This window comes from Rhodococcus sp. ACPA4 (assembly GCF_002300185.1).
GTDB lineage: Bacteria > Actinomycetota > Actinomycetes > Mycobacteriales > Mycobacteriaceae > Rhodococcus_F > Rhodococcus_F globerula.
Genome location: NZ_NSDY01000002.1, coordinates 360,369 through 418,039 on the forward strand (window position 1 = coordinate 360,369; position 57,671 = coordinate 418,039).

General features: G+C 61.5%; 53 protein-coding genes (2 of these 53 cut by a window edge). 21 read left to right on the plus strand and 32 right to left on the minus strand.

All coding sequences use genetic code 11. The annotated features are described in order from the left end of the window. The 7 genes from CJ178_RS24895 to CJ178_RS24925 all read right to left on the minus strand — a co-directional run. Window positions 1-1,646, minus strand: partial view of a serine hydrolase gene (locus CJ178_RS24895; protein WP_095888254.1) — the 5' portion only. It extends 1,714 nt beyond the left edge of the window; only the first 1,646 of its 3,360 coding nucleotides appear in the window; its start codon is at window positions 1,644-1,646; its stop codon lies off the left edge, out of view. Then, window positions 1,643-2,434, minus strand: coding sequence for an ABC transporter ATP-binding protein (locus CJ178_RS24900; RefSeq protein ID WP_095888255.1), 792 nt, complete (start codon window positions 2,432-2,434; stop codon window positions 1,643-1,645). Before CJ178_RS24900 ends, CJ178_RS24895 begins: the two co-directional genes overlap by 4 nt. Further along, window positions 2,431-4,278: a dipeptide/oligopeptide/nickel ABC transporter permease/ATP-binding protein gene (locus tag CJ178_RS24905; protein WP_257013424.1), complete on the minus strand. Its 1,848-nt coding sequence runs from the start codon at window positions 4,276-4,278 to the stop codon at window positions 2,431-2,433. Before CJ178_RS24905 ends, CJ178_RS24900 begins: the two co-directional genes overlap by 4 nt. A gap of 1 nt (window position 4,279) precedes the next feature. After that, a complete protein-coding gene (locus CJ178_RS24910) occupies window positions 4,280-5,293 on the minus strand; it encodes an ABC transporter permease (protein WP_242484465.1) in 1,014 nt (337 codons plus the stop codon). 92 nt (window positions 5,294-5,385) lie between these two features. Further along, a complete protein-coding gene (locus CJ178_RS24915; RefSeq protein WP_095888257.1) occupies window positions 5,386-6,990 on the minus strand; it encodes an ABC transporter substrate-binding protein in 1,605 nt (534 codons plus the stop codon). Between the two features lie 143 nt (window positions 6,991-7,133). Next, the gene (locus tag CJ178_RS24920; RefSeq protein ID WP_095888676.1) at window positions 7,134-8,735 is read right to left on the minus strand and encodes a PucR family transcriptional regulator; all 1,602 of its coding nucleotides are present in this window, start codon (window positions 8,733-8,735) and stop codon (window positions 7,134-7,136) included. A 28-nt stretch (window positions 8,736-8,763) separates the two neighbouring features. Further along, entirely contained in the window at window positions 8,764-9,678 is a 915-nt protein-coding gene (locus CJ178_RS24925) for an SDR family NAD(P)-dependent oxidoreductase (RefSeq protein ID WP_033232345.1), read from the minus strand. 84 nt (window positions 9,679-9,762) lie between these two features. Here CJ178_RS24925 and CJ178_RS24930 point away from each other — a divergent pair, with 84 nt between their 5' ends. Both CJ178_RS24930 and CJ178_RS24935 read left to right on the plus strand, forming a co-directional pair. Next, a complete protein-coding gene (locus CJ178_RS24930; RefSeq protein WP_033232344.1) occupies window positions 9,763-10,380 on the plus strand; it encodes a TetR/AcrR family transcriptional regulator in 618 nt (205 codons plus the stop codon). Between the two features lie 87 nt (window positions 10,381-10,467). Then, the gene (locus tag CJ178_RS24935; RefSeq protein ID WP_033232621.1) at window positions 10,468-11,889 is read left to right on the plus strand and encodes a purine-cytosine permease family protein; all 1,422 of its coding nucleotides are present in this window, start codon (window positions 10,468-10,470) and stop codon (window positions 11,887-11,889) included. Here CJ178_RS24935 and CJ178_RS24940 read toward each other — a convergent pair. Further along, the gene (locus tag CJ178_RS24940) at window positions 11,770-13,401 is read right to left on the minus strand and encodes a PucR family transcriptional regulator (protein ID WP_257013427.1); all 1,632 of its coding nucleotides are present in this window, start codon (window positions 13,399-13,401) and stop codon (window positions 11,770-11,772) included. The two genes, CJ178_RS24935 and CJ178_RS24940, sit on opposite strands and share 120 nt — an antisense overlap. Window positions 13,402-13,489: 88 nt before the next feature. Here CJ178_RS24940 and CJ178_RS24945 point away from each other — a divergent pair, with 88 nt between their 5' ends. The 3 genes from CJ178_RS24945 to CJ178_RS24955 all read left to right on the plus strand — a co-directional run bounded on the left by CJ178_RS24945 (window position 13,490) and on the right by CJ178_RS24955 (window position 16,341). Then, window positions 13,490-13,969: a nucleoside deaminase gene (locus CJ178_RS24945; protein ID WP_033232343.1), complete on the plus strand. Its 480-nt coding sequence runs from the start codon at window positions 13,490-13,492 to the stop codon at window positions 13,967-13,969. Then, complete coding sequence (locus tag CJ178_RS24950) at window positions 13,966-14,922, plus strand: isopenicillin N synthase family dioxygenase (protein ID WP_095888258.1); 957 nt, start codon at window positions 13,966-13,968, stop codon at window positions 14,920-14,922. The genes CJ178_RS24945 and CJ178_RS24950 overlap by 4 nt, the downstream gene beginning before the upstream one ends. A 267-nt stretch (window positions 14,923-15,189) precedes the next feature. Next, the gene (locus CJ178_RS24955) at window positions 15,190-16,341 is read left to right on the plus strand and encodes a magnesium and cobalt transport protein CorA (protein ID WP_045068640.1); all 1,152 of its coding nucleotides are present in this window, start codon (window positions 15,190-15,192) and stop codon (window positions 16,339-16,341) included. A 48-nt stretch (window positions 16,342-16,389) separates the two neighbouring features. On the opposite strand, the gene lppU is transcribed toward CJ178_RS24955, so the two are convergent. Further along, window positions 16,390-17,010: an LppU family putative lipoprotein gene (gene lppU, locus CJ178_RS24960; RefSeq protein WP_095888259.1), complete on the minus strand. Its 621-nt coding sequence runs from the start codon at window positions 17,008-17,010 to the stop codon at window positions 16,390-16,392. Between the two features lie 89 nt (window positions 17,011-17,099). On the opposite strand from lppU, the gene CJ178_RS24965 reads away from it, so the two are divergent. The 6 genes from CJ178_RS24965 to CJ178_RS24990 all read left to right on the plus strand — a co-directional run bounded on the left by CJ178_RS24965 (window position 17,100) and on the right by CJ178_RS24990 (window position 23,715). Next, window positions 17,100-18,146 (plus strand): ATP-dependent DNA ligase, encoded by a 1,047-nt coding sequence (locus CJ178_RS24965; RefSeq protein ID WP_095888260.1) that lies wholly within the window; start codon window positions 17,100-17,102, stop codon window positions 18,144-18,146. Further along, complete coding sequence (ligD, locus tag CJ178_RS24970) at window positions 18,146-19,189, plus strand: non-homologous end-joining DNA ligase (RefSeq protein ID WP_033232336.1); 1,044 nt, start codon at window positions 18,146-18,148, stop codon at window positions 19,187-19,189. The genes CJ178_RS24965 and ligD overlap by 1 nt, the downstream gene beginning before the upstream one ends. Before the next feature lie 49 nt (window positions 19,190-19,238). Then, complete coding sequence (locus CJ178_RS24975; protein WP_033232335.1) at window positions 19,239-19,751, plus strand: DUF6764 family protein; 513 nt, start codon at window positions 19,239-19,241, stop codon at window positions 19,749-19,751. A gap of 107 nt (window positions 19,752-19,858) precedes the next feature. Then, window positions 19,859-21,070 (plus strand): serine hydrolase domain-containing protein, encoded by a 1,212-nt coding sequence (locus CJ178_RS24980; RefSeq protein ID WP_095888677.1) that lies wholly within the window; start codon window positions 19,859-19,861, stop codon window positions 21,068-21,070. Between the two features lie 14 nt (window positions 21,071-21,084). Next, a complete protein-coding gene (locus tag CJ178_RS24985) occupies window positions 21,085-21,951 on the plus strand; it encodes a hypothetical protein (protein WP_095888261.1) in 867 nt (288 codons plus the stop codon). A gap of 81 nt (window positions 21,952-22,032) precedes the next feature. Further along, on the plus strand, window positions 22,033-23,715 hold the full coding sequence (locus CJ178_RS24990; protein ID WP_033232332.1) for an FAD-dependent oxidoreductase: 1,683 nt from the start codon (window positions 22,033-22,035) through the stop codon (window positions 23,713-23,715). 10 nt (window positions 23,716-23,725) lie between these two features. On the opposite strand, the gene CJ178_RS24995 is transcribed toward CJ178_RS24990, so the two are convergent. Continuing rightward, the gene (locus tag CJ178_RS24995) at window positions 23,726-25,513 is read right to left on the minus strand and encodes an ABC transporter ATP-binding protein/permease (protein ID WP_033232331.1); all 1,788 of its coding nucleotides are present in this window, start codon (window positions 25,511-25,513) and stop codon (window positions 23,726-23,728) included. 283 nt (window positions 25,514-25,796) lie between these two features. Between CJ178_RS24995 and CJ178_RS25000 the strand changes: the two genes are divergently transcribed. Together CJ178_RS25000 and CJ178_RS25005 are read left to right on the plus strand one after the other, a co-directional pair. Continuing rightward, window positions 25,797-26,714: a L,D-transpeptidase gene (locus CJ178_RS25000; protein WP_033232330.1), complete on the plus strand. Its 918-nt coding sequence runs from the start codon at window positions 25,797-25,799 to the stop codon at window positions 26,712-26,714. A gap of 21 nt (window positions 26,715-26,735) precedes the next feature. After that, window positions 26,736-27,062, plus strand: coding sequence for a YnfA family protein (locus CJ178_RS25005; protein ID WP_033232329.1), 327 nt, complete (start codon window positions 26,736-26,738; stop codon window positions 27,060-27,062). Window positions 27,063-27,127: 65 nt separating this feature from the next. Here CJ178_RS25005 and CJ178_RS25010 read toward each other — a convergent pair whose 3' ends face one another. The 4 genes from CJ178_RS25010 to CJ178_RS25025 form a co-directional block, all read right to left on the minus strand. Beyond that, a complete protein-coding gene (locus CJ178_RS25010; RefSeq protein ID WP_033232328.1) occupies window positions 27,128-27,799 on the minus strand; it encodes a GNAT family N-acetyltransferase in 672 nt (223 codons plus the stop codon). 107 nt (window positions 27,800-27,906) lie between these two features. Further along, on the minus strand, window positions 27,907-28,320 hold the full coding sequence (locus CJ178_RS25015) for a hypothetical protein (protein WP_033232327.1): 414 nt from the start codon (window positions 28,318-28,320) through the stop codon (window positions 27,907-27,909). A gap of 58 nt (window positions 28,321-28,378) precedes the next feature. Beyond that, entirely contained in the window at window positions 28,379-28,870 is a 492-nt protein-coding gene (locus CJ178_RS25020; RefSeq protein WP_033232325.1) for a nitroreductase family deazaflavin-dependent oxidoreductase, read from the minus strand. Between the two features lies 1 nt (window position 28,871). Beyond that, entirely contained in the window at window positions 28,872-30,035 is a 1,164-nt protein-coding gene (locus tag CJ178_RS25025; RefSeq protein WP_045068661.1) for a steroid 3-ketoacyl-CoA thiolase, read from the minus strand. 175 nt (window positions 30,036-30,210) lie between these two features. Between CJ178_RS25025 and CJ178_RS25030 the strand changes: the two genes are divergently transcribed. After that, window positions 30,211-31,461: a cytochrome P450 gene (locus tag CJ178_RS25030; protein ID WP_033232323.1), complete on the plus strand. Its 1,251-nt coding sequence runs from the start codon at window positions 30,211-30,213 to the stop codon at window positions 31,459-31,461. A gap of 212 nt (window positions 31,462-31,673) precedes the next feature. On the opposite strand, the gene CJ178_RS25035 is transcribed toward CJ178_RS25030, so the two are convergent. The 6 genes from CJ178_RS25035 to CJ178_RS25060 all read right to left on the minus strand — a co-directional run bounded on the left by CJ178_RS25035 (window position 31,674) and on the right by CJ178_RS25060 (window position 36,764). Further along, window positions 31,674-32,054 carry a VOC family protein gene (locus CJ178_RS25035; RefSeq protein ID WP_045069690.1) on the minus strand — a complete coding sequence of 127 codons (381 nt, stop codon included), beginning with the start codon at window positions 32,052-32,054 and terminating at the stop codon, window positions 31,674-31,676. A 153-nt stretch (window positions 32,055-32,207) separates the two neighbouring features. Next, on the minus strand, window positions 32,208-32,618 hold the full coding sequence (locus CJ178_RS25040; protein ID WP_033232322.1) for a nuclear transport factor 2 family protein: 411 nt from the start codon (window positions 32,616-32,618) through the stop codon (window positions 32,208-32,210). A gap of 8 nt (window positions 32,619-32,626) precedes the next feature. Beyond that, window positions 32,627-33,490: a TIGR03619 family F420-dependent LLM class oxidoreductase gene (locus CJ178_RS25045; protein WP_095888262.1), complete on the minus strand. Its 864-nt coding sequence runs from the start codon at window positions 33,488-33,490 to the stop codon at window positions 32,627-32,629. Window positions 33,491-33,523: 33 nt separating this feature from the next. Continuing rightward, window positions 33,524-34,705 carry a thiolase domain-containing protein gene (locus CJ178_RS25050; RefSeq protein ID WP_033232320.1) on the minus strand — a complete coding sequence of 394 codons (1,182 nt, stop codon included), beginning with the start codon at window positions 34,703-34,705 and terminating at the stop codon, window positions 33,524-33,526. Then, window positions 34,705-35,775: a thiolase domain-containing protein gene (locus tag CJ178_RS25055; protein WP_033232319.1), complete on the minus strand. Its 1,071-nt coding sequence runs from the start codon at window positions 35,773-35,775 to the stop codon at window positions 34,705-34,707. The genes CJ178_RS25050 and CJ178_RS25055 overlap by 1 nt, the downstream gene beginning before the upstream one ends. A gap of 11 nt (window positions 35,776-35,786) precedes the next feature. Then, a complete protein-coding gene (locus CJ178_RS25060; RefSeq protein ID WP_179300839.1) occupies window positions 35,787-36,764 on the minus strand; it encodes a Zn-ribbon domain-containing OB-fold protein in 978 nt (325 codons plus the stop codon). 73 nt (window positions 36,765-36,837) lie between these two features. Between CJ178_RS25060 and CJ178_RS25065 the strand changes: the two genes are divergently transcribed. After that, window positions 36,838-37,875 carry an LLM class F420-dependent oxidoreductase gene (locus tag CJ178_RS25065; RefSeq protein ID WP_045068664.1) on the plus strand — a complete coding sequence of 346 codons (1,038 nt, stop codon included), beginning with the start codon at window positions 36,838-36,840 and terminating at the stop codon, window positions 37,873-37,875. A 64-nt stretch (window positions 37,876-37,939) separates the two neighbouring features. Here CJ178_RS25065 and CJ178_RS25070 read toward each other — a convergent pair whose 3' ends face one another. From CJ178_RS25070 to CJ178_RS25090, 5 genes are all read right to left on the minus strand, one after another. Continuing rightward, window positions 37,940-39,364: an FAD/NAD(P)-dependent oxidoreductase gene (locus CJ178_RS25070; protein WP_095888263.1), complete on the minus strand. Its 1,425-nt coding sequence runs from the start codon at window positions 39,362-39,364 to the stop codon at window positions 37,940-37,942. Continuing rightward, window positions 39,365-39,649: a (2Fe-2S)-binding protein gene (locus tag CJ178_RS25075; protein ID WP_095888264.1), complete on the minus strand. Its 285-nt coding sequence runs from the start codon at window positions 39,647-39,649 to the stop codon at window positions 39,365-39,367. Then, window positions 39,639-40,844, minus strand: coding sequence for an NAD(P)/FAD-dependent oxidoreductase (locus CJ178_RS25080; RefSeq protein WP_095888265.1), 1,206 nt, complete (start codon window positions 40,842-40,844; stop codon window positions 39,639-39,641). Before CJ178_RS25080 ends, CJ178_RS25075 begins: the two co-directional genes overlap by 11 nt. Continuing rightward, window positions 40,841-41,773 (minus strand): dihydrodipicolinate synthase family protein, encoded by a 933-nt coding sequence (locus CJ178_RS25085; RefSeq protein ID WP_095888266.1) that lies wholly within the window; start codon window positions 41,771-41,773, stop codon window positions 40,841-40,843. The genes CJ178_RS25080 and CJ178_RS25085 overlap by 4 nt, the downstream gene beginning before the upstream one ends. Before the next feature lie 82 nt (window positions 41,774-41,855). Beyond that, window positions 41,856-43,325, minus strand: a complete 1,470-nt coding sequence (locus CJ178_RS25090) for a Na+/H+ antiporter NhaC family protein (protein WP_095888267.1) — start codon at window positions 43,323-43,325, stop codon at window positions 41,856-41,858. A 293-nt stretch (window positions 43,326-43,618) separates the two neighbouring features. On the opposite strand from CJ178_RS25090, the gene CJ178_RS25095 reads away from it, so the two are divergent. Continuing rightward, complete coding sequence (locus CJ178_RS25095) at window positions 43,619-44,155, plus strand: helix-turn-helix domain-containing protein (protein ID WP_095888268.1); 537 nt, start codon at window positions 43,619-43,621, stop codon at window positions 44,153-44,155. Window positions 44,156-44,280: 125 nt separating this feature from the next. Here CJ178_RS25095 and CJ178_RS25100 read toward each other — a convergent pair whose 3' ends face one another. Continuing rightward, the gene (locus tag CJ178_RS25100; RefSeq protein ID WP_033232316.1) at window positions 44,281-45,105 is read right to left on the minus strand and encodes a crotonase/enoyl-CoA hydratase family protein; all 825 of its coding nucleotides are present in this window, start codon (window positions 45,103-45,105) and stop codon (window positions 44,281-44,283) included. An 80-nt stretch (window positions 45,106-45,185) separates the two neighbouring features. Here CJ178_RS25100 and CJ178_RS25105 point away from each other — a divergent pair, with 80 nt between their 5' ends. Next, on the plus strand, window positions 45,186-46,859 hold the full coding sequence (locus tag CJ178_RS25105) for an acyl-CoA synthetase (protein WP_033232314.1): 1,674 nt from the start codon (window positions 45,186-45,188) through the stop codon (window positions 46,857-46,859). Beyond that, complete coding sequence (locus CJ178_RS25110) at window positions 46,859-47,974, plus strand: NAD(P)H-dependent flavin oxidoreductase (protein ID WP_033232313.1); 1,116 nt, start codon at window positions 46,859-46,861, stop codon at window positions 47,972-47,974. The genes CJ178_RS25105 and CJ178_RS25110 overlap by 1 nt, the downstream gene beginning before the upstream one ends. 67 nt (window positions 47,975-48,041) lie before the next feature. Here CJ178_RS25110 and CJ178_RS32885 read toward each other — a convergent pair whose 3' ends face one another. The 6 genes from CJ178_RS32885 to CJ178_RS25135 form a co-directional block, all read right to left on the minus strand. After that, window positions 48,042-48,200 carry a hypothetical protein gene (locus CJ178_RS32885; protein WP_165826328.1) on the minus strand — a complete coding sequence of 53 codons (159 nt, stop codon included), beginning with the start codon at window positions 48,198-48,200 and terminating at the stop codon, window positions 48,042-48,044. A gap of 72 nt (window positions 48,201-48,272) precedes the next feature. Next, a complete protein-coding gene (locus CJ178_RS25115; protein WP_033232618.1) occupies window positions 48,273-49,010 on the minus strand; it encodes a FadR/GntR family transcriptional regulator in 738 nt (245 codons plus the stop codon). Window positions 49,011-49,073: 63 nt separating this feature from the next. Continuing rightward, entirely contained in the window at window positions 49,074-49,889 is an 816-nt protein-coding gene (locus CJ178_RS25120) for an ABC transporter ATP-binding protein (protein WP_033232312.1), read from the minus strand. Further along, window positions 49,886-51,961, minus strand: a complete 2,076-nt coding sequence (locus tag CJ178_RS25125) for a dipeptide/oligopeptide/nickel ABC transporter permease/ATP-binding protein (protein ID WP_033232614.1) — start codon at window positions 51,959-51,961, stop codon at window positions 49,886-49,888. Before CJ178_RS25125 ends, CJ178_RS25120 begins: the two co-directional genes overlap by 4 nt. Then, complete coding sequence (locus CJ178_RS25130; RefSeq protein WP_033232310.1) at window positions 51,961-52,920, minus strand: ABC transporter permease; 960 nt, start codon at window positions 52,918-52,920, stop codon at window positions 51,961-51,963. Before CJ178_RS25130 ends, CJ178_RS25125 begins: the two co-directional genes overlap by 1 nt. 43 nt (window positions 52,921-52,963) lie before the next feature. Continuing rightward, on the minus strand, window positions 52,964-54,589 hold the full coding sequence (locus CJ178_RS25135; protein ID WP_051730369.1) for an ABC transporter substrate-binding protein: 1,626 nt from the start codon (window positions 54,587-54,589) through the stop codon (window positions 52,964-52,966). A 273-nt stretch (window positions 54,590-54,862) separates the two neighbouring features. Between CJ178_RS25135 and CJ178_RS25140 the strand changes: the two genes are divergently transcribed. The 3 genes in view from CJ178_RS25140 to CJ178_RS25150 are tightly spaced (each overlapping or abutting the next) and all read left to right on the plus strand, a layout consistent with a single transcriptional unit that may run on beyond the window. Next, entirely contained in the window at window positions 54,863-55,912 is a 1,050-nt protein-coding gene (locus CJ178_RS25140) for a Gfo/Idh/MocA family protein (RefSeq protein WP_033232309.1), read from the plus strand. Next, entirely contained in the window at window positions 55,909-56,904 is a 996-nt protein-coding gene (locus CJ178_RS25145) for a Gfo/Idh/MocA family protein (protein WP_095888269.1), read from the plus strand. Before CJ178_RS25140 ends, CJ178_RS25145 begins: the two co-directional genes overlap by 4 nt. Next, window positions 56,901-57,671 carry the 5' portion of a Gfo/Idh/MocA family protein gene (locus tag CJ178_RS25150; RefSeq protein WP_033232307.1) on the plus strand. 282 nt of this gene lie beyond the right edge of the window, so only the first 771 of its 1,053 coding nucleotides appear in the window; the start codon lies at window positions 56,901-56,903; the stop codon falls past the right edge of the window. The genes CJ178_RS25145 and CJ178_RS25150 overlap by 4 nt, the downstream gene beginning before the upstream one ends.

Genomic DNA, 57,671 nt, shown 5'->3' on the forward strand with positions numbered 1-57,671 from the left:
ATGTGTGCCAAATCGCAGACGAGCCCACCGGCAACCGCAACGGCAAATCTATCCGTGGTTGACGTCAGCGCGGCTGTCATGAATCCGCCGTAGCTGTAGCCGACAACCGCCAGTTGAGCTGGATCGGCAACGTCCTCGGCGATCAGAGTGTCGATCGGTTCGAGGAGATCAGCGCGGTCAGCCTCCCCCCACGCGTCGTGAACGCCGTCGAAGAAGGAATTCCCGTAGCCGTCGCTACCGCGAGGGTTGATCATCAGGATCGTGTAGCCACGGCTGACCAGTGCGCCGTGATACGGATTCATCAACGACGGCGTACCCGTCCACGCATTGTGCGGGCCGCCGTGAACGTCGAGAACCAGCGGGCCTGCGCCACTGACGTTCGGATCGCGCAGTATCCAGGCCTGAACGCGGGTGCCGTCGCTGATGTCGAACCAGCGCTCGGTGGCTTCCGGAAATTCGATGTGCTGTGTTGTCGTCGAATTCAGATCGGTGACGTTATCGACGTCGAGGGTGTCTACATCGACAGTAGCGATTTCGGCGAAGGACGTTGCCGTGGTCAAAGAAACGACAGCGTGGCGTCCGGAAACGGCGAGCCCGGAGATCACAGTTTGCCCGCCGGTCAGAAGTGGCTTGACAGAACCTGTTTCGAGATCGAGACGGTGAAGCTCCGTGGAGCCGTGGTGTCGAATGCAGAAGACGATGGTGCCGTCCTCGGTGAAAGCCGGTGCGGCGCCCGGGTATCCGGTACCGCCGGGCATCACATTGCGATCGAGATCGGCGGTGAGGCTGCGATCGGCAACCTTTCGGTCGCGATGGAGCAGTAGTAACTCGTTGTTGTGGATTGCCGGGACGTGCCAGCCGACAGCGACCACAGCGGTGGCGTCGGACGTCCACAGCAGCGGGCCAACCACGCCGGTTGCCTTTCCCAACATACTTGGAGGGGAACGGAGTTCGGTGACCGAGATGATCCATGCCGAGGTAGCCATGGTCACGTCGGCGTCGTCGTCCATCGCTGCGGTGAAGGCCAGTTCCCGCCCATCGGGGCTGTACACGTGGTGGGATGCGTCCCAGTCGCCATCAGTCAGACACCGAGACGCGCCGTCGGTGAGGTCGAGTTCGAAGAGGTGCGCCCGTATGTTCGCGCGGATACCCGATCCGTCGACCTTGTAGTTGAGCCGACGGGTGACGAGGGGACGAGTGGACGTCGATACCGCGCGGTCGACGGAGGCGACAAAGGCAATCCGGCCACCGTCCGGCGAGAACACGGGCGCTCCGGCGCCGAGTGGGAATTGTGCCGAGGTAGTCAGCTGCTTCGGCACACCGCCGGCCGCGTCGACCGTCCACAGTTGCGGAATGCCCGCGGAATCGGGTCGGACGAATATCAACTGCGTCGAGCCTGGTCGCCACGCCGGCGACGTGTCGGAGGGGCCGGCCGTGAGCTGCACCGCTGGGGAAGCCAACCAGATCGAGTGAGCAGTGGTGTCGTCGTCGAGGTGTGATTCGGTACGTACATAGGCGATTCGGCCCGATGTGGAGACGGCGATGTCGGACGGTGTCACCACAGAGGTGTAGTCCTCGATGGTTGCCGCACGCCGGCCAGGTGTCTTCGGTGTTGTCGGTGTTGTCGGTGTTGACGGTGTTGTCATCGGAACATCGGCTCCCCGAGTTGTGGAACAGCGGACAGGAGTGTGGCGGTGTACTCCTCACGAGGAGAATCGATCACGTCGAGTACCGGGCCGTGCTCGACGATTTCACCTCCGAACATCACCGCAACGTGGTCGCAGACATAGCGGATGACGGCAAGGTTGTGGCTGACGAACAGGACAGTGAGCCCGAGCTGCCGCTGTAGGTCCATCAACAGATTGAGGACGGAACCCTGCACGGAAACATCCAGTGCAGAAGTGATTTCATCAGCGAGCAGCACTGACGGCGCAGCGGCGAGCGCTCGGGCCAGGGCAACGCGTTGTCTCTGACCGCCCGACAATGAAGCCGGGTAGTCGTGAGCTTTTTCAGGCGGCAGGCTGACCGTGGTGAGAAGCCTCGCGACTTCGGCGGCCCGCTCTCCTCGACCGCGTCGTGCCCGGTCACGTCGCTCGGTGGCGCGAAGGGCCTCGGCAAGGGACTGGCCGATGGTCATTCTGGGGTCGAGGCACGAATACGGATCCTGGAAGACCATCTGAATACGGTGGCGTAGTAGTGCATTTGCACCGCGCGCGTGAGCGACGTCGACACCGTCCAGCAGGATCGAACCCGAACTGGGCTCGGCCAGTCCTACGGCTGCACGTGCCAGAGTGGACTTGCCGGAACCGGATTCACCGACGAGGCCGACTACCGATCCCGACGGGATGACGAGGCTGACGTTCTTGACGGCGTGGAATCGCCGGGAACCACTGCCCAGGTGAACGTTGACCTCACGAAATTCCATATTGCTCATCGCATCTCCTCGGCGAGCGACATCAGATCGTCCAACTCGACGTCGACGGCGCTTCCGGAACCCTGTGCCTGCCACGCTTCGTCGACTGTGGCCAGTGGCTTGTCACGATCGGTGGTCATGGTGGGAACCGCGGCAAGAAGTGCCTTGGTATACGGATGCTGTGCGCGTCCGCCGATCAGGTCGTCTACGGCGATGTCCTCGACTATCTCGCCGGCGAACATGACCAGTACCCGTGTACAGATTCCCGTGATGACAGCCATGTCGTGGGAGATCAGGAGGATGGCGGCGCCGGTTTCCTCGCGGACGTTGTGCAACAGCCCGAGAACCTCCCGTTGCACGGTGACATCGAGGGCGGTGGTGGGTTCGTCGGCGATGATCAGTGCCGGTGTTCCCATCAGACCCATCGCGATCATGGCACGCTGACGCATGCCGCCCGAGAATTCGTGTGGATACTGTTGTGCGCGCCGCTCGGCATCGGGGATCTTGACTGCAGTCAAGCGGTCGACCGCCGCCTTCTTGGCTTCGGACTTGCTCATTCCTTCGTGAAGCCAACCGATCTCGGCAACCTGATATCCGACTTTGAGAGACGGATTCATCGACGACATCGGATCCTGGAAGACCATTGCCAGACGAGTGCCGAGCTGGCGGGCGACGGTGCGTGACGATCCGTTGTCCGGTCGTACCCCGTCCTTCATCAACACGGTGCCGTCGAACTCGATCAGACCGGCATCGACCACGGTGGGGTGGTCGGTGAGTTGTGCGATTGCCATGCAGCTCAGCGACTTTCCGGATCCTGATTCGCCGACAATGCCGACGGTCTCGCCGCGTCCTACGGTGAAGCTGATGTTGTTGACAGGTCGACGCCATTCACCGTTCCCGGGGACGGCGACCGACAGGTTCCGAACGGTGAGCACGGCGTTATCGGTTTCCGGTATCGAATCCGACGCCGCGCCGCTGGCGTTGAGTGGCGTCCACTTCGGGAGGGCGCGGGTGAGCGGACTGCGCACGCCTGCGCCGCGAGCGATGGCTTCGCCGACCAACGTGAAGGTCAGACCGGCAAGAACCACGGCAATCCCAGGAGCCAGCGCGGTAGCGGGGTTCACGAAGATCTTGGACAGGCCTTCGTTGAGCATCCGCCCCCAGTCGAACGAGGGTGGCTGAATGCCCAACCCGAGGAAGGACAGGCCGGCAAAGACGACCAGACCGGTTCCCACAGCGATGGTGGCGTTGACGATGAGAGGTTCACGGATATTCGGGAGGATGTGACGGAAGAGCAAGCCAGGTTTGGTGATCCCGAGGATTCGGGCCGCATCGATGAAGTCGCGTCCGTTCACCGACGACGCGAGTGCGTAGGTCAGACGTGCAAACGCCGGCGCGATCGCGAGACCGATCGCGATCACCGCACTTCCTGCACCCTGCCCGAAGATGATCAGGAGGAAAATGGCCAGGAGCAATCCGGGGAAGGCAATCGCAAAGTTGAGGAATGCCACGACGATTCGGCCGATCCATCGAGGAGCGAGTGTGGGGAGTGTGCCGAGGGCGATCCCGAGTGTGACGCCGAGGCTTACAGCTCCGAGAGCCATGGCGACAGACAAGCGGGCTGCCGTCATGGTTCGGGCGAAGACGTCGCGTCCGCCGGCGTCGGTGCCGAAGAGGTGTTCGGAACTTGGACCTTGTGAGAGGGCGCGCGGATTGCCGGCAACTGCGGCGTCACCCCAGATGATCGGTCCGAATATCACCATGGCGATCAGGGCAACGAGAGCGCTGGCAGCCAGGATTCCGAGTGGAGTACGCAGAGTTGCAACGATCCAGTGTCGTTGAGTGGTTGTCGGTGAGCTGCTCAACTCAGTTCTCCCGGATCGTGGATCGTGGGTCGATGAGCGCAAGCACCACGTCGACGATGAAGTTGACCAGTAGGACGATGCTGCCGTAGACCACAACCAGGGTCTGAGCGAGGGGGTAGTCCTTCTCGGTGATGGACTTGACCAGCGCCAAACCCATTCCCGGCCAAGCAAAAATGCTCTCGACGAGTACCGTGCCCGCGATCAGGCCACCCAGGAGCAGCCCGGCGAGGGTCAACGTCGAGGTGAGCAGATTGGGCATCGCGTGGCGGAAGTACAGACGCGCCATCGGCATTCGTTTCGCGCGAGCGGTCCGGATGTAGTCCATGTCCAAGACCCCAAGTGCCTCGGCGCGAACGATGCGAGACATGGAGGCCGTAGCTCCGATCGACATCGCGGCAACCGGAAGAATGTAGGTTTCGATGCCGCCTCGTCCCGCAACCGGCAGGATCGGGAACGTGACGGCAAAGAGGTAGACCAGGGCTGTACCGAACATGAACTCGGGAACGACGGCAAGAGCGCCTGACGTTGCCGTGTAACCGATCTCGACTCCGCGTCGGCGCCCGCCTCGCGTCAGGGCCGCGAAGGCGAGCCCGATCGGAATTGCCAGCACCAGCACGGTGATGACGGTGAGGACGGCAAGTTCGAGGGTGGCGGGCAAGCGTGAACCGATCACCTCGAGGACCGGAGTCCTCAATGTGATCGAATCGCCGGGATCCCCCGTCAGTAACCCGCCGATGAATCGAAAGTACTGCTGCCACAAAGGAAGGTCGTAGCCAAGCGCAGACCTCGTCGACTCCACGAGTTCGACGGGTGCGTTCATCCCCAACGCCAACCGAACCGGATCGCCCGGAATCAGTTGGAGCATCAGAAAGGCAGCCGTCACCAGTGCCCAGAGGGAAATCACGAAGGTGCCGAAACGACGTAAGAGGTACGCCGGCCAGCTGTTTGCGTCGAATCGTTTTGTTCGAACTATCGGCGCCGAAACGGATTTCACGGCTTCACGCATTGCGCTCATGGCTGTCTTTTCGAGGTGTCGGGAATGAGGAGACAGGCGCTACTCACGGGCAGCGGCCGGGACTCGATGAGTCTCCCGGCCGCTGATACCGCTTACTGGTAGAGCCGCAGGGCGGAACCGACGTACGTGCGACCGAACGCGAGACCGGCGTTCTTGAAGTACACAGTCGTGAGCTTGTCTGCGAACGGCACCGCCGACACGGACTTGATGATCTGCGATTCTGCGTCAGCCCACGCTGCACAGGCGTCGTCGCCGACCAATCCTGATGCCTTGGCGGCTGCCGCGTCGTACTCGGGGTTGGAGATCGAGGAGAAGTTGAGTCCCTCGGCAGGCGCCGGTCCGGACAGGAACGGAACCAGCATGCTCGGCAATGCCACGTTGATCGGCTCCCACGCGACGTCCCACGCGGTGTTGTCCTTGCCACTGAGCAGTACGTCGACGATCTTGTTGGAATCGCCGCCGGTGATCACGACGGTTGCGCCGAGTTCTGACCATGCCTGTTGGGCGAGGTCGGCTGCAGCGTTTGTCGAATCGCCGAAAGTCTCGTAGGTGAGGCGGATGTTCAGCGGAGCGCCGTCCTTGCTTCGCTTCCCATCGGAGCCGGCTGTCCATCCGGCGGCGTCGAGGGTTGCCTTTGCGGCACTGAGATCGAAGTCGGGAAGGTTACCCTCGATCGAGTTGTATGTACATGCGCGCGGTTCGACGGACACCATGCTGGTCGAACGCTCGCCTCGGCCGCCGGTGAACACCTCGGTCAAGTCGTCGAGGTTGAGTGCCTGCACAAGGGCTTTACGTACGGCCGGGTCGCTGGTCGGGTTTCCAGCGATGTGGTTGAAGAACATCTCACCGCCCGGCGACGGGCGTTTCACGGTGGTCAGGTTTGCCGAGTCGAGTCGATCCTGATCCGGTCCGGAAACCTCGGCAGCATTCAGATCGCCGGCCAGGAGTTGATTCGTGGAGGTACTGGCGTTGGTGACGATTGTGGCGACCACGTCCTTCGGCACACCCGCCGTCGACGATGTTGTGTCATCCGGACCCCAGCTGTAACCGTCGCGGCGAGTGTACGAGTAGTGATCATTTGCCACGGCCTCGGTCATCGTGAACATGCCGGAACCGATAGTGGCCTTGTTCGCGGCCGTCGGATCGTCGAGTCCGGCGTCGCACATGATCGGTACGCGAGCCAGATTCAGCATGAGGAACGGCGACGGTTCCGGGGTGGACACGGTGACGGTCCGCGCTGCGACATCGGCTGTGGCATTCGCGGTTTTCGGGACGTAGACACCGCGAAGTGCAGATCCCTTGGATTCGTCGGTGATGAAGCTGATGTTATCGGCGACGGTCTGAGCCGTGAGCGCAGATCCGTCGGAGCAGGTGACGCCGTCACGAATCGTGAACTCGACCGAAGTCGGTGTCTCGGTCCATTTCTCGGCGAGCCAGGGCTGGGTGACGCCAGTCTCGGGGTTGGGGTAGACGAGATTGTCGTAGCTCAGCCGCGCCAGTTCGTGTGCGGGCGTCGCAGCTGTCATGAGTGGGTTGAGCGCTCCGGGATCCGCGCCCAGCGCAAGCGTGAAGGTGCCGTCGGTAGCGGGTTCACCACCACCGTCACCTGAACCTGATGCGTTGCCCGAAGAACACGCGGACAGCAGAAGTACCGCGCCGGTTCCGGCAGCGAGTAGTGCGTAGGACCGTTGTTTCATGGTGCCTCCGAGAATGAAAGCCTGACCCGAGCGAAACCACGTGCAGCGGGCGCGGAATGAATGACGACCGCTTGATCCTGTCGCACCGAGAGGATCAGGGCATCGTCGTCTTCTACGAAAATTCGGAGGGTTCTTGTAGTGACCTACGAAGGATTCGGATAAAACAGACGAATCTGGAGCATTAGGCTGAAACGCGTCTCCGCATCATTGAGGTCGATTCCGGCAATTCCGGCAAGCTTCTTGAGTCGATAGCGAAACGTGTTCACATGGACGTGGATCAGAGCCGCCGCGGCGGGAATGTCACCGAACGTGTCGAGCCACGCCCGAAGAGTCTCCACGAGGTTGATGTCGTGTTCGCTGTCGTACTTCTGTAGTAACGCGAGCGGCCCGGACGGTTTCTCGTTCTCGTCGGCCAATGCATCGGACAAACGAAGCAACAGTGAATCGATCGGCACATCTGCGGCCCGGGCGACATTGCGGAGTGTGGAATTCCAACTCGATCGCAGAACCCGCAGAGCGCGGTCGGCCTCACCCCGTGATGTCTCCAACGATCGCGCGCCGGTCACTGTCGTCCCGATCCCGATGACAACAGATCTCTGGGATCGACTCCGGTCGGCGAACTCGGACGCGATGTGCCGTATGTAGTCGTCGTCGGTCTGTTTCCGGGTGTGCGGGACGACGGCGTAGACCGTGCCGCCGATCGGAGCCGCAATCGACATCGGAAATGATTGGTGCAGAAAAGTATTGAACGACGAGGCGAGATTGTCGACGTCGGCTTCGGCGTCCACCGGCACATCCGTATTGGATCGGAAGGCAGCGGCAAGCACTGTCGCCTTGGCGCGTCCGTATCCGAGTCTCTCGGCGGCCGCTTTGGCCGCAGTTCCACCGTCGAGCAACGTGATTACCTCACTACGACGCAGTCGCTTGGCAGAATCGGCCGCAAGCCTGGCACGGAGCATGCTCATCGCAGCTACGGTGGCGGCTTCGGCCAGTGCTTTGACCTGCACATCGTTGGGCTCCTCGTCCACTATCACCCAGATCGATCCGAGAATCTGCGTTGCCGCATGGATTCTCATGCCGACCCGGGGTCTGACGCCGGGCCCGATGCTGGGCAGGAAGACCGGCAGGGCAGATCCGTAGATCCGATTGAAGACACCCAAGGACCGGAGCTGGTCGGAATAGTGCTGCGGCACTTGGTGACCGAGAACGCTCTGTTTGCGGGCCTCGTCGCCGCGCGCCTGATCCGCCGAGAATGCGAGGATGCGGCTGGACGGATTCTCGATCGTGACAGGACCGTTCATCACGTGTGCGATCGAATTGGCAAGATCGAACAGATCGGCTTCGGCGGTCGACGTCTGATCACCGCGAGTTCCGGATTCCAGGATCTCGTTGATCAAGGATGCGCTCTGGAGCCAGCTCGCATCCTTGATCATGCCGAGTAGTGCGATGTCGGCGTCGTCGAGCGCCAGAGCAACGTCGTCGACGATGTTCAGTGGCTCTTTGACGATCAGCGCTGCGGCGCCGGCGGCACCGTATTCCCTTATCGCCGTGGCGATGTCGACGGTGCCGACAAGGCCGGCGCCGAGAACGACAGCGCCGGCGCTGCCGCGGACCGACTGCGGGCCCTCGTGCAGGACTACATGGCTGAACGTGCGGGCGCTGGTGACGCGACTACCGCCGCGCAGGAACGTCATACCGAGTCTGTCGACGATGTCGACTATCGATACTCCGCTGCTCGTACGCACGATCACACTCTACGGGCAGGGAGGTCGCTCAGGCTGAAGGTTGCTCGGCCACTGCCTTCCCCACGAAACGGTGGGTCTGATCGAATGCAGCGGCTACCTGGATCGAGTTGGTCATGTCACTGATTTCAGCCCAGCGTTCGGCGACCACCTCGGGCGAGAGCGCCTCCTGCGGGATGTAGACGCCCTGCGACTCCTCCATCCGGGCGATCGCGAACACGCCGGCGCCGGCGCTGAGGATCGTCTTGGTTGGTGCGTCCTCGGAGACCATGAACAGCGCGCCCGGTGAGATCGACTCGGGAGCAAGGAGTGCAAGGGTCTTCTCGTCGAGCAGGTCCTCGGTCATGCGGGTAGCCGCCGTCGGGGCAAGTGAGTTCACTCGAATGCCCTTGCGCTCACCTTCGATGGACAACACGTTCATCAAACCGACGACGCCCGACTTGGCGGCGCCGTAGTTGGCCTGGCCGAAGTTGCCGTAGATGCCCGACGCGGATGTGGTCATGAGAATACGGCCGTAGTTCTGCTCGACCATGTGCGGCCAGACAGCCTTGGACACGATGACCGAACCCATGAGGTGAACGTCGATGACCTTGCGGAAGTCGTCCAAGTCGGCCTTGATGAACGACTTGTCGCGCAGGATGCCGGCGTTGTTGATGAGGATGTCGACGCGCCCCCACTTCTCGATAGCAGCGGCGACCATGGCGGCAACTGCGTCGGCGTCGGTGATGTCGCAGTGATCTGCAAGCGCTTCGCCGCCAAGAGTCTCGATTTCGGCTACTACCTTCGCGGCTGCGGTATCGGCGCCCCCACTGCCGTTGACGGATCCGCCCATGTCATTGACCACAACGCGTGCGCCGCGAGCGGCGAGCGCCATGGCGTGAGCTCGGCCGAGACCGCCGCCTGCGCCAGTGATGATCGCGACCTTGCCTGAGAAATCCAATGACATGGGAAAAACCTCTCTGATCTGGGATACTACTGAGTATTACTATGTCAAAGTGTGGAAACAAGTCAAGGCAGTGAAGGGTGAACGATGAGTGCTGACGCACCTGATATGCGCTCGGTGATCATCGAGACCGCGGCAGACGCATTTGCGGCAGACGGATATGCCGCCACGACCATTGACGACCTCGCCGATCGCGTCGGCGCCACCAAGGGTCTTGTCTACTACCATTTTCGGTCGAAATTCGATATCTACCTGGCTATTTTCGAGCAGGGTATGAGCAGGCTCAGAGCGGAAGTCGACGGAGAAGTGGCGGCGGGCGGCACCGGATTGGTCAAGCTCGCGGCGATGTCGCGGGCGCATCTGATCAATCTCATGACGCACCTCGGACATCATCATGCAATCCACCAGGGCGTGCGGGGACAGATGAGTTCGGCGCTCAAGCCGCGCCAGCAGCAGGCGCTCGTCGAACTCAACGCTCTGCGCTTGGACTACGAGAAGCTTTTCGAACAGGTGATGATCGAAGGAGTCGCAGACGGTTCGATCCGCGCCTCGTCACCGCGCATGGCGGCAAAGGTTCTGCTCAGTAGCCTTAACGGTATCGATCTCTGGTATCGCCGTCGCGAGGGCCAGTCGGTCGCCGAAACCGAGGCGCTGGCAGACGAGATCGTCGAACTCCTGATCGGCGGGTTGCGCGCGGAACACTAGCGCGGCGCCAGACTGTCCGTAGAACTGACTGTCGTGGCAGACAGTCTGTCGGTTGTCGCAGCTCTCGCCGCACCCCAAGGTTCTCTTATGGCAATTACCGAGGGTGTAACCGGCGAGCAGACCGGGGTGGATCGCGAGTACGGAGATCGCGTACTTGCCGTCGAACCTGGCGGAAACGAGTTCATTCCCGACGAGGATCGCCACGGCACCCCTGGTCAGCTGTTCTGGACGTGGATGTCCCCGAACCTCGAATTCGCCACGATCTTCATCGGAGTTCTCTCCGTATCCGTATTCGGGATGACGTTCTGGCAGGCGACGCTCGGACTGGTCGTCGGAACCGCTCTCGGTGCGGCCGCGCACTTCGTGCTGTCGGCACGCGGCCCGTTGCACGGTGTGCCGCAAATGGTGCTCGGCCGATTGGGTTTCGGATACCGAGGTAACGCTCTGCCGTCGGCGTTCATGTCGATCATGTGCGGCGTCGGATGGTTTGCAACCAACAGTGTCAGCGGCGCTTTTGCGCTCAACACCCTGACCGGATTGCCGCCTGTACCTTCACTGTTGGTGATCGTCGTCATCCAGACCGTGTTCGCTTTCTTCGGGCACAACCTGGTTCAGGCTTTCGAGCGATATGCGTTTCCCGTACTTGCCGTGATCTTTGCCATCACTGCGATTGTCATTCTGACAAAAGCCAATCCAGGTGCGCCGGCGATCGAGGGCGGCGTCGGTGGACTCGGCGGTTTCCTCCTTACCGTGGGCACCGCGTTCGGGTACGCCGCCGGGTGGACGCCCTATGCCGCTGATTACACGCGCTACCTTCCGGCGTCGGTCTCGACATTCCGAACAGGTCTGTTCGCGTCGGCCGGACTGTTTGTCTCCTGCGTGGCACTGTCGGTGGTCGGTGCGGCATCGGTCACGATCGGCGCGCCGTCGTCGGATAACCCTGCCGACGCGTTCACATCCAATCTTCCTTCGGCACTTGCCAATCTGACGCTACTGGCCATCGCGCTCGGTGCCGTCGCCGCGAATGCGCTCAATGTCTACTCCGGCTCGATGGCCTTTGTGACCATCGGATTGAAACTCCCGGTGAAAACGCAGCGAGCCATGGTCGCGATGGTTTTCGGAGTTGTCGGATTCCTGGTTGCGTGGTGGGCACTCGCCGACGCAGCAGCAAGCTACGAAGCTTTCCTCCTTGTCGTCGCCTACTGGATCGGTCCGTGGCTCGGCATCATGTTCGCCGACCAATACCTGCGCCGCGGGCAGCGCATCGACAATCTCCTCTACGACCCGGAACACACCAACTGGGGTGGATTCTCAGCTTTCGTGATCGCACTCCTCACCTCGGTTCTGCTGTTCTCCAACCAAGAGAAGTTTGTCGGGTACGTCGTACGGTCAGTCCCCGAGCTGGGCGACATTACGTTCTTCGTGGGATTTGTCATCGCGGGCGGGCTTTACCTCCTCGTCAACGGTTCGAAGATCTCGCGCGACAAGCCGGTGAGCGCACAGCGCTAGAAGCAGAGTCGCGTACATCGACGGCGTCGACGGGTCGTATCCGAGTAGCGCCCGGATACGGTCGAGTCGCTGATAGAGCGATTGCCGGCCCAGGTGCAGCGCAGCCGCCGAACGTGTTGCGCTGCAACCATGACGGAGATGAACCTCGAGTGTTCTGGTGAGATCACTCGAATGGGTGTCGTCCCAGGAAATCAGGGGAGCGACGACGGCAACCATCCGCTCCCGAACGTCCACCGGCAACTGGTCCACCGCGAGTTCCGGGGCCAGTTCACGAGTGGTTGTCACCACGCGCCCGGCGAGCCAGGTCCGACGAGCCGACGTCGCAAGGCGAAGCCCTGATCGGGCAGCATGAAGTGCCGCACTGACCTCGGACGGAGTGAACGCACACGGGTCTCCGATCACCACCGTGACTCCGTCGGTGATGTTGGACGACAGGGATGTTCCGAATGCCGCACTCACGGCTCCGACAGCATCGATCGTCTTGGCCGGCACTGCAACAAGACCGAACGTGCTGGCATGTACTTCGGCTCCCAAGTTCGGTTGGCCGAGGAGTTTGGCCGCGGAATCGAGGAGGCGAGTGGCGATTCGCGAACCAGGGGAGTCGATCGCGATCGCAACGACGCGGTGGCCGGGAGTGGGATGGAACCCAGCGGCCGCGGATCTGACGCGAAGGTCGATCTGCCGTACGTCGGTGCGCTCCAGCAGATCCGACACGAGAGTAGCGGCCGCCCGCTGGGGACGACCGGTCAGGTTTCCCGAATAGGTCAGTGCCAACCCCAATGAACCGGCTGAGCGTTGCAACAGCCCGTGCAACGTTGCCGGATTCAGTGTCGAACCAGGCCCGGCCGTCAGAGTCCCCCAGGCTCCGTCTCTGGAATGGATAGCGGCAGTGGCAGTTCCGGCGTCAGCGGCACGCCAGGCGGACCGATCGTCGTCGACGCCATGTGCTGCGACGAGGGCGCCACTGCCGCTTGTCACGATCAAAGGGCACCCCGTTACGTCACTGATGCGCTCGAGCAGAGTGGCCACACCACTGCCCGCCATCAACTCGAGTTCGAGCACGCGAGCGAGATCATTTCCCAGGCGCAGCACAGCGACTTCACGCGAAATGATTTCGGTATTTGCGTTCTGACACAGTTCGATGAAAGGGACAACAGTCCGGAGTGCGATCAGCGGCATTCCCATGATCGCAGCTTCCTCGATCATGTCCGACGGAATCGCGTCGAAGGTTCGGCCGAGTTCTACGGCAACTCCGGCGACGTTTCGGTTCCCGACCTCTCGCAGATAGTGCCGCCTGGTCCCCGGATCGACCCCGGACAGACCCAAGCCGGTGGTGAGCAACAACTCGTCCCCGGACAGCAACGGGCTGATCTCGTAGATCTCGCTCGAATGGACCCAGCGGACCACACGGCCCAACTGACTGCCACCGGCCAGAACCTGTGGATCGGCCCCACGGAACTGGTTGTCGAGTAGCTCGCGCACGGTCAGAGACATCGGTTCGGCGTTCCTCACTCTGGGCGACAGTATGTCCACCATAAGGGCGGCTCGTTACAACAATGTGTCAGTTGTGGATGTAGTCCGAACAGCAGAAAGTAGAGGGATGTCGACGACTGTGACGAGCGCTTCCCGCGCTCTCGACCCCCAGACAATGTTGCAGGCAGCGATATCCGAGGCCGAACTCGGCCGCAGTGAGGGCGGAATTCCCATCGGTGCGGCACTCTTCGCGTCCGACGGCACCCTTCTCGGTAGTGGACGAAACCGTCGAGTCCAGCACGACGATCCGTCGGTGCACGGTGAAACCGACGCCTTTCGTGCGGCCGGAAGGCAACGTGACTACCGGCAGACCATCATGGTCACCACGCTCTCGCCGTGCTGGTACTGCAGCGGGCTCGTGCGTCAGTTCAACATCGGATCCGTGATCGTCGGTGAAAGCGTGACATTTACCGGTGGGCACGAGTGGCTCCGCGAAAACGGGGTGTCTGTCACCGTTCTGCGAGATCAGCACTGCATCGATTTGATGACCGAGTTCATCGAAACAAACCCGGCACTGTGGAACGAAGACATCGGAGTAGCGGAATGAAGGCTGTATCGACCGTGGATATTTCCCTCTGGCGGGCGGGCGGTCCGGGCGCTGAAGCTGTCGCGCGTGAGGTGGACGAAGGGCTGCAACGTGCGGGCTTCCTTCTCGTGCGCGGGCATGGGATCACCCGCGAACTTGCCGCAGACGTGCGAGCCGCGGCCCGGAAGTTCTTTGCGCTACCCGAGTCGACAAAAGCCAAGTACGCCGCAATAGTCGGTGAACGCGGATGGATCGGCCCGGGAATGGAGGCAAACGGTTACTCGGAGGGAACCGAAACTCCGCCGGATCTCAAGGAAACCTTTGCGATCGGAGCCGAAACTCGGACGGGCGATCCGCTGGTCGACGACGTCTGGTTTCTCTCCAACGTCTGGCCGAGCGAGGTTGCCGAGCTACACGAGCTCTTGACCGTCTACACCGCGCAGATGCGTCGACTGTCGGACGATTTGCTGGAGATGTTCGCAGCTGCACTAGGTTTGGCGAACAACCCGTTCGACGGGCTTGCCGACCTCCCCACGTGGACGTGCAACATCAACCATTACCCACCGATGAGCGTCGTGGGTGAGCCTGAGCCGGGACAGTTCCGCATCGGTCCGCACACAGACTTCGGAACGGTGACAGTTCTCGATCGTGAGCTCGGATCCGGTGGACTGCAGGTGTACACGGACGAAGGCGGATGGGAAGACGCCCCGTACGACGCGGAAGCGTTGACGGTCAACATCGGAGACCTCCTCGAATACTGGAGTGGGAAACGCTGGCCGTCGGGCCGGCACCGCGTACTTCCTCCCCAAGCGGACGCTCCGGAGGAAGATCTGGTCTCGCTCATCTACTTCTACGAACTCAATCACGATGCGGTAGTCACCCCGTTGGAGTTGCCGATCGGGCGAGTGTCCGGCCTGGAACCCGTCGTGTCGGCCGATTTCATCAAACTCAGGCTGGACGCGATCACTCTCTAGTCGGCGAGAATCCCTGGTTTGTCCCGTTCTCGGAAGAGGGGTAGTGTGTGGGCGTCGTGCGCCGTCCGAGCGCATGGCGAACGAGCAGTAATTCAGGGAAGAGGAGGTGTGGCTTGTAATGCGTGGCCAACCTCCGAGTACCAACTGAAGCTGTAGATCGCCCGGGGTGCCGGGTATTTTGCTGCAGCTTCATCGTGTGTTCATCGGCCTCTGCTTCGCTGTGAAGCGCGCCTTGGCCGTTCACTCTTCCTTGAAAGCTGTTGCAGCATGTCTGAATTCAAGTCCCGCCGGTCGTCCTTCCCGCGTCGCTCGGCAGGTTTCGGTGATAGTCGAACCGGTCACACGCCCGTCGCCCGCACCGTTGTGAAGGCCGCAACGACCGATGCGATTGCGCCTGTGGAAGCCACGGTCGTGAATAGTGGTGTGTACCGCGACGGAGCTCGGATCGCGTCGCCGTCCACCCTCGCCGAAGCGTTGTCGTGCCTGCCGGATTCGCAGTCGATGGCATGGATCGGGCTGTACCGTCCCGACGACACTCAATTGTACGCTGCAGCACAGCATTTCGATCTTCACGAGTTGGCTGTCGAAGACGCGATTGCCGCACATCAACGTCCCAAGCTCGAGCGATACGGTGAGACACTCTTTGTCGTGTTGCGCGCTGCGCGCTATCGCGACGAGACCGAACGCGTCGAATTCGGTGAACTGCATGTGTTCTGTGGTCCCAACTTCGTTCTTACTGTCCGCCACAGTGAATCACCGGATCTCACGGCCGTGCGAACCAGAATGGAGAACGATCCCGATCTCCTCCGTCTGGGGACCGAAGCTGTTCTCTACGCAATCCTCGACGCCGTCGTCGACGGCTATGCGCCGGTTGTCGCCGGCCTGCAGAACGACATCGACGAGATCGAGACCGAGGTATTCAGCGGCGATCCCGGAGTGTCGCGTCGTATCTACGAATTGACCCGTGAAGTGATCGAATTCCAGAGAGCCACACGGCCGTTGCTCGGCATGCTGCGTGGGCTGTCGGCAGGATTCGACAAATACCACACGGACGAAGAACTGCAGCGCTATCTTCGCGATGTCACCGACCACGCGACAACAGTGGTCGAGCAGGCCGACGGGTTCCGTCAACTGTTGGGAAACATCCTGACCGTCAATGCAACCCTGGTATCGCAGAATCAGAACGAGGAAATGCGAAATCTCACGCAGGCGAGTTACGCGCAGAACGAGGAGATCAAGAAAGTGTCGGCCTGGGCGGCAATTCTCTTTGCCCCGACACTGATCGGAACTGTGTACGGCATGAACTTCGACGACATCCCGGAACTTCACTGGCAGTTGGGCTATCCGTTTGCGCTCTCGATGATGGTGCTGACGTGTGGAAGTCTCTACACGATTTTCAAGCGGCGAGGCTGGCTCTGACCGTGCGCCTTTATCAACCGCGGGCGGTTGATAAAGGCGCACAACAGGTTAGAGCGTTGCCGTGCAAACGGTGAACTTGCGTTCGGCGTGCTCGAATCCCGAATCTGCTTCGGAACCACAATCTTCGATGGACGTCGAGCCCTGGAGGATTTCGATTACCTGGACTACGTCGCTTCCCGAATCGGCGCAGTCGATACGGGCCGGCTCGTCGTCGAGGCCACCCGGTCCGAGATCCATGCATCCGCCGACGACCCAGTCGATGTCGAGACAGACCGCGCCCTGTTCCTGGCCGAGCAGAGTCTCGTAGTAGGTCTGATCGATGTCGGACGCGCACTCATCCGACGTGGGGGCTTTGGCGACAACCTTGTAGTTGGATTCGTCGCTGCCGCACACGGCGTGGTCGATTTCGGCGTCGTTCGTGGTGCCGCCGATCTTGACGCAGTCGCCGATGTTCACGTCGATATCAACGTCGCCGCCCGCGTCGGTGCCCTCTTGGCCGTCGATCTTCGAGGTGGTGGTGCTCGCTGACGTGGTGGTCGAATCTGCCACGGTGGATGATGATTCCGCGATGGCTTTAGGCTCGACGTCAGATCCGCACCCGGTGGCGAAAATGGCGATTGCAGACGTTGCGATCACTGCTGTGCACAGCCGTCCGACGATTCCGGACATTCAAGTCTCCCTTGCTGATCTTGGATTATTCGGGCTCTATTCCACTTCACTGCTAGTCGAATAGCGAATCGGGCTGTCAGTATGAGTGGGTGGACCTCCCTCAGATGCCGCCGCTCGCCCCGATGTTGGCGAAGGCCGCTACGACAGTGCCGGTACAACCCGAATCCGACCAGCCGACGTGGTCGTACGAACCGAAATGGGATGGCTTTCGGTCGATAATCTTCCGCGACGGGGACGAGGTAGTCCTCGGTTCACGAGGAGGAAAAGACCTGGCTCGGTACTTCCCCGAAATCGTCGAAGCGGTGAAGTCGGAACTGCCGGACAAATGTGTGGTGGACGGCGAGCTTGTCGTGCCCCGGGAAGTGAACGGCGTGACGCGGCTGAGTTGGGAAGCGCTGTCCGAGCGCATCCACCCCGCAGCCAGTCGAGTGGCGCTGCTCGCCGAACAGACACCAGCACAATTTGTTGGATTCGACCTGTTGGCGCTGGGAGATCGGGATGTCGCGGCCGAAGATTTCAGCGTGAGGCGAGCATTGCTGGTCGACACGATCGGCGGCGGTCCGAGCTGTCATGTCACGGCTGCAACTTTCGACAGCGGTGAGGCGATGCGGTGGTTCGAGATGTTCGAAGGCGCTGGTCTTGACGGTGTGATCGCCAAGAAGCTGGTCGGCCCCTACCTGCAAAACAAGCGCGAGATGATCAAGGTCAAGCACGCCAGAACCGCAGATGTCGTACTGCTCGGATACCGTCCGCACAAGAGTCAACCGGGTATCGGTTCGATGCTGCTGGGTTTGTTCGACGGCTCCGATTTGAAGATGGTCGGTGGCGCTTCGGCATTCACCGCGGCGCGGCGAATCGAGTTGCTGGAAGAACTCGAACCGCTACGCGTCGGCGACGACGTGGTGGCGGAAGGCGAGGCAAGTCGATGGAAGTCGGCCGCCGATCGCTCGTGGGTCCCGCTCCGCCCGGAGCGGGTATTGGAAGTGGCATACGACCAAATGGAAGGGGAACGCTTCCGGCACGCAGCGCGCTTTCTGCGGTGGCGTCCGGATCGGGTTCCCGACGAGTGCACGTTCGATCAGTTGGAGGTTCCGGTGCGGTACGACTTCGCGGATGTCCTTGCAGGTGGTGTGTGATGGCCAGTCCGGCAGTGGAACTGGATGTCGACGGAATCGCGGTCCGTCTCTCCAGCCCCGACAAGATCTACTATCCGCAATTGGGCACCGACGGCGGGACCAAGCGTCATCTTGTGGAGTACTACCGCACAGTGGCGTTGCAGGGCGCCGCGGTGGCCGCCCTGAAGGATCGACCGACACACCTGCAACGCTTTCCCGACGGTATCGAGGGCGAAGAGGTCTACCAGAAACGATTGCCGGCGAAACGACCTGAACATGTCGAATCCTGTGAGGTGACGTTTCCGTCCGGGCGCAAGGCCGACGTCCTCCGAGTGCAGAACGCTGCCAACATCGTGTGGGCGGCAAACCTCGGAACCATCACGTTTCATCCGTGGGCAGTGCGCTGCCCGGACACCGATCATCCCGACGAATTGCGGATCGATCTTGATCCGCAGCCCGGAACCGGTTTTGCGGAGGCCGTCGCGATCGCCGACGAGGTACTGCGTCCACTTCTCTCGGAACTGGGCCTGGAAGGGTTCCCCAAGACGTCCGGTGGACGGGGCCTGCACGTCTACATTCCGCTCGCGCCGCGTTGGGATTTCATCGAGGTTCGACACGCGGGAATTGCACTGGCTCGTGAAGTCGAACGACGCAGCGGCGATCGGGCGACAACGGCCTGGTGGAAGGAAGAACGTGGTGAGCGGATCTTCATCGACTTCAACCAAAATGCCAGGGACAGAACGATTGCCGCAGCCTATTCTGCGCGCAAAACTCCGATTGCAACCGTGTCTACGCCGGTGACGTGGGACGAACTGCGCGACGTACACCCCGACGACTGCACTATCGCGACGGTCCCGAATCTGCTCGCCGACCGCGGTGATCCGATGGCAGCGATGCACGAGAAGGCCTTTGAACTCGATGTTCTCCTGGAAATGTTCGAGAAGGACATCGCAGCAGGATTGGGAGACCTCCCATATCCGCCCAACTACCCCAAAATGCCGGGTGAACCGAAACGGGTACAACCGAGTCGCGATCGAGATCGGAAGCAGACAGAAACCGAGTAGCGTCTGAATCGGACAAATCCGAGACTCGCGAGTGCATTGTGAGGTTGAAATGGATCACCGGGGCGCACGGGTTACAGGATTGATAGTGGGCGGCGGGATAATCGCAGCTCTGAGCATTGTCGGCGCTACTTCGCAGGCGTCGGCCGCAACATTGGACTGCTCTGCGAGAGGGCTCGATCAGACTCTGGTGGACGGCTCGTCGGCGTGCCGGGCGGTTGCCGATGCGGACAGTTCCGCCATCTCGCATGTCGAAGGTGACGGAGTAGGGGCCGCAGACTCGCGCGACGGCGGCACGTCTGCTGGGCTTGCGATGTTCGGTGGCGTCGCGGCCGCGGAAACTCGCGGTGGAATGCTTGCTGCCGTTGCCTTCGGGCGGGATTCGTTAGCTCTCGGGCGCACCGCATCGCCGTTTGCGGTCGTCCTGGCAGGCCCAGGCGGTCGCGCTGCTGTCGGTGATGCCGACGTTGGCGCAATCTGCGCCGGGGGTCCTGCGCTGGTTTTCAATATCGCGACTGCTCAGGGATGTTTCAGCGATGGAATTTCGACCTGGACGCTGCCGTGACGGTGCCCCGCACTACAGTTCACTTCGTGACACCGGTCACAAAGATGTAAAGCTGTGGTGGGTCGATCAGGGCAGCTGCCGTGATCAAACGGGGATCGGAGGACGCGATGACTGCAAACGCACGACGCGGTTCAATCGCACGCACAGAGGTGCCGGCGCGGACCGAACTGTACGTCGATCGTCGATTCCTGCCACTGGCAGACCGGTTCTTTGCGATGTACCGGCAACCGCAGCAAGGCGGCGGCGCTTTGGTTGCCTACCAGGGCGGCGAGAAGGTCCTCGACATCTGGGCCGGATATGCCGACCGTGACCGCCGCTGGGACCACGACACCATCTCACTTTCGTTCTCCACGGGCAAAGGTGTGGCCAGTACCGTCGTACATCGTTTGGCTGAGCGTGGATTGATCGATTACGACGCGCCGGTCGCGCAGTACTGGCCCGAGTTCGGTGCCGCTGGCAAAGACAAGATCACCGTTCGTGACTTGATGACGCATCGCGCCGGCCTGCACAAGGTGCGTGGATTGATGCGCAATCCGCTCGATCTCATGGACTACGACGCAGTTGTTGCCGCACTGGCTGCGAGCAAGCCGGATCCGCGCCGGCTGAAGGGCCCCGGATATCACGCGGTGACATACGGATGGTTGGTAGCCGAATTGGTTGCGCGGGTGACGGGACTGCCCTTCACGGACGTCGTCGAGGCGGAGATCGCGAAGCCGCTCGGTGTCGACGAATTCTGGTTCCGCGTACCCATCTCCGAGCGGACGCGTATCGCGAAGCTGTTTCCGCACATCAATCCAGCGGGTCTCAACTGGGCGTTTGCGTCTACGGTTCTCTCTCATGTCGGCCCCACTCGCGGTCTGGCCGAGGCTGCGATGCCCGACGGATTCGACGTGATGGTTCGTAATCCGGCGGTGCATGACACAGTGATGCCCGGTTGGAACGGAGTCTTCAGCGCGCGGGCGCTGGCGAGGATGTATGCGGCAATCGCCAACGGCGGCATGCTCGACGGAAAGCGGTTCCTGAAAGAGTCGACCATCGATCAGATGGCGACCATTCAAACGCGAGAACGTGACTACGTACTCGCGGTTCGGCCCAATTGGGCGCTGGGTTACCATCCGCCGATCATCGCGGCACGGCGTCAACCGCGAAACGCCATCGGACACTACGGCGTCGGTGGGTCGGGCGCATATGCCGATCTCGACAGCGGCTTGTCGTTGGGTTTCACGACCAACCGATTGGGTAGTGCCGTAACAGCACTTGGCGACCTTCGTCTCGCCAGGCTGGGAGCCGAAGCACAGGAGCTCGCGCGTCGGGGATAACGAGTGAGGTGAAAATGGTCGTAGATCTTGCGGCAGCAACACGATTTCTGGCCGGCAACGGCCGGATACTCGACCGTCACCGGTTGAATTTAGTTCTGGGGCAAGGTGATCGAGATGCTGCATTGGCGGCGGTCGACGGCTACCGAAATCCCGACGGCGGATACGGCTGGGGTCTCGAGCCGGACCTGCGTTCGCCAGGTAGCCAACCCGGTGGAGCACTGCATGCGTTCGAGGTTTTTGCCGATGTCGCCGCGGTGACCCCGCGGGCCCTGGAATTGTGTGACTGGCTGCAGACGGTATCGACCGTCGACGGTGGTCTGCCCTTTGCTCTTCCGATTTCCGAACCGGCTGGGTGCGCACCGTTCTGGGTCGACGCGGATCCGTCGGAATCGTCGTTGCAGATCACGGCCATCGTGTGCGCCACGGCGTTGCGGGTAGCCGAATTCGATTCCGCAGTGGCCAAACATCCCTGGCTCGATTCGGCGGTTCGGTTCTGCCTGGGTGCGATCGAGCGTGCCGAGACGTTGAGTGCTCTCGAATTGGCATTTGCGTTGCAGTTCCTCGATGCGGCGAACGAGGTCCGGTTGGTGGCAAAACTCGGTGCGCTCATTCCTCCGGACGGATTGGTGCACGTGGACGGGGGAGCTGTCGACGAGTACATGCGTCCGCTCGATTTCTCGCCGTATCCTTCAGGTCCGACCCGCACGCTGTTCAGTGCGGGAGTGATCGATGAGGAACTGTCCGCATTGGCGGCGAGGCAGTGCGACGATGGCGGATGGATGGTCGATTTCGACAGCTATTCACCCGCTGCCGTGCTTGAATGGCGTGGTCATGCCACAGTTTCGGCAGTTGCCCTGTTGAAACGCAATGGCGTGATCTGAAAACCGTTCTCGCGCCAAATTGGAACACGTTATAGTCTGGAAAGTGGATGTGCTTATGTGTTTCAGGGATAGGGGAGAGCTATGGCGTATGTGATCACGCAGCCGTGCTGTAACGACGCCTCATGTGTGGACGTGTGCCCGGTCAACTGCATTCATCCGACGCCTGACGAAGCCCAGTTCGCCACCACCGAAATGCTCTACATCGACCCGGACACCTGCATCGACTGCGGTGCGTGTGTGGATGAGTGCCCGGTCGATGCCATCTACTCCGACAACGAACTTGCTGAAGCCGACGCGCCGTACCTCGAGATGAACGCGTCGTACTTCGAGAAGCATCCGATGGGGCCGGACTGGCCGGAGCCGATCACCATGGCCAAGATCGCTCCCGAGTTGGGGACGCTGCGGGTCGCCATCGTCGGTTCAGGGCCGGCGGCGTGTTACGCGGCGATGGAACTGGCCGGCAAGCCGCGGGTCGAGGTCGACATTTTCGATCGCCTACCGACGCCGTACGGGTTGGTCCGAGCAGGCGTGGCTCCCGATCATCCGGGTACCAAGGGCGTCACCGACCAGTTCCGCGCTGTCGTGTCGAAGAAGACGGTGCACTGCCACTTCAATGTCGAGGTGGGCAATCATATTTCGCATACCGAACTGCTCGAGCATCATCATGCGGTGATCTACGCGGTAGGTGCGGCAGGTGATCGCAAGCTCGATATCCCGGGCGAAGATCTTCCGGGAAGCCATGCTGCAACCGAATTCGTGGCCTGGTACAACGGTCATCCGAGTTACGCCGATCGCAGTTTCGATCTGTCCGGGGAGCGGGCCGTCATCGTCGGCAACGGCAACGTTGCACTCGACGTCGCCCGCATCCTCGTCACCGACCCGGAGGTTCTGGCCAAGACGGATCTTGCGGATCATGCCCTCGAAGCGTTGCGCAACAGCAATATTCGTGAAGTGGTGATTCTCGGTCGTCGAGGTCCGGCGCAGGCCGCGTACACCAACCCCGAATTGCTGGCGCTGGGCCAGATGGCGGATGTGGACGTCATTGTGGATCCGGTGGAGGCAGAACTCGACGATTCGAGTCGGGCTTTTGTCGAGAGCGACGCCGCAGAGCCGTCGGTGTTACTCAAGGTGAAGCAGGCCCAGGAATTTGCCTCGCGCACAGCCGATCCCACACGTAAGCGCATAGTTCTGCGATTCCTCACCTCCCCGGTCGAGATCCTCGGCGACGGCAGTGTCGAGCAGGTTCGCATCGTGAAGAACCAACTGGTCGCAACACCCACCGGTCAACTGTCCGCACGGCCCACCGAGGAAACCGAGACCCTCGACACCGGACTGGTATTGCGTTCGGTCGGTTACCGAGGAACGCCCGTCGCGGACCTACCGTTCGACGATGCTCGAGGCGTGATCCCCAACGAGAACGGCCGCGTGATCGATCCGGAATCGGGGATGCCCATGCCCGGCGTCTACGCTGCGGGGTGGATCAAGCGTGGCCCGACCGGTGTGATCGGCACGAACAAGTACTGCTCGGCTGAAACCGTGTCCATGATTTTTGACGACTTCGCAGCTGGGCGCCTTGCAACGCCAAGTGCGGAAGCGGAGAAGTTGACGGTACTTCTGGCCGACAGGTCACCGGATCAGGTGGACTACCAAGGTTGGCAGCGGATCGACAAGGCCGAGCGCGCATCCGGGGCGGCTGTCGGTCGTCCGCGAACCAAGCTCATTTCGATCGAATCGATGCTTGCGGCCGCTCGCGAGGAAAGCTAGCGGAGATCGTTCAACCTACGTGCTCGGTGAGAGACCACTGTCCCGAACCCTGCAGTTCGAGTTGCCGATTGTGAAAGACGTTGAGCGTGCTGCGGTGTCCCACGCTGACCATAATGCTGTCGGGCAGTTCGCTGCGCAGCATGCGGTAGAGCGTGTGCTCGAGGCCTTCGTCGATCGCGGATGTCGCTTCGTCGAGGAACACGGTGCGAGGCTTGGCCAGAACTACCCGGGCGAACGCCAGTCGCTGTTGTTCGCCCGGAGAGAGGATTCGGGTCCAATCGGCTACTTCGTCGAGACGGTCGGTCAAATGCGGAAGATGCACCTGGTCAAGTACCGCTCGGAGCCTGCTGTCCTTGGCGATCGAACGATCCGGATACGCCAGTCCCGTGCGCAACGACCCCAGCGGCAGGTACGGGCGCTGGGAAAGGAAAAGCGACCTGCCCACCGGCCGGGTAACCGAACCGTCCGCGTAAGGCCACAGTTGTGCGATGCTTCGCAGCAAGGTGGTCTTACCGCTTCCCGACGCACCTTTGACGAGCAGGGCGTCGCCGTGATCGAGTGTCAGATCCAGCTCGGCGATCAAAGTCTCTCCGGAAGGCTTGCGTACGTGGAGTTTTCGGATGACAAGCTGATCTCCGGCGTCGGAAACGTCGAGCGTCGGTAGTGCCCGGGCTCGCTTGTCGGCGTCGGCGAGGCCGGTCAAGCGTATGAGGGTGGCGCGAAAGCTCGCGAAATCGGCGTACGACTCACGGAAGAACGACAAAGATTCGTGGACTTGGCCGAACGCCTGCGCGGTTTGCATGACGTCGCCGAAAGTGACCTGCCCCTTGAACAACCGAGAGCCTTGCACCAAGAACGGGAAGATGACGGCGGTCTGGTTCACCGCCAGATTGAAGCCGCTGAACTTCAGCGTCCGGAAGACAATTGCCCACATGTTGCGGATCACCGCAGCGAAGCGTGTTGCGAGCGTGCGACGTTCGACGTCCTCGCCGCGATAGAACGCGATACTTTCGCCGTACTCCCGCAATCGCACCAAGGCATAGCGAAAGGTCGCGCCGAGCTTCTCGTTCAGGAAGTTCAACATGATCAGCGGTCGGCCGATCCAGAATGCCAGCGCGGTGGTCACCAATACGTAGATGTAGACCAGGAAGATCATCGCGCGCGGAATCTCGGTACCGAAAATGGTCAGCGGTCCGGAGAGATTCCACAGGATCGCGGTAAAGCTCACTATCGACACCATCGCGGTGACCGCACCCATCGACAACGTGCGGGAATAGGTCACGAACGAGGTGATATCGGTCTGGATGCGCTGATCTGGATTGTCGATCGGGTTATGCAGGAACTCGCCGCGGTAGTACGCAAGACCGTCGAGCCAATCGTCGGTCAGGGTGTTGTTGAGCCAGATGCGCCACTTGATGTCGAGGGCCTGGCCGACGAAGTACGTGAGGAGCGAACTCACGACGTGGATGACCGCCAGGACGGCGAACACTCTGAGATAGTGCCAGAACCCGGCTTCGTCGAGGTTCTGAATCGTGTCGTAGAAATCCTTGTACCAGTAGGAGAACAACACCGTCACGCGCACAGCCCACACCGTGAGCAGCAGCAGTACTGCAAGAATCAGTATTGGAACGGGGCTGCGCCTGGGGTTGAAGTACGGCCAGGCCATCCGTCGAAACTGGCTGCCCCAGGCAGTGAAGCGGGCCAGCAGAATTGCCGTGATCGCGAGGGCGGCGGCGGTGATCGTATAAGCCTTCGCCAGCCACAGCGCACTGTCCGGAACTGCGGTGCTCCAGTTCACGTGCACCTCCGTCGCAGAACGGAAAAGGCGATCCCGTCGGGTACGGAAGCTGAAAAGCGGATTCACCGAAGTGGATGCCGCCAAACCTGGAACACCGTGCTCCCCGACCGTTGACAGCTACGGTTCAGCGAACCTTCGTATTGCTGGATTTCTCGTTTTATGTGTTAATTACAAGGGAATTGTGCGGTTTGCTCCGAATGGCGCGTTGGCGTCGATGCCAGGCGGGTATCGACGCCAGCCTCGCATGACCAGCAAATGCACGTTGTCGAAGGAAAGTAGTGAGATGGTCAGCAAGCGAGTGCGTCGGACATCCCGGATAGCTGTAGCGGTTGTCGGAGTAGTGGCTGCAGGCCTCACATTTGCCGGACCGGCAGCGGCTTTCCCGCTCTTTCCCGGTGGTCCGGAGATTCCAGTACCCGTCGTCGCCGGTGTTGCCGGCCTTGATCCGGCGCTCCCGGGTTTCATGGGCACGGCGGATCAGATTCCCGCCCCGGTTCCCAACTTCTCGGCACCGTCGGTCAACCCGTCCAACGGTGAGCGTGTCGGAATCGCTCAGCCGATCATCATTCGTTTCAACGAATCGATCGACGACCGCGCCACCGCGGAACGCGCAATTCGCGTCACCACCAATCCGCCGGTCGAGGGAAACTTCTACTGGATCAACAACAGCCAGGTGCGGTGGAAGCCGACGCAGTTCTGGCCCGCGAACATCGCGGTGACCGTCGACGCCGGTGATTCGCATTCCACGTTCAGCATCGGCGATGCACTCGTCACGGTTGCGGACGACAACACGAAGCAGATCACCGTCACTCGCAACGGTGAAGTGGTGCGCACCATGCCGACGTCGTTCGGCAAGCCGGGCCACGAAACCCCCAACGGCACGTACATCGTCGGCGAGCAACTGCGTGACATGTACATGGATTCGTCCACCTACGGCGTTCCGATCGATTCACCCGAGGGCTACCGGACCTACGTCGAATACGCGTCACGAATTTCCTACAGTGGAATCTTCGTCCACGCGGCACCGTGGTCCGTTGCGCAACAGGGATTCACCAACGTGAGCCATGGCTGCCTCAATGTCAGTACCGAGAACGCCAAGTGGTTCTTCGAGAACGCAGGCAAGGGCGACCCCGTGATCGTGCAGAACACTGCCGGTGGAATCCTCAGCGGCGCCGACGGACTGGGTGACTGGAACCGCTAGAAGCGCCTTACAGTTCTGGGCATGACCGTTGCTCGTTCGCTTCTGCTGTTCGTTCTTGCCGCCGTACTCGAAATCGGTGGAGCCTGGCTGGTGTGGCAGGGAATTCGCGAGAACAAAGGCTGGATCTGGGTCGGCCTCGGCGTGATCTCACTCGGCCTGTACGGGCTGGTCGCGACGATGCAGCCCGACGCGAACTTCGGTCGAATCCTGGCCGCGTACGGCGGCATATTTGTCGCTGGATCCTTGCTGTGGGCAGTGGTGATGGACGGTTTCCGCCCTGACCGTTTCGATATCGCCGGCGCGCTGATCTGCCTGGTCGGGGTTGGCGTGATCATGTATGCGCGGTAGGGCCTTCGGCCCTGTGCGCCTTTCTGGTAGCGACCACTACCAAAAAGGCGCACAGGGGCTTACCGCTAAGCCTTCGCCCGAACCACCAGAACAGTGCCGGGGAACTCGGCTGCAAGTTCGCGGCGAGCGTGCTTGATGCACGCGGTGCCGTAGCCCTTCTTCCGTGCCTGCGGAGCGATCCAGATCGCGACGTTCACTTCCTGATCGGTGAGCTCACCGAAAACCAGGCCGACGCTCTTCGGGGTATCAGACGAAAGGTCCTCGGCGACAAACCAAGCCGCGCTTTCGTCGTCGATCCGCCCCAAGCCTGCAGCGCGCTCCGATTCGACGCGATCCGAAGCCCACGGAGCGCCGCCGTCGTCGAACTGCTCCGTGGAGCGTTCCGCAAACAGTGCGGCATCGTCGGTGCTGTCGGTGAACGGGCGCAGGTTGAAGTTCGCGCCGCTGCTTGCCGGGCGATCCACGGCGGTCCATTCCAAGGTGGCGTCGAGGTTCTCGAGTTCGCCCTGGATACGGTCGCGTGCCGCCTTGGTCAGTGCGCTGAACTTGAGGCCCAACACGGCTTCCGCGTTGGACTCCGACGTCCCGAGCAGTTCTGCAACCGTCGCGACTGCTGCCTGATGATCGGCGCTGTCGACAACGGCGTCCAGGACCTCGTGTCGGCGTTCCAAGGCGCGAACAAGTGCGGCGGTGAGCTCGCGACGGTCCAGGATCTGATCTTGAATGTGCGTCGTCATAAATGCGACTCCTTGCTGTTCGAGGCTACGTTGTTCGAGGCTACAAACGATTGCCGTGCGGACCGTACTGGTCAATACTGCTCCACCTTGCACGTTATGGCACGTGTTCAGCCTGTGGTGCGGCGGACGAGCCGTTCGTAGCGCTGACGTGCAGCCTGGGTGCTGCCGAGCCCGAGTCCGAACGCGATGTCCTGCCACGTCATTCCGCGTTTGCGTGCGAGCGCGAGGAAGAGCGCTTCGTCCTGGTCCATTTCGGCGCGAGCCTTGGGGATGAGACTCAAGGCGGCCATGATGTCGGCGTCGTCGACGTCCGGTTCACCGGGTTCGCGTGTGCTGCTGCCCGCGGCGAGGCCGCCGACGACGCGGATCGCGCCGTACGGTTCGAGCATGTGGGGGAGGGATTGCCTGGCGCGTTGGCCCTCTGTTGATCCGTGGCGTTCGTTGATGCGAAAGAGCCCGGCGTACTCGCGATGTGCGCGCTCACGGCCGGGCTCGATCGGTCGAAATGGGTCATCGGTCATGCTTTTCAGGTTTGCACGATCCGTTGGCAATGTAAACACTTCGTTGTAAACAAGTTGTTCACTTGTTTGCGAGCGGCTCACAGACGACGACCGGGATAACCCGATCCGTCCAGGCTTGGTAATTGTCGAAGTCTGCGTACATCGCGACCAGTTTGGGCCAGAGTCGGGCGCGTTCCTCGTCTGTGGCGACACGAGCTTTCATCGACTGCACGCGCGACTTGATCTGGACGGTCACCACAGGATCGGCCTTGACGTTGAGGTACCACATCGGGTTCTTCGGCAGACCGCCTTGTGACGCCACCAGAATCACGTTGTCGTCGTCCTCGAGAAAAAGCAGCGGACTGATCCGTTCCTCGCCCGACTTTCGGCCAGTGGTTGTGAGCAGGCAGATCGGCAGCCCGCGTGGAAACGCGCTGCCGACCCGCCACTTGCTGCCCAGCATTCCGTCGGTCGCCCGATACATCGCGACGTTGGCTTTCGACATCCACTTGATGATCGTGACTGTCACCGGAGCGTCGAGTCCCTTGGGTTTAGCTGGGGGAGTACTCATGTCAGATGCGCTCGATGATCGTGCCGGTTGCCAGTGCGCCGCCCGCGCACATCGTGATCAACGCAGTCGAACCGTCGCGCCGCTCGAGTTCGTGCAGGGCCGTCGTGATCAGTCGTGAGCCCGTGCTGCCGACCGGATGGCCGAGTGCAAGCGCGCCGCCGTTGACGTTGACGTTGTCGAAATCCGGTCCGTGAACCTGCGCCCAGGACAGTGCAACCGAAGCGAAGGCCTCGTTGACCTCGAACAGATCGAGGTCGCCGATCTTCATGCCGCTCTTCTCGAGTACGCGGGTCGTGGCCTGAACCGGACCGTCGAGGTGGAACTCGGGTTCGGATCCGACGAGGGCCTGCGCGACGATGCGGGCGCGTGGCTTCAAGCCGAGAGCGCGGGCCTTGTCCTCGTCCATGAGCAGGACGGCAGCGGCACCGTCGGAGATCTGCGAAGACGTTCCGGCAGTGTGGATTGCGCCCTCCATGACCGGCTTCAACCGAGCCAGGGACTCGGCCGTCGTGTCACGCAGACCCTGATCGCGATTGACCAGCTTGGTCTCGCCGGTCAGGTTGCCTTCCTTGTCGACCTGAGGTGCGGACAGTTCGAGCACCTCGCGGTCGAAGCGGCCTTCTTCCCAGGCCTGCTTTGCGAGGGCCTGGGAGCGGACGCCGAGAGCTTCGAGGTCCTCACGGGTCAGTCCGCGGCGACGTGCGATGCGCTCGGCGGCTCCGAACTGGTCGGGCATGTCGATGTCCCAGGTGGCGGGACGGCGTGGTCCGGCGAGAGTTCCGACATTGGCCCCAAGCGGGACCTGGCTCATCGCTTCGATGCCGCAGGCGATTCCGGCGTCGATCGCGCCGGTGGAGATCAAGCCGGCGATCAGATGATTGGCCTGCTGAGCGGATCCACACTGGCAGTCGACGGTGGTGGCACCGGTCTGCCATGGCAGTCCGGCGTGCAGCCATGCGGTGCGGGTGATGTTGTTGGACTGTGCGCCGGCTTGGGTGACGCAGCCGCCGATCACCTGCTCGATCAACATCGGGTCGATTCCCGAGCGATCGAGAAGACCCTTCTGAGCAGCTCCGAGAATTTCGGCAGCGTGCAGGCCGGCGAGCCAGCCTCCACGCTTACCGATCGGTGTGCGGACGGCCTCGACGATTACTGGTGTGCCCACGGTGGGTTCCTTTCCTTGTATTGAAAAAGTAGAACAAGTTCTTAGCAAGAAGCAAGAGGTGTCTACTGTTTCCTTTCCTAGTAAGCAGGCTTGTGTTTCAATGTAAGTAGAACGTGTTCCACATTACGGATGGTCATCACCTCGGTGATGAAAAGGCTCATGGCAGGAGACATCAGTGGCACAGCCCGCAATCCCCCAGGGGATCGACTTCACGGACCCCGACATCTACGCAGAGCGGATGCCTTTCGAGGAATTTGCTCAGCTGCGTAAGACCGCTCCCGTGTGGTGGAATCCGCAGCCGCCGGAGATCGGCGGGTTCCAGGACGAGGGCTACTGGGTGGTCACTCGGCATGAAGAGGTCAAGGACGTCTCGCAGCGCAGTGACATCTTCTCGACCCACGAGAACACCGCGATCCCGCGTTTTGCCGACGACATCCCGCGTGAGAACGTCGAAATGCAGCGATTCATCCTGATCAACAAGGATGCTCCCGAGCACACCAAACTCCGCAAGCTGATTTCGCGCGGGTTCACGCCGCGAGCGATCAACAGCCTGCGCGACGAACTGACCGAGCGTGCCGAGCAGATCGTGAAGACCGCTGCCGAAAGTGGTGCCGGAGACTTCGTCACGCAGGTGGCGTCGGAACTTCCGTTGCAGGCGATTGCCGAGCTTCTCGGTGTGCCGCAGGAAGACCGTATGAAGCTCTTCGACTGGTCCAACCAGATGACGTCGTACGACGACCCGGAGTTCGACATCGATCCGCAGGCCGCGTCGATGGAGATTCTCGGGTACGCGTACCAGATGGCGGATCAGCGCAAGAAGTGTCCCGCCGATGACATCGTCACCAAGCTCATCGAAGCTGACATCGACGGAAATGAGCTCTCCCCTGAGGAATTCGGCTTCTTCGTGATCCTTCTTGCGGTCGCGGGAAACGAGACCACTCGCAATGCGATCACACATGGCATGGTGGCGTTCCTGGACAATCCCGACCAGTGGGAGCTGTACAAGAAGGAGCGTCCCAAGACCGCTGCTGACGAGATCGTTCGTTGGGCCACGCCGGTCACGTCCTTCCAGCGCACCGCTCTCGAGGACACCGAGCTCGGTGGGCAGCAGATCAAGAAGGGCGATCGCGTCGTGATGATGTACGCGTCGGCCAACTTCGATGAAGACGTCTTCGAGAACCCCACGAAGTTCGACATCATGCGCGACCCCAATCCGCACCTCGGATTCGGCGGCACCGGTGCGCACTACTGCGTCGGCGCGAATCTGGCTCGCCTCGAAATCGACTTGATCTTCAACGCGATCGCCGATCATCTTCCCGACATCAGCCGGCTCGGAGATCCTCGTCGTCTGCGCTCGGGCTGGCTCAACGGCATCAAAGAGTTTCAGGTTGATTACAAGACCGGCGGCTGTCCGGTCAAACACTGAACCAGCCCTATACTGAGAGGGTAACCGGCAGGTAAGTATGTGTATGTAGGTATGTGTACGGAATCGAAGGTTGGCGCTGCGCTTTCGACTGCACAGAACTACAGTTGACGTTCTGAGGAGCCACTAGCTGGCTACTTGGAACTACGGTGGCGTCTGTGGGATCCCTCATCTCCCGCAGGCGCCACCGTTTGTAGTTCCGGGGGCGGGTTGTTTCAGCCCCCGTACGGTTTTGTGATGGCTTCCAGGAAGTGCCCCGACGGGTCGAGGAAGTAGACACCGCGCCCACCGTCATTGGTGTTGAAGCCGGTGCTCGATTTTCGAGGATCCGCCCAATGATCGAGTCTCAGATCGAGTATCCGCTGGTAGATTCCGTCGAAGTCGTTCTCGGATACCAGGAATGCGTAGTGCTGCGGTGAAATCTCAGCGCCTTCGTCGACCTGCGCGTAGTCCAGCATCACTCCGTGCTCGAGTTCGACGGAGAGGAAGTATCCGGCCGGCACAGGATCCGGAAGACCGAACATGTGAGTGAAGAACCACGCAGACTCGTGTCGGTCTTTTGCGGCGATGATGGTGTGATTGAACGAAATGGTCATTGAAGAACCCTTGGGGTACGACGCCTCCATGCCTGGCGCAGTCCGCCATCGACACGCGACGATAAAAACCAGGAAACCATCTTCGTGAATCCGACGCAACAGTGAGGGCTCCGGTCAATATGACCGGAGCCCTCACTTGATCGTTTTGTTCGGTCAGGCTTTGCGAGCTGTTTTCATGGCGCGCTCCACTTCCCAGAACGCGCGAAGTGACTGGATTTTGCCCTCGTCGTTGACGCGGTAGACAAACACGCCTTCTGCATCGACGACCATGCCACCCACCGTGCTCCGAATCTTCCCGATGTTGACGTTCTCGTTACCGCACACCAGGGAATCGTCGATGAGGAATTCGAGCGACTCCGTGGTGGCGATCGTCATGTCGTAGAACTTGGAAATGGCTTCGCGGCCGTGATGGCCTTTGCCTTCGGGATCGAAGCCCGACGGGCCGACAGGATCTTCGACCCAGCCATCCTCGGCAAAGAGATCCAGCCAGGCTTCCTTGTTCTTCCCGCTTGCCGCTGCCCGCGATGCATTGCCCGCTACACGGGCGGGATGTTCGGTGGTCATCGTTTCCCTCACTGAATGTATTTCTCGGCGAACCTGCGCATGGAATCCTGTTTTGCCTCGAGCGGCGCGTCGAAGCCGATGCCGTCGAAAACCCAAGGAACCGTGATGATGTCGGTGACACCGGCGTCCTCGAGTTCGGCGTAGCCGTCTTTTCCGAACCGGTCGACGCATACGGTCTGGATCTCGTACGGTTCGTTCTCCTTGCCGTACTCGGCGCGCAGTTCGCGCAGTCTGGCGATGACGCCGACCAGATCGTCGAACTTGATCATCGCCGACGTCCAGCCGTCACCCACCCGCGCCGCGCGCCTGAGAGCAACCTCGGTGTGGCCACCGACGTAGAACGGAACCGGTTTGGTGGGAGTCGGACTCATCTGTAGGCGATCGAAATCGAAGAACTCGCCGTGGTACTCGACCATACCGCCGCCGAGGATCAGCTTGATGACGTCGATCATCTCGTCTACCCGGGCACCGCGACGCTCGTAGGGAGCCCCACACCACTCGAATTCTTCCGGAGCCCAGCCGATTCCGACGCCGAAGCCGAAACGGTTGTTCGTCAAAGCGGCGACGGACCCCACTTGGCGGGCGAGGAGCACCGGATTACGGCTACCCAGCTTCAGTACCTGCGTGTAGAACTCGATTTTTTCGGTGACAGCGCCCATCGCGGCGGCGGCGATCAGCGGATCGACCCAGGGGGTTTCGGCAGTCCACATCCGAGACCCGTCCGGCGTGTACGGGTAGTCCGCCGTCTGGGTTTCCATGAAGAACAGTGAATCCGGCAATGCAATGGACGTAAAGCCGCACTCTTCAGCGGTTTTGGCGATACCGGGCAGCTGATCCAAGGGGTTCATCGCAACCCCGACGGTGTACTTCATTCTCGACTTCTCCCTGATCGACGGTTGGCGTGTTTACGTGGTGGGGCGTTCGGAGCCGACGACCCACATCGCGAAGTACTGTGAGCCACCGCCGTACGCGTGACCGAGGGCCTTGCGTGCATCGGCTACCTGGTGGTCGCCTGCCCTGCGCATTACCTGCATCGCGGATTCGGCAAACCGAATCATGCCGGACGCGCCGATCGGGTTGGACGAGAGAACCCCGCCCGACGGATTGACGGGGAGCTTGCCGCCGATAGCTGTTTCGCCGGCTTCGGTGAGCTTCCAGCCCTGTCCTTCCTCGGCAAATCCGAGGTTCTCGAGCCACATCGGTTCGAACCAGGAGAACGGCACATAGATTTCGGCGCAGTCGATCTCGCTGAGCGGATCCGTGATTCCGGCGGCCTTCCAGAGCGCTGCCGCAGCATCGCGTCCGGCCTGGGGGTTGACCTGGTCGCGACCCGCGTAGGTTGTCGGCTCGGTGCGCATCGCCGTTGCATGAATCCACGCGACGGTACGGCCTCGAGCCTCGACCTCGGCGGCGGCCTCTTCGTTGCCGATCACCAGCGCGCACGCGCCGTCAGAGGACGGGCACGTCTCGTCGTAGCGAATGGGATCCCACAGCATTTGTGACGCCTGAACGGATTCGACGGTGATATCGGGCTGCTTGAGGTGCGCGTACGGGTTGATGCTGCCGTTGAGACGGTCTTTTGCGGCAACAATGGCACCGATGTGCGAGGGTGCCCCCGAGCGACGGATATACGAACGGACGTGCGGCGCAAAGTAACCGCCGGCCCCGGCGCCGACCGGCATGTTGAAGGGAATCGGCGTGGACAGTGCCCACATCGCATTCGACTCCGACTGCTTCTCCCACGAAACCGTCAGAACCCGTTTGTGAACTCCGGATTTGACGAGGCTCGATGCCACGATCGCTGTCGAACCACCGACAGACCCGGCAGTGTGGACACGAAGCAACGGTTTCCCGTTGGCGCCGAGAGCATCCGACATGGCGAGTTCCGGCATCATCGATCCCTCGAACAAGTCGGGGGCCTTGCCGATCACCACGGCGTCGATGTCGTCCCAGCCGACATGTGCGTCGAGCATCGCGGCGTCGATCGCTTCGCGGACCAAGCCGGCCATCGACACGTCGTGACGCTTTGCGACGTAATGAGTCTGGCCGGTGCCGAGCACGGCCGCGAGTTGTGGCGTTCCGGCCATCAGTTCCGTCCCTCCAATACTGCTACCAGGTTCTGTTGCAGCACTGGGCCGCTGGTTGCATGGGCCAGTGCGCGATTCGCCTGGCCTCCCCAAATTGCCTGCGCTGCGTAACCGATACGTTCGAGACCACCCGCAAACATCGGGTTGCCGCTCAGTGGGCCACCGGACGGGTTGATCGTCGTTGCATCCGTGAGACCGATTGCCTCTTTGAGGATCAGTTCCTGATGGCTGAACGGTGCGTGGAGTTCGGCGATGTCGATGTTGCTGACATCGCCGCCCGTAGCAGCCTTCGCGGCGGATGCCGTCGACGGTGATGTCGTGAGATCACGTGCTCCGAGGTTCGGAGAGTCGATGCGGTGTTCGATGCCGGAAATCCAGGCCGGGCGCTCGCACAGGTCACGAGCGCGGGTGCCGGATGCCAGAACGATAGCGGCTGCTCCGTCGGTGATGGGCGCACAATCGTGGGCGCGCAACGGATCTGCGAGGAAGGGACTGGCAAGCAAAGCCTCGATGTCGACCTCGCCGGCGAGCTGCGCGTTGGGATTGCTCATCGCGTGACGACGGCTACGAGCGGTTACCTCGGCCATATCCTCGTGCGTCCACTTGCCTGCGTCGATACCGAGTCGTGCCTGCAGTCCGGCAATGGATACCGAGTCGGGCCACAGTGGCGCAACAAGATAAGGATCGAGTTGCATGGTGAGGATTTTGCGCAGGTGTCCTGCGGACGACTTGCCGAAGCCGTACACGAGTGCGGTATCGACCTCACCCGTCAAGATCTTGATCCAGGCCTCGTAGAACGCCCAGGCCGCGTCCATCTCGACGTGGGACTCGTTGATGGGCGGAACGGCACCGATGGAGTCGATAGCCGAGATGAAGGAAAACGATCGTCCGGCAAGATAATCGGAAGATCCCGAGCACCAGAAACCGATATCGGATTTGGTGATTCCCAGGTCTTTGTACAGTTGCTGGAAACAGGGGACCAGCATTTCGACGCCGTTGGTGGTGCCGTGGGTCTCGCGTACGTGCGGGGCTTGTGCAAAGCCCACCACTGCGATGTCTGCAGAAGTCATGTCAGAAGCCCTCACAGGTGGTGTTGGAAGGTGGAGTACTCGGCGTCGGGTTCACCGGTCGGCCTGAAGTATTCGATGTTTTCGAGCGTGTAACCCCACTCCTCGCGTGGCTTCCACTTGGCCTCGACGCGCATCCCCATGCGCACGTCGGCCGCGTCGCATTCCAAGATCAGATGCAGGAACGGAATGTCCGCGCCATCGAGCAGCACGTAAGCCGCGACGTACGGAGGCTTGATCCGCTGGCCGAGAAACGGAACGTTGACGATGCAGAACGTCGTGACAGTGCCCTTGTCCGGCAGTTCGACCTGTTCCTTCGTCGGAAATCCATTGGTGGGATTGGCGCCGCGCGGGGGAATGTAGACCTTGTCGCCCGGGCCGCTACGTCCGCCGATGAGTTTGCCCTCGGCGAGCCCGCGGAGGTAGAAGCTCTCCTCAGCCGACGCGGAGTGCATGAAGTTCAAGTCGATAGGCGTCGTGATCATGGTGACTGGATCCGCGCTCGAATCGACTGAGGCGATACCATTTTCGCTTTCGCCAGGCTCGAAGCACTCGATGTCCGTGATCTGACCGACTCGCTCCGACGCCCACCGAGCGCGCACGCGCATACCGGTGCTGATTGCGCTGGGGGAGTCGACGTCGACCGCGTGAAGCATGGCGGTGTCTGCGCCGTCGAGCTTGATGAGGGCCCACGCGAACGGCTTCGTGAGCGGTTGCCCGTCGATCGGTTCCGGCATCCACGACCAACTCACGACGGTTCCGCCGTCGGACACTCCGACGAAGTCTGTGAGTGGTTCGGCGGTATCCGGATCGAATTCGGGTGGCGGCACAAAAACTCGACCGTTCGACCCGCGCGCCCCGATCACCTTGCGATCACGCAAGGCAGTTACGAATGCGCCGATGGTCGGCCCCGTCGATCTGGTGTAGTCGAAATGGAGATTCAGTGGTGCGCTCAGTGGCTTTTCGGCCACCCCGCTCTTTCCGATGGTCACAAGATCGAGTAGAACAGGTTCTAGAGATTGTGGCAAGGGTCACTTCTGATCACCGGAGACGTGGAGGCGCAAGATGAAGCTTGGGTTGCAACTCGGATACTGGGGCGCACAGCCCCCCACGAACGCTCCGGAACTGATCGAAGCAGCCGAGAACGCGGGCTTCGATTCGGTCTTCGCCGCGGAGTCCTGGGGGTCCGACGCTTTCACGCCACTCGCCTGGTGGGGATCGCGAACAGAGAACCTTCGGTTGGGCACGTCCGTCGTCCAGATCTCTGCACGCACGCCCACCAGTTGCGCAATGCACGCGCTCACACTCGATCATCTCAGTGGTGGTCGGACCATCCTGGGGCTCGGCGTATCCGGGCCGCAGGTTGTCGAAGGGTGGTACGGGCAACCGTTCGAAAAGCCGCTCGCGCGCACCCGTGAATACGTGGACATCATCCGCCAGGTCCTCGCTCGCGAAAAACCCGTCGCCAGCTCCGGACCGCACTACCCGCTGCCGTACAACGGGCCCGGAAGTTCGGGTCTTGGCAAGCCGCTCAAGGCGATTACGCATCCATTGCGCGCCGACATCCCCATTTGGCTCGGCGCCGAAGGACCCAAGAATGTTGCCCTCGCCGGCGAAATCGCCGACGGTTGGCTAGCCATCTACTACACCCCGAGGCTCGCACCGATGTACAACAAGTGGCTTGACGAAGGATTCGCGCGCGCCGGAGCGCGTCGTAGCCGTGAAGACTTCGAGGTAGCTGCCACCTGCCAGGTCATCGTCACGGACGATCGCGCAGCAGCCATCGCCAAGCTCAAACCCATGACAGCCCTCTACGTGGGCGGAATGGGCGCACCGGAGTTGAACTTTCACGCCCAGGTCTACAAGCGCATGGGTTACGAGAAGGAGGTCGACGAGATCGGCCGGCTCTTCATGTCTGGTCGCAAGGAAGAAGCTGCGGCGGTCGTCCCCGACGAAATGGTCACCGAGACCATGATCATCGGCAACCTCGACGAAGTTCGGGCCGGCGTGAAGCGCTGGGAAGAGGCCGGCGTCACGATGCTCCTCGTGACCTGTCGCGACGCCGATCATGTACGGGAATTGGCGGCAGCGGTGCGGGGCTGACGACCGGATGACGACAACACGAGCGCGCCTAGGCCGGATCACTGGCCGAGGCGCACTCGCACTGTCATGAGTCGAGCCAGGTCAAGGATTGAACAGGCACCGGCTTCACGGGGAGATGTGCTGTGAAGTATCCGGTTTCGGGCAACGGCACCTCTCGCTCGGCTGAAACGATGCCGCTGACGGTGCCTTCGCAGTAGCGCCCCTGACATGGCCCCATTCCGCTTCGGCATTGAAGCTTGACGGCACTCGCGGTGGAAATGAAGGGATTGTCGTCCAGTGTCGTCTGAACGACCGCGCGGGTGACGAGCTCGCAACGGCAAATGGTTGTCTCGGGGGTGGCGAGGGTCGTCATAGCGTCACGTTTCGGTTCGAACATCGTTTGCACCACCGACGAGAATTTTTCTGCGCGACCGACATTGTCCTGTGCCTGCGCGAATGCCTTGTCGGAGGGGGCATCCGGTGCCGACAATTCACGGGCGATCGCAAGGCCCGCCAAAGCGCCTTCGGCTCTGGCCTGATCTGCCCCACCAACCCCGGTCGGTTCACCGGCGACAAAGATCCCGGGTGCGCTGGTTTCCATTCGACTGTCGTGGGCCACCACCCACCCACCCTTGGGAGAATTCCAGACCATGTCGCAATTTGCCTGCCGGGCAAGCTCGGTGGAAGGAGAGAATCCGTATCCGAGGACAAGCGTCGACGTGGCCAGACGACGGCGTTGCGTCGAGACTTTCCAGTTTCGATCCACCTTGGCGAGTTCGACTGATTCCACGCAGCGATCACCGAAGGCGCCCGTGACGATGGTGCGAGTACTGATCTTTACTCCACGAGCGACAAGCCTGGCGACTGCCAGAGCTGATTCGGCGAGGAGATCGGCGTGGCCAGGTACGGCGCGGCGCGCGGCCACAAGTTCGCGAGGGGTGGGGATACCGCGAGCAAAGGCAAGTTCTGCGACGCGTGCGCCTTTGGCGACAAGTTGGTCGGCCACGATGACGAGCAGCGGGTGGGAACCGGCAAGGACAAGGTCGTCGCCGGCCAGAACCTGCTGGCTCTTGAGGAGACTCTGCACAGCACCGGCGGTCATGACGCCGGGCAAAGTCCATCCAGGGAACGCGACGGGAAGATCGTAGGCACCGGTGGCTATCAGGAGGCGTCGAGCCGGTAGAGCGCCGTTGAATTCGGGCCCCGAGACAGCGAGTTTCAGTGAGATTTCATCCTGGTCTCGGTCACGAAGTATTCCGTACGCCGTTGTCGACGCCAGGTGCTTGATCGACGTGTGGGTTTCGAATCGAGTGATGAGTTCTGTGGCCCAACCGTATCCGGCGGTGGGTTTGAGTTTCGCGTCAGTGAACTCGACCGGTGGTTGGCGAAAGATCTGACCGCCGGCACGTGTCTGTTCGTCGATGACGACTACAGCCAGTCCGGAGTCGGCTGCCGAGACGGCAGCGGCCATGCCGGCGGGGCCGGCACCGATGACGGCGAGGTCGTACATTCACAATCCCTTCGTGGATTCGATTTCCATGCCGTCGCGAACCGGGGTGATGCAGGCGCGAACAAGCGGTTGGCCGTCAACGGTGACGGCGCAGTCGAAGCAGGTCCCCATGTTGCAGAACGGCTGCCTGGGGTCGCCGTCGCGGGTGGTGCCGAACTCGTCGATTCCCGCGACCAGGAGTGCTGCTGCAACCGTGTTGCCGGCATGGGCCGAAACGGAATTACCGTCGAAGACGATCTCGAGCCGCTTTCCGCGGCTCGTGGGTAGGTTTCGACTAGGAGACATCGATTCCTCTTTCGTATCGACGGGGATCGTACGGAGCCAGATCGATCCCCGGTTTCCGCCCGAGGACAAGTTCGGTGAGGACCTGGGCGAAGCTCGGCCCGAGGGTGAAGGCAGAACCGCCGGTGGCGACATAGGCTCCCGGTGCGCCGGGGACAGGACCGACCAAGGGGAGTTGATCGGGAGTGACTGTCGTGGTTCCGACCCACGTGCGCAGGGCAGGAAGGGATCCGACGCGCGGGACGACCGCAGTCGCGGCTCGGGCGTTACCTGCAACCGACGAGCGGAGCAACTCCGGGCGAACCGAAAAATCCGGTGCGCCAACGGAGTCGGTCATGAGCCGGGCCGGCCATCCACCGCCGATCAGTACGTTTCCGTCGTGAGATTGCTTGAGTGACAGTCTTGCTCCAGCGTGCTGAACCAGATGCGGAATGAACTTCTCGGTTTTTGCGGTAACGGTCATGGTCAGCGCCAAGGGAATGGTGGGGAGGTACGCGCCGATCATGTCGCCGAGTTCGGTAGTCCACACGCCCGCCGTCAGGATCAGCGATTCTGCCTTGACTGTGGTCGGGTTGTGCTGCTCACCGGACTGACGGTCGGCCACGGTTACCAACCATGAAGACCCGTTTCGTCGGATGCCGGTGACAGCCGTACGGGTCCGCGCCGTTGCTCCCAGTCGAATCGCCGCTCGTGCCATGGCGGGACCGGCGGTTCGCGTGTCAGCCTTTCCTTCTATCGGACAATATGACGCTGCCACAACGGATTCGGACAAATATGGTGCAACTTTTCGGACTTGCTCGGGGCCGAGAACCTCGACGTCCAAACCCCACGACCGTTCGATTTCGGCCTTGGTTTCGAGCAGCGACGCTTGTGCTTCGGTCTCCGCAAGCATCAGGCCGCCGACCTGCGCCACCCCGAGTGGCTCGCCGACCTCTCCGGACAGATCTGCCCAGAGTTTTGCGGCTTCGAGGTGCAGGGGCATCGCCTCGGCCGCCTGTTTTGCCGCCTCGATGCCCTTCTCGATCATTCTGTACTCGAGTTGGAAATGCAGACTACCCGCATTCTGCCCCGAGGCATGCTGGTTGATCTGATCCCGTTCGACCAGCAGAACATCGGCGCCTTCGCGGGCGAGCATCCACGCCGCTGCACAGCCGAGTAAGCCACCACCGACAATGACGGCGTCGAATGTGTCGCTCACGTCAGCGGTTTCGTCTCGATGCCCAACGATTCGAGCGTTGTGGCGATGATCGTGACTTCGTCAGGTGTCAGTTCGAGCAACGGATCTCGGACGTAACCCGCTGGCACGCCTTGGAGTCGAAGTGCGGTTTTCATGATGGCCTGTTGGTTACCGAATCTGACACCGTAGTCCGGGGTGAACCAGCTGTCCATGATGACCCGGTCGCGAGCGCCCAGTTCGAGTGCTCGTGTGCGGTCGCCGGCGGCAATCGCACGCCAGAAGTTCGGGTGGTCGGAGCCCAGGACACCGCCGGAGCCCATCAGACCGTCGCCGTGGCCGAGCATCGCGAGGTCTGCGCCCAGGGCGTTGGTCGGCAGTCCGAAATAACGTACCGAACCCTCCAGTGCGTACATGCTGGTGAGGAAGCTTGCGAAGTTTCCCGTCGAGTTCTTCACCGCGACAACATTTTCGATCTCGGCAAGCTCGGTCAGTGTGTCGGTGTCCAGATCGACGATGCACCCACGAGGCCAGTTGTAGACGCAGATCGGAAGGTCGGTGGCGTCCGAGACATCCGTGTAGAACTTCACGATTTCGCGGCGATTGGGGACGATGTAAGGAGGCGGCGTGAGAAGGATGCCGTCCAAGCCGGCATTCTCGGCTGCGCGGGCGTGAGTAATCGCCTCCTGAGGGGTGAACGCATTGCAGGCGCCGATGACGACGAGGTCGTCACTGCGGTGTTTTCCACCTTCCATGAATAGCGCCTTGCGTTCCTCAGCCTGCATGGAAAACCACTCGCCGCTGGTTCCAGCCAGGATGACGCCATGCATCTGTTGCTCTGCCAGCCAGCCCATCTGCTGGGACAGGGACGCAAGATCGAGTTCGCCGTCGCGGGTGAACGGGGTGGTGATGGCGGGGATGTAACCGGTCCAGCCGACCGTGTTTCTGTTCATAACTGACCCTCTTGGCTTCGAAGCTGAATTGCGATGTGAATTGACGAGGACGAATGGATCTGCCCAGGCCGGAAAGACCAGCTCACGCCAACGAAGCGTCGGAACTGGAAGCTGGTTCGGGTTGCTTCGACACGGCACCGCCGGGGCCTTCGAAACGACGTCCCCAGCCCGTCGAGACCGAGATGAACATGACGACGGTCATGAACAGGGGATACAGCATTGCAACAAATATCTGCGTCGTGGACAGGGCCGGCGCGGTGTCGTATCCCGAGGTGAGAAGTGCCCCGATGAACAGGTAGGCGCTCAGGACCGGAACAATGCACGCGATACCCATCGCGAAGCAGTCCATGACCACTGCCCTGCGGTAGGGGTGCAATCCGACGCGTGAACCGATCTCGTCCGCAACAGGACCGAATGTCAGCATGGCGGCGGAGTTGACGCCACCGAAAAGCAATGTGGTGACCGAGACTCCGAGGCCGATCGCGATTTCTGCGCCGCGCGGTGTGTCCGACAGACGCCCGCGGCTGATTCCCTCGACGAGGCGTTCGAGAACTCCCGCGGCTGTCAGGACTCCCATGATTCCGAATACCGCGAAGACCAACGCCACGGTGCCGAGCATATTTGTGACTCCGGCAGCGAGGAATCCGGTGGGTACTCCATCGGTGACTCCGACGATGTCCGTCGGGACGATGAGTCCGGCGAGCAGTCCCGTCAGGATTCCGGTAGCCAGACCGACTGTGACGGCCTTGAAGATGTTTCGTGTGCGCAGGGCGACCACGAGCATGAGGGCCACCGGCACCAGCATGACGAGGGCTTTCGGAGACATCGTGCTTTCGAGGAGTTCCGCGGCGCCGTCTTGAACGTCGTGTGTGCGGCTCGATGCAAGGACGAGGAACCCGATGGCGCTCAGCGCCGCGGCCGTGAGTGCAAATCGTGCTCGGTTCGAGACGACTCCGCCGATGTCGGCCGACCCTTCCTTGCGCCTGAAACGCTGCGTTGATGCCGAGATGATCGTTGTATCCGAAATGGGTGCGATGTTGTCACCGAAGATGGCACCGGACACTATCGCGCCGGCCAGGATCGCCGGGTCGGCACCCAGCAGCACACCGGCGGGGTAGAAGATGGGGAACGCGGTGAACATCGTGCCGATCGACGAGCCTGTCGACATGGAGATGACGCCGACGGAGATGAAAGCGAAGAGCGTAAAGCTTCCGCCCCCGATGCCGAGCGTATCTGCGATCCAGACGAATCCACCCGAGACGTTTGTTGCCTTGATCAGGGACGACATCATGCCGACGGTGAACAAGATGAGAACGATCGACACCGATGTCGGACTGCCGACACCTCTCATCACCGCATCCCAGTAGCTGCCGTAAGGCTTGGCGAAGAGGGCGCCCACCAGAAGTGACACGAAACCGCCCATCGCAAGGGCGGTCATGTCGAATGCCTTGAAGACGACGAAGAAGAGTATGCAGAACGCAAGGAAGGAGGCGATGGGGACAAACGCCATCGTCCATCCTCCCCGGAAATGCAAGCGGGTGTCTTCGTTCATGGGGGTCCCTCTCATCGCGGCATGGCCGAGTGGATCGTTGACGATGGTAGTTGTGCACATAATTACACAAATAGTGCAGAAATATTTTCTCTTTTGCGGAACAACGTCAGCAATATCAGGAAGGCATGCGAGCGAGAGACTGTTCAGTACGCACCATCTATGCAGATGGGCGAGGTGTTCGATGCTTTTCCGTCGCAGTCAGGGAAGAGTAGCCAGACTGCACAGAGTGCGTCAAGATGTGCAGTGAAAATGTACAAATTTAGAGCATGAGAGTGCTGTTATAGGGTGCGAATGTGATTGGTGCGAAGCTTCGAGAACTGAGATCTGCGCAAGGTATGACGCTTCGGGGCCTAGCCTCCGAGACCGGTTTGTCGCCTACGTTGCTCAGTCAAGTGGAGCGCGGGGTCACCGAGCCGAGTCTGAAGACCTTGCGCGCACTGGCGACCGTGTTCGGGCAGTCCGTTTCCACGCTGTTCGAAGAGCCGATCCCCATGTTGGTGCACGTCAGCCGCCCTGGCCAACGTTCGAGGATCAGTAGTCCGGCGGGACATATTCAGTACGAACGTCTGACTCCGGGGAACGGGCAACTCGAGGTGCTGCGCGGCACGCTGAAGCCTGGGGAGTGCTCGAGTGATGAACCGTGGTCACATGAGGCGGTCGAGTGCGTGTATGTGTTGTTCGGCGAGCTCACTGTCACCGTGGGTAAACAAACCCTGCCCGTGGTTAGTGGGGAAGCGATCACGATCGACTCGAGTCAACCCCATAAGTACAGCAACAACACGGTGGAGAAAGTGGAATTTCTCGTGTCCGTGACTCCGCCGACCCCGTGACGCCGTGACCCCGTGACCCCGTGACTCTGTGGCGGGGCTAGTCATGAAAATGGCCGCGACCGATGTCTTATCGCGGTCGCGGCCACCCTGGTCTTGCTCCTTCGGGTTGTCGGAAGGATCTAGCCTCAGACTCCCTTGAACTTGGGCGCCCGCTTCTCGCCGAAGGCTCGGGGGCCTTCCTTTGCGTCCGCGCTCATGAAGACCTTCATGCCCAGCTCCGCGTCGATGCGGAAGGCTTCTTCCTCGTGCATGCCCTCGGTGTCGCGGATGGTCTTGAGGATCGCCTGGACTGCGAGAGGTCCGTTGGCGGAGATGAGGTCGGCAAGTTCGAGTGCCTTGTCGAGAGCCTGACCGTCCGGGACGACGTGGCCGATGAGACCGATTTCCTTGGCTTCCGGGGCTTTGATGTGGCGTCCGGTGAGCAGAATATCCGCGGCGATGGTGTACGGAATCTGTCGGACCAGGCGCACTGCTGAACCGCCGAGCGGAAAGAGTCCCCACTTGGCTTCGGACACTCCGAATTTGGCGCTTTCGCCGGCAACACGGATGTCGGTGCCTTGCAGGATTTCGGTTCCGCCGGCGATGGCGGCGCCTTCGACGGCTGCGATGAGGGGCTTGGTGAGCCGTCGGCCTTTGAGGAGACCTTCGATTTTGGACATGTCGACGCCGCCGCCGGCAAAGGCGTCTCCCGGGGGTTTGGCGGACATGTTCTTGAGGTCGGCGCCGGCGCAGAAATCGCCCCCGGCTCCGGTGAGGACGGCGACGCGGATGTCTGGGTCGTTGTCGACCTGATCCCAGGCGTCGACCATGATCGCCATCATGTCGCCGGTGATGGCGTTCTTCCGCTCGGGGCGATTCATGGTGATGATCAGGACGTGACCGCGTTTCTCCACGAGGCAGTGCGGTGCAGTTTCCGAAGTGTCGGATTTTTCGGTCGTCGTAGAGGACACTGATGGCTCCTGGGGCGTCTGTGAGCTGGCTCTCAAATTGGGTCTTGCCAGAAAAGGTAACACGTTCTACTTTGAAGGGCGTGGCCCTTAACATCGCAGACTTCGTAGAGCACTCGATCGACCTCGTTCCGGACCGGGTTGCACTGGTCTCCGATGATCGGGAGGTGACGTACGCGCAACTCGAGGACCGCGCCAACAGGCTCGGTCACTACCTGCGCGAACATGGCGTGAAGCCGGGTGACAAGGTCGGCATCTACTGCCGCAATGTCATCGAGGCAATCGAGGCCATGGTCGCGATCTTCAAGATCCGGGCGGTGATGGTCAACATCAACTACCGCTATGTCGAGAACGAGTTGCAATACATCTTCGACAATTCGGACATGGTTGCGCTGGTCGCCGAGCGTCGATACGCAGACAAGATCAAGAACGTTCTCCCGAACGCGCCCCTCGTCAAGTCGGTTGTCGTCATCGAAGACGGCACCGACGGCGACTACTCGTCGTTCGGCATCGAGTACGAAGCCGCACTGGCGCAGAGTTCGGGCGAGCGCGATTTCGAGGATCGCAGCAACGACGACATCTTCATGCTCTACACCGGCGGCACGACGGGTAGCCCGAAGGGCGTCATGTGGCGCCACGAAGACTGGTGGCGCGTGCTCGGTGGTGGCATCAACTTCGTCACCGGAGTTGCGGTCGAGGACGAGTACGAGATGGCGAAGGTCGGCGCCGCCAACCCGAGCATGGTTCGCTATCCGATTCCTCCGATGATCCACGGCGGCTCGCAGTCGGCGGTGTTCCACAGTCTCTTCGGCGGCGGAACCTGTTTGATGCACCCTGAGTTCGACGCCCACGAGGTGTGGCAGAACATCGACAAGCACAAGGTCAACCTCATCTTCATCACCGGCGACGCGATGGCTCGACCGATGCTCGACGCGTTGATTGCCGGAAACTCGGAAACGGGTGAGCCTTACGATCTTTCGTCGCTGTACGTCATGGCAAGCAGCGCGGCGCTCTTCTCGCCGAGCATTCAGGAGCAGTTCCTGGAGCTGCTGCCCAACCGTCTGCTCACAGACTCCATCGGAGCGTCGGAGACCGGCTTCGGCGGCTTGGCGGTTCTCTCCAAGGGGCAGAAGCACACTGGCGGTCCGACGGTCAAGATCGACGCCTCCACAACGGTTCTCGGCGACGACGGCAACGAGGTCGAACCGGGATCGGGTCAGCGCGGCATGCTTGCGCGCAGGGGCAACATCCCGCTCGGTTACTACAAGGACGAGGTCAAGACGGCCGAGACGTTCCGCACCATCAATGGTGTTCGGTACTCGATTCCCGGCGACTACGCGCAGGTCGAAGCCGACGGCACGGTCACGATGCTCGGACGCGGTTCGGTATCCATCAACAGCGGCGGCGAGAAGGTGTACCCGGAAGAGGTCGAAGGCGCGTTGAAGGCGCACCCCGACATCTTCGACGTGCTGGTGGTCGGTGTCCCGGACGAGCGTTTCGGGCAACGAGTTGCCGCGGTGGTTCAGGTTCGTGAAGGTACGTCTCCGACGCTGCACGACATCGCCACAGCAGCACGCAAAGAGATTGCCGGATACAAGGTTCCGCGCAGCGTGTGGTTTGTCGACCAGATCAAGCGCAACCCGGCAGGCAAGCCGGACTACCGGTGGGCGAAGGCCGAAACAGAATCCCGTGAGGCCGACGACCACAACGGCAACGGTGCTCCCGAGGCAAACAGTGCAGAGAGCGTGGAAGCCTGATGAGATCCGATCTTGCCGACAAGTTCGGCATCGAATACCCGATCTTCGGATTCACGCCGTCGGAGCACGTAGCGGCCGCGATCTCTCGCGCCGGCGGACTCGGAGTCCTGGGGTGCGTGCGATTCAACGACCCCGAAGAACTCGAAGCTGCCCTGACCTGGATGGACGAGAACACCGACGGTAAACCGTACGGCGTCGACATCGTCATGCCCGCAAAGGTTCCCACCGAGGGCGGCGCGATCGATCTCGACAAGTTGATCCCGGCCGAGCACCGCGCGTTTGTCGATCGCACCCTCGACGAGCTCGGTGTGCCGCCGTTGTCCGACGATGTCGAACATGCCACTGGTGTGTTGGGCTGGCTGCACTCCGTTGCCCGCTCGCACGTCGATGTTGCTCTGGGGCATCGAATTGCCTTGATCGCCAATGCTCTTGGTTCACCGCCGAAAGATGTCATCGATCAGGCTCATGCAAAGGGGGTCCCGGTCGCGGCGCTGGCCGGTGCTGTCGAACATGCCCGTCGTCATGTGGAGAACGGCGTCGACATCGTGATCGCCCAGGGCTACGAAGCCGGCGGGCATACCGGTGAGATCGCCTCCATGGTGCTGGTTCCCGAAATCGTCGACGCCCTCGGTGACTCTGCGGCCGTGTTGGCTGCCGGCGGAATCGGAAGCGGTCGACAGGTGGCTGCAGCTCTTGCGCTCGGTGCGTCCGGAGTGTGGATGGGTTCGTACTGGCTCACCACGTCGGAGTACAAACTGGGCAGCGCGTCAGGGGAGGGGCCGTCGGCAATTCAACGTGCATTGCTGAAAGCGACGTCGGCGGACACCGTTCGGTCCCGGATCTATTCGGGCAAGCCGGCGCGGTTGCTCAAGACGAAGTGGACCGAAGCGTGGTCGAAGCCCGGCGCACCCGACGCGTTGCCGATGCCGTTGCAGAATCTTCTGGTCAGTGATGCGCACCAACGTATTTCGGCGTCGGAGAATCCTGACGTCGTCGCAATGCCGGTCGGTCAGATCGTGGGGCGGATGAACGAGATCCGTCCGGTCGCCGAGGTTATGGCGGAGTTGGTTTCCGGATTCGAAGATGCGCGTGCGCGTCTCGACTCCATGAAATAGCAGCTCCATGAAATAGCAGACAGAGCAAAAGGCTCTCGGCCACAGTGGCCGAGAGCCTTTTGTTGTTTCAGCCCGCCAAGTCGTCCGGTCCGACGTTGTCGGCCAGCCATTCTCCGCGACTGAGCACGCCGCCGTCGTCTCGACGACGGGCGATCACGAAAATGACCAGGGCAGCGGCGGCGACCAACGCGAGGATGCGCGATGGCGTCAGGTTCGGATTCTTCATACTTGTAATTTTGCCGCAAGATCTGTCGGCATGGGAGATACCGTGTCGAAGATCAATGCTGCCTTGAATGTCCTAGGTCGATGTGTCCGCGTGCAGGTTTCCGATCCGCTGTCGTAGACCACCGAAATGCACGTCGAGAGTGTGCGCAGCTTCGATGGCATCGCCGGTACGAATAGCGTCGAGAATTGCGCGATGCTTCGACGCTATATCGACGAGCGGTGTATCCGAATGCCCGATTGCCTGCTGGATTTCGCTGTACACCTGCCAGAAGACATCCATCAATTGTGCAAGCACCTGATTGTCGAGCGGTGAATACAACCGGCTGTGGAAAGTCGCATCGATATCGGAGAAATTCTTTCCGGCTGCTGCGCGGACTTCCATCCCTGTGACGAGTTCGTCGAGAGCGTCGTGGTCCTCGGTGGTCATCTCTGCCATTGCGGCGCCGATCAGACCGGTTTCGAGAGCCTGACGGATATCGACCAATTCCATCGCTTCGTGGCCGGTGCCCTGAAGTGACAATCTGCCCCGGAACGTCAGGCCGTCGGCCAGCGCGTCGAAGTTACTCGGAGCGACAAACATTCCGAAACCGTGCCGGATTTCGACGACGCCCAAGGCCTGCAGAACCTTGAGAGCCTCGCGCAGAGTGTTCCTGCCGATTCCCAGTTCTTCGGAGAGTTCCGCCTCGGTGGGCATCGGATCACCGGGGGAGAGCCGACGATCCAGGATCAGGTTCATGATGTCTGATTGAAGTGCGCGCATACGGTTCTGCGCGCTGAAACGAGCACGCGGTGTGCCACTCCGAACAGACATCGATTCCCCTTTTCCGAATTGAACGTCCTTCATCCTATGTCCGCTTGTCGACTCCATCGGGTATCACGCATCCACGGTGCGTTGCAGCAGGCTTGGGGCCGCGCCGAGCAGTTTTGCGGTGTAGGCGTCTGACGGGTTGTCGAACACTTCTTGCGCAGTTCCCTGTTCGACGATCCGCCCGGCATTCATCACGACAATGCTGTCGGAGACGTAGCGAACGGTCTGGATATCGTGCGAGATGAAGACCATTCCCAGCCCGAGTCGTGCCTTGATGTCGCTGAGCAAATTCAGGATCTGCGCGCGCACCGACACGTCGAGTGCGGATGTCGGCTCGTCGGCGACGATCACGTCCGGTTCGAGTGCCAGCGCACGGGCGATGGCAACGCGCTGGCGCTGTCCGCCCGAGATCTGACTCGGGATGACTTCGAGCGCGGATTGGGGAAGCCCGACCAGTCCGACCAGTTCGCGGACCCGAGCAGAGCGGGTGGAACGATTCCCGATGCCGTGTACGTCGAGTGGATCGGTGAGGATGTCGGCCACCGTCATTCGCGCATTGAGCGCGGTGGCCGGGTCCTGGAACACGATGGAGATAGCGCGCCCGAATTCCTTGCGGACCGACGCCGATCGGGTCAGAGCACTCTGTCCACGAAAGACGACGTCGCCCGACGTCGGCTTCTGCAGTCCGACCATGACCTTCGCGAGCGTCGACTTGCCGCAACCGGACTCGCCCACGATGCCGATCGTCGTCCCTCGTCGCACGGCGATACTGACATCGTTGACGGCGTGCACGGTTCCGGGTTTGAACAACGATCCCGAACGAGTCTTGTGGACGACGTGAATGTTCTTCAGTTCCAGGATGGGTGTTTCGGCTGTGGTCATCGCACGCTCTCCAATTCCGATTCTGCGGATACGGGTGCCGCGGACTGGTTGGCGAACCAGTGCTCGGTCCCGCCGATCCGAACCATCTCGGGCTTTCGGTGGGGATCGGAATCCGGACGCAGGGAACGTTCGGCAAAACGGTCACCGGTGGCGAAGCTGCCGGGCGACGGCACGGTTCCCTGGATCTGGTGGAGCCGCGGAGCCTCGTCCTCGATGGAGAGAACGGCGCCGAGGAGGCCCTGGGTGTATTCGTGACGCGGATCGATGAGCAGATCGCTGGTGGGCGCAGACTCGACGACCTGACCGGCGTACATCACCGTGATCTTGTGGGCGAGCGAAGCAACGAGTGCAAGATCGTGGCTCACGAAAACCATCGCAAAGCCGAGCTTTTCCCGCAGATCGTTGAGCAGGTCCACCACCTGAGCCTGGACGGTGACGTCGAGAGCAGTGGTGGGCTCGTCGGCGACGATCAGGCGCGGGCTACGCGTGAGCGACATCGCGATGAGGACGCGCTGGCGTTGACCACCCGACAACTCGTGCGGGTAGCTGGCAAGCGTGCGAACCGGGTCGAGTCCGACAAGTTCGAGAAGTTCCTCGGCGGTACGTGTTCCGCCTCTCTTGGTGAGCTGCTTGAACTGGGCGCGGATCAACATTGCCGGGTTCAGGGAGCTGAGTGCGTCCTGGTAGATCATGGCCATGTCGTGTCCGCGAAGCTTGTTTCGTTCCCGGTTGTTCAGTTCGAGGACGTTGACGCCGTCGAAGAGGATCTCACCGGTCACCACTGCGGTCTTGGGCAGCAGGCCCATGATCGCCAGTGACGTCAGCGACTTGCCACAGCCTGATTCGCCGACCAGAGCCATCGTCTCGTTCGGACGGACCGTGAAGCTGACGTTGTCGACGATTGCGGTGTCGCCGTAGCGTTCCGGGAAACGGATCGTCAGATTGCGTACCTCGAGCAGTGGAGCGGCGTCGCCTTCGTAGACAAGACGATCGGTGCGTGTCCGTTCGGTTTCCGCCAGGATTTTCAGGTGCGTTTCGAGTGGCGTCGGCGCGACGACCGGTTTCAGCGCCTTGGTGACAATGACACTCGAGTCGGCGAAGTCATCACTGACAACCAGTGATTCGGCGTCTCGCGCGGCCTCTTCTTCCAGGATGAGCTCGTTGGACGTTTCCTCCGCAGCGGCGGTGCTGGCTGATTCGAGAGCTGTCTTCTTGGTCTTCTTCAGGCTCGGATCAGCCATCGCGTCGGTGAGACCCTCGGCGAGGACGTTCAGGGAGAGCACGGTCAGAAGAATCAGCAGACCGGGGAACACCGTTGCCCACCAACCACCGAGCAGGACCATGTTCTTGCCGTCGGCGATTACCGATCCCCACGACGGGTCCGGTGGTCGCACGCCCGCGCCGATGAACGACAGGCTGGCTTCGAGCACGATGGCGTCGGCAACCATGACCGTGCAGAACACGAGAACAGGGGCAGCGCAGTTGGTGACGACGTGCTTGACGACGATGTGGGAAGTGCTTGCCCCGATGACTTTTTCAGCGGCGACGTAATCCTCGCCGTACTGGGCGAGCACGTTGGCGCGAACGACACGCGCAACCATCGGGGTGTAGAGGAAGGCGATGGTGACGATGAGGACGGGGATCGAACCGCCGAACGCTGCAACGAGGACGGCTGCGAGCGCGATGCCCGGGAACGCCATGACGACGTCGAGCACACGCATGATGGTCTCGTCGACGGACTTTCGGCTGGTTGCGGCCACCGAACCGATGAGGGCGCCGGCGCACAGTGCCAGGAAGGTGGACCCGAGGCCGATAGTCAGTGACCAGCGTCCGCCGTACAGCAAGCGGCTGAACAGATCTCGGCCGAGACTGTCCTGGCCGAACCAGTGTTCCGCGCTGGGGCCGGACGTACCCACAGCTTGTTCGAGCGGGCTGTACTGCGTGATGAGCGGCGCGAACAGGCAGGCGAGGACGATGATCGCGAGGACGGCCATCGACAGCCAGGCGGAGAGGGGAAACCGTGAAAAGGTGATACCGGGACGCGAAAGCTTCTCGGTGAGTTTTCTTCTCATCATGCTGCGCTCCGAAGTCGTGGATTGACAAGCAGGTAGAGGATGTCGACCGCGAGGTTGACGACGACGAAACCGACTGCGATGACGATGACAACACCCTGGACAACTGCAGGGTCGCCGTTGGTGACGCCGTTGATCATGAGCTGACCCATGCCGGGAAGGCCGAAGATCTGCTCGATGACAACGGCGCCACCCAAGAGATAGCCGACGCGCAGACCCAGAACGGTGAGCGGGTTGATCAGCGCGTTACGCAACACGTTTCGCCCGATCACCACGGGGTAGGGCAGGCCGCTTCCGATGGCCGTGCGGACGTAATCCTTGTCCAATTCCTCGACCATGGACGTGCGGATGATGCGGGTGAGTTGAGCCGCGACGGGGAGTGACAGAGACAAGGCGGGGAGCGCCATGTACCACAGCCAGTCCGTGACCGAGTCGGCCGGATTGACGTAGCCGCCGGTGGGGAACCACCCGAGTTTGACAGCTAGATACTGAATCATGAGCAGCGCCAACCAGAATGACGGTGCGGCGACGCCGGCGAGTGAAACCACCCGGATGACCTGATCTGGCCAACGATCACGGAACAGGGCGCTGGTGACACCGAAGATCAGTGAGAGCACGATGGCGATCACCAGGCCCAGAACAGTGAGTTGAATCGTCAGCGGCAGTGCCGTGGAGATCGAATCCAGTACCGGGGTACCGGAAATCAGGCTGTCACCCATGTTCCCACTGAGGAGATCGGTGACGAAGTGGACGTACTGCAGCGGCAGTGGGTCGAGCAGTCCGTTCTCTTCCTTGAACTGCTGCAACTGTTCTGCCGTCGGGTTACCACCGTTGAACGCCGCCGTTGCGGGATCGGTGGGCGCGAACTGCATCACGATGAAAACAAACGCGATGATGCCGAGGATCAGGGGGATCAGTATCAGTAATCGCCTGATCAGCATGGGGAGGACTCTGGCCATCGGGGGATCTCTCAGTTGATGGGAAATTGCCGCGCGCGGGCGATCAGGCCGGCTTTGCCGCAAGCAGGTTGACGCCGGGGTACGGCAGCGGGGTGACGTCGGTGATCTTCTGCGGATCCCACGCGGTCAGCAGTTCCTGATGCAGAACCGGGTAGTAGACAGCGTTTTCGGCGATCTGGTTCAGGTACGACTGCACGAGGGTGCTGCGCTTGGCGGGGTCCGTCTCGCGAGTTGCCTCGTCCATCGTGGCGTAGATTCTCTGAGCCTGCGGCGTGTCGTCCCACTTGGCGTACGTCTTGGTCCACAGGCCGCCCTTGCTGTACGTGTAGCGAACGAGAAGGTCGACGTCGGATCCGAAAGCCTGCGGGTTCGACGTGCCGGCCGCGATCTGGAACTTCTGGCCACTGTTGAGCTTGCTGACCATCGCACTGGTGTCCTGCGGCTCGAGCGTGGTGTTGAATCCGACTGCGTCCCAGGACTCTTTGATAGTGGGGAGGCAATCGGCGAGCCAACTGACGTTGGTGGAGAGCAACGTGAGGTCGAGTCCGCTGACGCCGGCGGCAGCGAGGAGCGAGCGTGCCTTGTCCGGATCGTACGAGTAGACGGTGGACGCGCGCGAGTAGTCGGGATTGCGCTCGTACAGGTAGCTCGTGGCCGGAGCGGCCTTGCCGCCCAGGGCGATCTCGATCATCTTCGGAGTGTTGAGAGCGTAGAACATCGCCTGGCGAACGCGAACGTCGTCGAACGGTGCCTGCGTCGTGTCGAAGAGCAGGTACATCAGGTTCATGCCCGGATTGCCCTCGACGGTACGTCCACCGGACGTCAGCGTCGGGACGTTCGCAACGGGGATGTTGTCGGCGAGCTGAGCGCCGGCATTGTTGCCCGATACTCGTGCGATACGCGAGGACGTGTCGACGATGGACAGCCAGTTCATGGTCGTGAAGTTGGCCGGACGCGGGCCGTTGTACGCGGGGAAGGCCTCGAATGCCGTGTTGCTCTTGGGAGTATGGCTGGTCACCTTGTACGGACCGGAGCCGACCACGAGCGCGCCGGACTTGGCTTCGTCCCAATGGCCGTCGAAGACATGCTTGGGCATGATCTTGGCAATCGAAAGGCGTTGAGCGGCAGCGCTGAACGGGTAGTTGAAGTTGAGTGTCACGGTCTGGTCGTCGACCTTGGTGACGGACTGCAACCAGGAAGAGAAGAAGGCGCGGATCAGCACGTTCTGCTGGGGATCGAGAATGCGCTCGAAGCTGAAGACAACGTCGTCCGAGGTGACCGGGGTGCCGTCGTGCCAGGTGGCGCCGTCGCGGATCTGCATGGTCCAGCTCGACGCGGTGGCGTCGGTGGGAACAGTCTTCGCCAGCGCGGCATACGTCTCGCCGGTGGCCGGATCGTTCTCGAGCAGGCCTTCGTACACGTGGTTGACCGCGGCCATCAGGAAGCCGGATGCGGTCTGCATCGGATCGAAACTCTGGTCGTTTCCGTAACCGATGGCGGTGGTGAGGTCGCCCGTGGACGAGGAGCCGCCCACGGCCGAGGTCGACGAGGGGCCGCCGCCGCACGCTGCGAGTGTTGCGGTGATACCTGCAGCTGCTCCGAGCAGGCCGGTGTACCGGAACAGGTCCCGGCGGGTGATGGCGGAGCTCAGCGGTCGTTGGTTCTTCAAGGCGGCCTCCAAGGCGGGGAGCGGGACATCTCGGGTGGGATAGGGGATGTCCTATGTTCGACGTCCGATGTTGCGTAACCTACATTGTGGATCAGAACGCGTCTAGAGAGTCGTGAGAACTTGCGGGGAGAAATTTCGTATTTCGGCGAGTTTCATTCACCATTTAGTGCTCTCACCTGCATAGATGAAGACTGTGTTACCGACCTCGAATTGACGGTCGATCTCACTGGCCGTATAACATAGGACATCCCTTATCCAATCTTTGGAGACTTCATGACCCGATACAAAGTCGGCGTGGTCGGTTGCGGATTCTTCGGTAGTTCACTCGCACGCGAGTTTGCTGCCCATCCACGTTTCGAACTCACGATGCTCTGCGACCGAGATATAGAGCGGGCGACGGAAGCCGCGGGAGAATTCGGTGCGACCCCCACCAACGATCACGGTGCGGTGGCGGCTGAAGCGACGATCGACCTTGTTGTAGTCGCGACGCCCAATCACACCCATGCGGAACCGGCACTTGCCGCACTGACACAGGGCAAGGCAGTGTTCGTGGAGAAGCCACTCGCAGTCGAGCTCTCCGAAGCTCGCGGCATGATCGAGTGCGCCGACACCAACGGTTCGACGCTCATGGTCGGACACATCATGCGGATGATGCCGGGTGTGCGAGCCCTGGCCGCGTCGGTCCGGTCCGGAGACATCGGTGACGTCAATGCCATCGAGACATCGAGGTCCCGGTGGATAGACACCGCCGGCGCGGACCCACAGTGGTGGAAGCTCGACAAGAGTCAGACCGGCGGCGAACTCACTCACGAGATTCACGAACTGGATTTGATGTGCTGGCTCGGCGGTGACGTCGACGGCGTGTCGAGCATCGCGACACCGGACGACGGATTCCGGACGACGGTCGTGAAGTTCGCCAACGGCGCGGTCGGCACCCACACGATCTCGACCCGCTCGCACACGTCGTCGTGGGATCTGACGGTCAACGGATCGGACGGCGCGCTTCGGGCGGATTTCCGTACCGGACTTGTGCAGCGCTTCACCGGAGGTCAGGTTGTCGAATCCTGGCCCATCTTCGACGACGCGGACGAGAATCAGTCCTTGATCGACTCGGCAACCAAGACGCAGAAGTACAACTCCGGCGGCGCGGCGTCGTCGGTGTGGATGCAGGCCGCGATCCGCCACGAAATCGACGAGATCGCACGGGTTCTCGATTCCGGCGCCGAATCGCCCCTCACGGCGGACACCGACCGAGCGCTGGTCGTGGCGCAGCAGGTGCGTCTCGGACAAGCCGAGCCCGCGGACATTCGAGCTGCGCGATGAGCGTCCGCGTTGCCGTGATCGGCAGCGGCGGAATCGCGCGGGACCACGTACGTTCGCTCGCCGGCCTGCCGACAGTGGAGGTCGCCTACGTAGTCGGTAGTGACTTGAACCGGGCTGCATCGGTGGCTGCCCTCGCACCGGGCGCGCAGGCGAGCACCGACCTGGACCGAGTTCTGGCAGATCCGTCGATCACGGCTGTCAACGTCGTCGGGGCAACTCCGGATCATGCGCCGGTGACGATTGCAGCAGGCCGTGCGGGAAAGCATGTCCACGTGGAGAAGCCGGCCGCGCTGAGCGTCGCCGACTTCGACGCCATGGTTGCAGCGACCGAAGGCAACGGTACGTCGTTGATGGTCGGTCAGACCGTGCGGTTCCAGCCGTCGATCACCTCGATCGGCGCTTCCGTCGCGCAGGGCGCTATCGGGGATCCCCGCTTGATCCATTTGAGTTGGTACACCGGCCACGTCTGGCCGGGCGGCTGGCGCGGGTGGCAACACGACAAGGAACGCTCCGGTGGGCATCCCGTTCACAACGGAACGCACGCACTCGATCTGGTGACCTGGCTGATCGACCGCAAGCCGATTCGCGTTTTCGCTCGCAGCTTTCCGACGTTTGCCGCCGGCATGCCCGTTCATGACAGCTTCCATCTGACCGTCCGCTTCGAGGACGGTTCCTTGGCGTTGATCGAGTTGGCGTACGCGCTGCCACAATCGGGAAAGATGGTGCGTCGCATCGTCGTCTCGGGCACGCAGGGCACTCTCGCGCACGACACGGGCGATGATCCGGGGCTCATGTCCGACACCACCAACGCGCCGCCGTCGTCGATCGAAGACGCCATGACGCATCAGATGCGCCACTGGATCGGCACTCTTGACGGTTCTCAGACGCCGTTGGTCCAGAACTGGCAGGTGCGCGCGGCGCTCGCCACAGCCGTCGCCGCGCAACAATCGCTTGATACCGGGCGCGCCGTTGCAATCGGAGGGCAGCAATGACCAGCACTGGTTCGATCCGTGTCGGATTCATCAGCGGCGTAAGGCATGCCGGGTCCTACGCGGACTTGTTGCGAGCCGACCCCCGCGTGCACCTGGTCGGTGTCGCCGACGAATCATCGGTGCCCGACTGGATCCGCGAAGACGGAATGAAGATGGCCGCTGCCGCCGACATCGCGTGGATCGACGACCTCGGTGAGCTTCTCGACCCCGACCGGATTGACCTGGCAGTGATCTGCAGCGAACCGACTCGGCATGCGAGGCTCGCTATAGCTGCCTTGAACGCGGGACTTGATGTCCTCGTGGACAAGCCGGTGGGAATCGACGAGACAGAAGCCGCGGCGGTTCAGGAAGCAGCTGAGGCAAACGGGCGCATCTGCACCGTAGTAAACCGCACGCATTCACCCGCCCTGCGGAGACTGCGCCGCTGGATCGACGCGGGAAACCTCGGACTTCCACGCCACGTGGACATCGAGTTCCTCGCCAGCGGAACACATTTTGCGACATCCGTGGAACGGCCGGAGTTGGTTGTCGACCCAGCACTGTCCGGCGGGGGAGAAGTTGTGAACTTCCTTGGATACGCCGCCGACTACCTCCGTTACCTCACCGGACTCGACGTCACCGAGGTGTACGCGGAGACAAGCACGTTGTACGGCGGCGCACACGAGAAGTTCGGTGTGGAAGACACCGCGCTCATTTCACTCGCGCTGGCACACGGCGTCACTGCGACCGTCACAGTCGGAAGAATCCCCGCAGCACCAGGTTTCGGT

Coding starts and splice junctions, on each gene's coding strand:
- CJ178_RS25070 (WP_095888263.1), bottom strand. CDS start 39,364: ATGTACGACCTCGCCGTCATCGGTGCCGGCCCCGCCGGCATGGCCGCT.
- CJ178_RS24945 (WP_033232343.1), top strand. CDS start 13,490: ATGTCGACGACTGTGACGAGCGCTTCCCGCGCTCTCGACCCCCAGACA.
- CJ178_RS24910 (WP_242484465.1), bottom strand. CDS start 5,293: ATGAGCGCAATGCGTGAAGCCGTGAAATCCGTTTCGGCGCCGATAGTT.
- CJ178_RS25140 (WP_033232309.1), top strand. CDS start 54,863: ATGACCCGATACAAAGTCGGCGTGGTCGGTTGCGGATTCTTCGGTAGT.
- CJ178_RS25050 (WP_033232320.1), bottom strand. CDS start 34,705: ATGGCCGGAACGCCACAACTCGCGGCCGTGCTCGGCACCGGCCAGACT.
- CJ178_RS25065 (WP_045068664.1), top strand. CDS start 36,838: ATGAAGCTTGGGTTGCAACTCGGATACTGGGGCGCACAGCCCCCCACG.
- CJ178_RS24950 (WP_095888258.1), top strand. CDS start 13,966: ATGAAGGCTGTATCGACCGTGGATATTTCCCTCTGGCGGGCGGGCGGT.
- CJ178_RS25130 (WP_033232310.1), bottom strand. CDS start 52,920: ATGGCCAGAGTCCTCCCCATGCTGATCAGGCGATTACTGATACTGATC.
- CJ178_RS25010 (WP_033232328.1), bottom strand. CDS start 27,799: ATGACGACGCACATTCAAGATCAGATCCTGGACCGTCGCGAGCTCACC.
- lppU (WP_095888259.1), bottom strand. CDS start 17,010: ATGTCCGGAATCGTCGGACGGCTGTGCACAGCAGTGATCGCAACGTCT.
- CJ178_RS25040 (WP_033232322.1), bottom strand. CDS start 32,618: ATGACCACCGAACATCCCGCCCGTGTAGCGGGCAATGCATCGCGGGCA.
- CJ178_RS25045 (WP_095888262.1), bottom strand. CDS start 33,490: ATGAAGTACACCGTCGGGGTTGCGATGAACCCCTTGGATCAGCTGCCC.
- CJ178_RS25005 (WP_033232329.1), top strand. CDS start 26,736: ATGACCGTTGCTCGTTCGCTTCTGCTGTTCGTTCTTGCCGCCGTACTC.
- CJ178_RS25110 (WP_033232313.1), top strand. CDS start 46,859: ATGAGATCCGATCTTGCCGACAAGTTCGGCATCGAATACCCGATCTTC.
- CJ178_RS25015 (WP_033232327.1), bottom strand. CDS start 28,320: ATGACCGATGACCCATTTCGACCGATCGAGCCCGGCCGTGAGCGCGCA.
- CJ178_RS24915 (WP_095888257.1), bottom strand. CDS start 6,990: ATGAAACAACGGTCCTACGCACTACTCGCTGCCGGAACCGGCGCGGTA.
- CJ178_RS25075 (WP_095888264.1), bottom strand. CDS start 39,649: ATGTCTCCTAGTCGAAACCTACCCACGAGCCGCGGAAAGCGGCTCGAG.
- CJ178_RS24990 (WP_033232332.1), top strand. CDS start 22,033: ATGGCGTATGTGATCACGCAGCCGTGCTGTAACGACGCCTCATGTGTG.
- CJ178_RS24980 (WP_095888677.1), top strand. CDS start 19,859: ATGACTGCAAACGCACGACGCGGTTCAATCGCACGCACAGAGGTGCCG.
- CJ178_RS25115 (WP_033232618.1), bottom strand. CDS start 49,010: ATGTCTGTTCGGAGTGGCACACCGCGTGCTCGTTTCAGCGCGCAGAAC.
- CJ178_RS25020 (WP_033232325.1), bottom strand. CDS start 28,870: ATGAGTACTCCCCCAGCTAAACCCAAGGGACTCGACGCTCCGGTGACA.
- CJ178_RS25120 (WP_033232312.1), bottom strand. CDS start 49,889: ATGACCACAGCCGAAACACCCATCCTGGAACTGAAGAACATTCACGTC.
- CJ178_RS25145 (WP_095888269.1), top strand. CDS start 55,909: ATGAGCGTCCGCGTTGCCGTGATCGGCAGCGGCGGAATCGCGCGGGAC.
- CJ178_RS25035 (WP_045069690.1), bottom strand. CDS start 32,054: ATGACCATTTCGTTCAATCACACCATCATCGCCGCAAAAGACCGACAC.
- CJ178_RS24930 (WP_033232344.1), top strand. CDS start 9,763: ATGAGTGCTGACGCACCTGATATGCGCTCGGTGATCATCGAGACCGCG.
- CJ178_RS25055 (WP_033232319.1), bottom strand. CDS start 35,775: ATGACTTCTGCAGACATCGCAGTGGTGGGCTTTGCACAAGCCCCGCAC.
- CJ178_RS24975 (WP_033232335.1), top strand. CDS start 19,239: ATGGATCACCGGGGCGCACGGGTTACAGGATTGATAGTGGGCGGCGGG.
- CJ178_RS24935 (WP_033232621.1), top strand. CDS start 10,468: ATGGCAATTACCGAGGGTGTAACCGGCGAGCAGACCGGGGTGGATCGC.
- CJ178_RS25085 (WP_095888266.1), bottom strand. CDS start 41,773: ATGAACAGAAACACGGTCGGCTGGACCGGTTACATCCCCGCCATCACC.
- CJ178_RS24955 (WP_045068640.1), top strand. CDS start 15,190: ATGTCTGAATTCAAGTCCCGCCGGTCGTCCTTCCCGCGTCGCTCGGCA.
- CJ178_RS24925 (WP_033232345.1), bottom strand. CDS start 9,678: ATGTCATTGGATTTCTCAGGCAAGGTCGCGATCATCACTGGCGCAGGC.
- ligD (WP_033232336.1), top strand. CDS start 18,146: ATGGCCAGTCCGGCAGTGGAACTGGATGTCGACGGAATCGCGGTCCGT.
- CJ178_RS24900 (WP_095888255.1), bottom strand. CDS start 2,434: ATGAGCAATATGGAATTTCGTGAGGTCAACGTTCACCTGGGCAGTGGT.
- CJ178_RS25090 (WP_095888267.1), bottom strand. CDS start 43,325: ATGAACGAAGACACCCGCTTGCATTTCCGGGGAGGATGGACGATGGCG.
- CJ178_RS24985 (WP_095888261.1), top strand. CDS start 21,085: ATGGTCGTAGATCTTGCGGCAGCAACACGATTTCTGGCCGGCAACGGC.
- CJ178_RS25000 (WP_033232330.1), top strand. CDS start 25,797: ATGGTCAGCAAGCGAGTGCGTCGGACATCCCGGATAGCTGTAGCGGTT.
- CJ178_RS32885 (WP_165826328.1), bottom strand. CDS start 48,200: ATGAAGAATCCGAACCTGACGCCATCGCGCATCCTCGCGTTGGTCGCC.
- CJ178_RS25125 (WP_033232614.1), bottom strand. CDS start 51,961: ATGAGAAGAAAACTCACCGAGAAGCTTTCGCGTCCCGGTATCACCTTT.